Origin of the sequence: Pseudogemmobacter sp. W21_MBD1_M6, from assembly GCF_052119585.1 — a bacterium.
Classification (GTDB): Bacteria; Pseudomonadota; Alphaproteobacteria; order Rhodobacterales; family Rhodobacteraceae; genus JBGQOJ01.
Map to the genome: position 1 here is coordinate 57,326 of NZ_JBGQOJ010000008.1, position 56,295 is coordinate 113,620.

54 protein-coding genes and 1 pseudogene (2 of these 55 only partly in view) are annotated in these 56,295 nt (G+C 60.1%); 19 read left to right on the forward strand and 36 right to left on the reverse strand.

Annotation, left to right across the window (positions count from 1 at the left end):
• On the forward strand, positions 1-1,399 hold the 3' portion of the coding sequence (locus ACEN2R_RS10430; protein ID WP_442041926.1) for a cryptochrome/photolyase family protein. Its footprint begins 182 nt before the window's first position; the window shows 1,399 of its 1,581 coding nt (coding positions 183-1,581); its start codon lies off the left edge, out of view; its stop codon occupies positions 1,397-1,399.
• A 207-nt stretch (positions 1,400-1,606) separates the two neighbouring features.
• Here the strand turns inward: ACEN2R_RS10430 and ACEN2R_RS10435 are convergent, their stop codons facing one another.
• On the reverse strand, positions 1,607-2,089 hold the full coding sequence (locus ACEN2R_RS10435) for a CIA30 family protein (RefSeq protein ID WP_442041928.1): 483 nt from the start codon (positions 2,087-2,089) through the stop codon (positions 1,607-1,609).
• 59 nt (positions 2,090-2,148) lie between these two features.
• On the reverse strand, positions 2,149-2,799 hold the full coding sequence (locus tag ACEN2R_RS10440; RefSeq protein ID WP_442041930.1) for a peroxiredoxin: 651 nt from the start codon (positions 2,797-2,799) through the stop codon (positions 2,149-2,151).
• Between the two features lie 114 nt (positions 2,800-2,913).
• Here ACEN2R_RS10440 and ACEN2R_RS10445 point away from each other — a divergent pair, with 114 nt between their 5' ends.
• On the forward strand, positions 2,914-3,843 hold the full coding sequence (locus tag ACEN2R_RS10445; RefSeq protein ID WP_442041932.1) for a LysR substrate-binding domain-containing protein: 930 nt from the start codon (positions 2,914-2,916) through the stop codon (positions 3,841-3,843).
• Here ACEN2R_RS10445 and ACEN2R_RS10450 read toward each other — a convergent pair.
• From ACEN2R_RS10450 to ACEN2R_RS10480, 7 genes are all read right to left on the reverse strand, one after another.
• On the reverse strand, positions 3,832-4,254 hold the full coding sequence (locus ACEN2R_RS10450; RefSeq protein ID WP_442042075.1) for a class I SAM-dependent methyltransferase: 423 nt from the start codon (positions 4,252-4,254) through the stop codon (positions 3,832-3,834). The genes ACEN2R_RS10445 and ACEN2R_RS10450 overlap by 12 nt on opposite strands.
• 47 nt (positions 4,255-4,301) lie before the next feature.
• Positions 4,302-4,748, reverse strand: a complete 447-nt coding sequence (locus tag ACEN2R_RS10455) for a DUF305 domain-containing protein (protein ID WP_442041934.1) — start codon at positions 4,746-4,748, stop codon at positions 4,302-4,304.
• Positions 4,749-4,790: 42 nt separating this feature from the next.
• Positions 4,791-4,913, reverse strand: coding sequence for a dodecin domain-containing protein (locus tag ACEN2R_RS10460; RefSeq protein ID WP_442041936.1), 123 nt, complete (start codon positions 4,911-4,913; stop codon positions 4,791-4,793).
• A 45-nt stretch (positions 4,914-4,958) separates the two neighbouring features.
• Complete coding sequence (locus ACEN2R_RS10465; protein ID WP_442041938.1) at positions 4,959-5,969, reverse strand: STAS/SEC14 domain-containing protein; 1,011 nt, start codon at positions 5,967-5,969, stop codon at positions 4,959-4,961.
• A gap of 150 nt (positions 5,970-6,119) precedes the next feature.
• On the reverse strand, positions 6,120-6,575 hold the full coding sequence (locus ACEN2R_RS10470) for a bacterioferritin (protein WP_442041940.1): 456 nt from the start codon (positions 6,573-6,575) through the stop codon (positions 6,120-6,122).
• 141 nt (positions 6,576-6,716) lie between these two features.
• Positions 6,717-7,004 (reverse strand): coiled coil domain-containing protein, encoded by a 288-nt coding sequence (locus ACEN2R_RS10475; RefSeq protein WP_442041942.1) that lies wholly within the window; start codon positions 7,002-7,004, stop codon positions 6,717-6,719.
• Positions 7,005-7,060: 56 nt separating this feature from the next.
• Positions 7,061-7,294, reverse strand: a complete 234-nt coding sequence (locus tag ACEN2R_RS10480) for a hypothetical protein (RefSeq protein WP_442041943.1) — start codon at positions 7,292-7,294, stop codon at positions 7,061-7,063.
• 283 nt (positions 7,295-7,577) lie between these two features.
• Between ACEN2R_RS10480 and ACEN2R_RS10485 the strand changes: the two genes are divergently transcribed.
• Entirely contained in the window at positions 7,578-8,324 is a 747-nt protein-coding gene (locus tag ACEN2R_RS10485) for a Crp/Fnr family transcriptional regulator (protein WP_442041945.1), read from the forward strand.
• A gap of 75 nt (positions 8,325-8,399) precedes the next feature.
• Here the strand turns inward: ACEN2R_RS10485 and ACEN2R_RS10490 are convergent, their stop codons facing one another.
• The 3 genes from ACEN2R_RS10490 to ACEN2R_RS10500 form a co-directional block, all read right to left on the reverse strand.
• Complete coding sequence (locus ACEN2R_RS10490) at positions 8,400-8,834, reverse strand: DUF3775 domain-containing protein (RefSeq protein ID WP_442041947.1); 435 nt, start codon at positions 8,832-8,834, stop codon at positions 8,400-8,402.
• A gap of 325 nt (positions 8,835-9,159) precedes the next feature.
• On the reverse strand, positions 9,160-10,263 hold the full coding sequence (locus tag ACEN2R_RS10495; RefSeq protein WP_442041949.1) for a ParB/RepB/Spo0J family partition protein: 1,104 nt from the start codon (positions 10,261-10,263) through the stop codon (positions 9,160-9,162).
• On the reverse strand, positions 10,263-11,648 hold the full coding sequence (locus ACEN2R_RS10500; protein WP_442041951.1) for an AAA family ATPase: 1,386 nt from the start codon (positions 11,646-11,648) through the stop codon (positions 10,263-10,265). Before ACEN2R_RS10500 ends, ACEN2R_RS10495 begins: the two co-directional genes overlap by 1 nt.
• A 567-nt stretch (positions 11,649-12,215) precedes the next feature.
• On the opposite strand from ACEN2R_RS10500, the gene ACEN2R_RS10505 reads away from it, so the two are divergent.
• Entirely contained in the window at positions 12,216-13,502 is a 1,287-nt protein-coding gene (locus ACEN2R_RS10505; RefSeq protein ID WP_442041953.1) for a replication initiation protein, read from the forward strand.
• An 84-nt stretch (positions 13,503-13,586) separates the two neighbouring features.
• On the opposite strand, the gene ACEN2R_RS10510 is transcribed toward ACEN2R_RS10505, so the two are convergent.
• The gene (locus ACEN2R_RS10510; protein WP_442041956.1) at positions 13,587-14,486 is read right to left on the reverse strand and encodes a hydrogen peroxide-inducible genes activator; all 900 of its coding nucleotides are present in this window, start codon (positions 14,484-14,486) and stop codon (positions 13,587-13,589) included.
• Positions 14,487-14,646: 160 nt separating this feature from the next.
• On the opposite strand from ACEN2R_RS10510, the gene katG reads away from it, so the two are divergent.
• Both katG and ACEN2R_RS10520 read left to right on the forward strand, forming a co-directional pair.
• Positions 14,647-16,818: a catalase/peroxidase HPI gene (katG, locus tag ACEN2R_RS10515; RefSeq protein WP_442041958.1), complete on the forward strand. Its 2,172-nt coding sequence runs from the start codon at positions 14,647-14,649 to the stop codon at positions 16,816-16,818.
• 191 nt (positions 16,819-17,009) lie between these two features.
• Positions 17,010-17,519 carry a surface lipoprotein assembly modifier gene (locus ACEN2R_RS10520; protein ID WP_442042077.1) on the forward strand — a complete coding sequence of 170 codons (510 nt, stop codon included), beginning with the start codon at positions 17,010-17,012 and terminating at the stop codon, positions 17,517-17,519.
• A gap of 110 nt (positions 17,520-17,629) precedes the next feature.
• On the opposite strand, the gene ACEN2R_RS10525 is transcribed toward ACEN2R_RS10520, so the two are convergent.
• Positions 17,630-18,694, reverse strand: coding sequence for an alpha/beta hydrolase (locus tag ACEN2R_RS10525; protein WP_442041960.1), 1,065 nt, complete (start codon positions 18,692-18,694; stop codon positions 17,630-17,632).
• Positions 18,695-19,110: 416 nt separating this feature from the next.
• On the opposite strand from ACEN2R_RS10525, the gene ACEN2R_RS10530 reads away from it, so the two are divergent.
• The gene (locus ACEN2R_RS10530; RefSeq protein WP_442041962.1) at positions 19,111-21,585 is read left to right on the forward strand and encodes an ATP-binding protein; all 2,475 of its coding nucleotides are present in this window, start codon (positions 19,111-19,113) and stop codon (positions 21,583-21,585) included.
• On the opposite strand, the gene ACEN2R_RS10535 is transcribed toward ACEN2R_RS10530, so the two are convergent.
• The gene (locus tag ACEN2R_RS10535; protein WP_442041964.1) at positions 21,579-22,397 is read right to left on the reverse strand and encodes an ion transporter; all 819 of its coding nucleotides are present in this window, start codon (positions 22,395-22,397) and stop codon (positions 21,579-21,581) included. The genes ACEN2R_RS10530 and ACEN2R_RS10535 overlap by 7 nt on opposite strands.
• 266 nt (positions 22,398-22,663) lie before the next feature.
• Between ACEN2R_RS10535 and ACEN2R_RS10540 the strand changes: the two genes are divergently transcribed.
• The 6 genes from ACEN2R_RS10540 to ACEN2R_RS10565 all read left to right on the forward strand — a co-directional run bounded on the left by ACEN2R_RS10540 (position 22,664) and on the right by ACEN2R_RS10565 (position 31,512).
• Positions 22,664-23,881, forward strand: coding sequence for an HlyD family efflux transporter periplasmic adaptor subunit (locus ACEN2R_RS10540; RefSeq protein ID WP_442041966.1), 1,218 nt, complete (start codon positions 22,664-22,666; stop codon positions 23,879-23,881).
• Positions 23,878-25,050 carry an FtsX-like permease family protein gene (locus ACEN2R_RS10545; RefSeq protein WP_442041968.1) on the forward strand — a complete coding sequence of 391 codons (1,173 nt, stop codon included), beginning with the start codon at positions 23,878-23,880 and terminating at the stop codon, positions 25,048-25,050. The genes ACEN2R_RS10540 and ACEN2R_RS10545 overlap by 4 nt, the downstream gene beginning before the upstream one ends.
• Before the next feature lie 9 nt (positions 25,051-25,059).
• On the forward strand, positions 25,060-25,752 hold the full coding sequence (locus ACEN2R_RS10550; protein WP_442041970.1) for an ATP-binding cassette domain-containing protein: 693 nt from the start codon (positions 25,060-25,062) through the stop codon (positions 25,750-25,752).
• 93 nt (positions 25,753-25,845) lie between these two features.
• Complete coding sequence (gene ligA / locus ACEN2R_RS10555) at positions 25,846-27,843, forward strand: NAD-dependent DNA ligase LigA (RefSeq protein ID WP_442041972.1); 1,998 nt, start codon at positions 25,846-25,848, stop codon at positions 27,841-27,843.
• A gap of 12 nt (positions 27,844-27,855) precedes the next feature.
• A complete protein-coding gene (gene polX / locus ACEN2R_RS10560) occupies positions 27,856-29,574 on the forward strand; it encodes a DNA polymerase/3'-5' exonuclease PolX (RefSeq protein WP_442041974.1) in 1,719 nt (572 codons plus the stop codon).
• 171 nt (positions 29,575-29,745) lie between these two features.
• The gene (locus ACEN2R_RS10565; protein ID WP_442041976.1) at positions 29,746-31,512 is read left to right on the forward strand and encodes an SLC13 family permease; all 1,767 of its coding nucleotides are present in this window, start codon (positions 29,746-29,748) and stop codon (positions 31,510-31,512) included.
• Here the strand turns inward: ACEN2R_RS10565 and ACEN2R_RS10570 are convergent.
• From ACEN2R_RS10570 to ACEN2R_RS10580, 3 genes are all read right to left on the reverse strand, one after another.
• Positions 31,475-32,953: a dihydrolipoyl dehydrogenase gene (locus tag ACEN2R_RS10570; protein WP_442041978.1), complete on the reverse strand. Its 1,479-nt coding sequence runs from the start codon at positions 32,951-32,953 to the stop codon at positions 31,475-31,477. The genes ACEN2R_RS10565 and ACEN2R_RS10570 overlap by 38 nt on opposite strands.
• A 36-nt stretch (positions 32,954-32,989) precedes the next feature.
• Entirely contained in the window at positions 32,990-33,568 is a 579-nt protein-coding gene (locus ACEN2R_RS10575; protein WP_442041979.1) for an HPF/RaiA family ribosome-associated protein, read from the reverse strand.
• Positions 33,569-33,648: 80 nt separating this feature from the next.
• Positions 33,649-34,113 carry a YbhB/YbcL family Raf kinase inhibitor-like protein gene (locus ACEN2R_RS10580; RefSeq protein WP_442041981.1) on the reverse strand — a complete coding sequence of 155 codons (465 nt, stop codon included), beginning with the start codon at positions 34,111-34,113 and terminating at the stop codon, positions 33,649-33,651.
• A 219-nt stretch (positions 34,114-34,332) separates the two neighbouring features.
• Between ACEN2R_RS10580 and ACEN2R_RS10585 the strand changes: the two genes are divergently transcribed.
• Positions 34,333-37,158 carry a cation-translocating P-type ATPase gene (locus ACEN2R_RS10585; RefSeq protein ID WP_442041983.1) on the forward strand — a complete coding sequence of 942 codons (2,826 nt, stop codon included), beginning with the start codon at positions 34,333-34,335 and terminating at the stop codon, positions 37,156-37,158.
• On the opposite strand, the gene ACEN2R_RS10590 is transcribed toward ACEN2R_RS10585, so the two are convergent.
• From ACEN2R_RS10590 to ACEN2R_RS10615, 6 genes are all read right to left on the reverse strand, one after another.
• Positions 37,063-38,391 carry a TRAP transporter large permease gene (locus ACEN2R_RS10590; protein WP_442041985.1) on the reverse strand — a complete coding sequence of 443 codons (1,329 nt, stop codon included), beginning with the start codon at positions 38,389-38,391 and terminating at the stop codon, positions 37,063-37,065. The genes ACEN2R_RS10585 and ACEN2R_RS10590 overlap by 96 nt on opposite strands.
• Positions 38,388-38,945, reverse strand: coding sequence for a TRAP transporter small permease subunit (locus ACEN2R_RS10595; protein ID WP_442041987.1), 558 nt, complete (start codon positions 38,943-38,945; stop codon positions 38,388-38,390). Before ACEN2R_RS10595 ends, ACEN2R_RS10590 begins: the two co-directional genes overlap by 4 nt.
• Before the next feature lie 84 nt (positions 38,946-39,029).
• The gene (locus ACEN2R_RS10600; RefSeq protein WP_442041989.1) at positions 39,030-40,088 is read right to left on the reverse strand and encodes a C4-dicarboxylate TRAP transporter substrate-binding protein; all 1,059 of its coding nucleotides are present in this window, start codon (positions 40,086-40,088) and stop codon (positions 39,030-39,032) included.
• 47 nt (positions 40,089-40,135) lie between these two features.
• The gene (locus tag ACEN2R_RS10605) at positions 40,136-42,520 is read right to left on the reverse strand and encodes a xanthine dehydrogenase family protein molybdopterin-binding subunit (RefSeq protein ID WP_442041991.1); all 2,385 of its coding nucleotides are present in this window, start codon (positions 42,518-42,520) and stop codon (positions 40,136-40,138) included.
• Positions 42,517-43,032 (reverse strand): (2Fe-2S)-binding protein, encoded by a 516-nt coding sequence (locus tag ACEN2R_RS10610; protein ID WP_442041993.1) that lies wholly within the window; start codon positions 43,030-43,032, stop codon positions 42,517-42,519. Before ACEN2R_RS10610 ends, ACEN2R_RS10605 begins: the two co-directional genes overlap by 4 nt.
• Positions 43,025-43,873, reverse strand: coding sequence for an FAD binding domain-containing protein (locus tag ACEN2R_RS10615; protein ID WP_442041995.1), 849 nt, complete (start codon positions 43,871-43,873; stop codon positions 43,025-43,027). The genes ACEN2R_RS10610 and ACEN2R_RS10615 overlap by 8 nt, the downstream gene beginning before the upstream one ends.
• A gap of 124 nt (positions 43,874-43,997) precedes the next feature.
• Here ACEN2R_RS10615 and ACEN2R_RS10620 point away from each other — a divergent pair, with 124 nt between their 5' ends.
• Positions 43,998-44,654, forward strand: coding sequence for a TetR/AcrR family transcriptional regulator (locus ACEN2R_RS10620; RefSeq protein ID WP_442041996.1), 657 nt, complete (start codon positions 43,998-44,000; stop codon positions 44,652-44,654).
• Positions 44,655-44,666: 12 nt separating this feature from the next.
• On the opposite strand, the gene ACEN2R_RS10625 is transcribed toward ACEN2R_RS10620, so the two are convergent.
• The 5 genes and pseudogenes from ACEN2R_RS10625 to ACEN2R_RS10645 all read right to left on the reverse strand — a co-directional run bounded on the left by ACEN2R_RS10625 (position 44,667) and on the right by ACEN2R_RS10645 (position 46,499).
• Positions 44,667-45,236 carry a hypothetical protein gene (locus ACEN2R_RS10625; RefSeq protein ID WP_442041998.1) on the reverse strand — a complete coding sequence of 190 codons (570 nt, stop codon included), beginning with the start codon at positions 45,234-45,236 and terminating at the stop codon, positions 44,667-44,669.
• 38 nt (positions 45,237-45,274) lie between these two features.
• On the reverse strand, positions 45,275-45,601 hold the full coding sequence (locus ACEN2R_RS10630) for a hypothetical protein (RefSeq protein ID WP_442042000.1): 327 nt from the start codon (positions 45,599-45,601) through the stop codon (positions 45,275-45,277).
• Positions 45,602-45,743: 142 nt separating this feature from the next.
• Positions 45,744-45,831, reverse strand: a pseudogene (locus ACEN2R_RS10635) (IS5/IS1182 family transposase); the annotation flags it as partial.
• Positions 45,832-45,945: 114 nt separating this feature from the next.
• Positions 45,946-46,308 carry a nucleoside-diphosphate sugar epimerase/dehydratase gene (locus ACEN2R_RS10640; protein ID WP_442042002.1) on the reverse strand — a complete coding sequence of 121 codons (363 nt, stop codon included), beginning with the start codon at positions 46,306-46,308 and terminating at the stop codon, positions 45,946-45,948.
• Positions 46,305-46,499 carry a hypothetical protein gene (locus ACEN2R_RS10645; RefSeq protein WP_442042004.1) on the reverse strand — a complete coding sequence of 65 codons (195 nt, stop codon included), beginning with the start codon at positions 46,497-46,499 and terminating at the stop codon, positions 46,305-46,307. Before ACEN2R_RS10645 ends, ACEN2R_RS10640 begins: the two co-directional genes overlap by 4 nt.
• Before the next feature lie 537 nt (positions 46,500-47,036).
• On the opposite strand from ACEN2R_RS10645, the gene ACEN2R_RS10650 reads away from it, so the two are divergent.
• The 4 genes from ACEN2R_RS10650 (at position 47,037) to ACEN2R_RS10665 (ending at position 50,464) form a co-directional block, all read left to right on the forward strand.
• The gene (locus ACEN2R_RS10650) at positions 47,037-47,354 is read left to right on the forward strand and encodes an ArsR/SmtB family transcription factor (RefSeq protein WP_442042006.1); all 318 of its coding nucleotides are present in this window, start codon (positions 47,037-47,039) and stop codon (positions 47,352-47,354) included.
• Positions 47,355-47,409: 55 nt separating this feature from the next.
• Positions 47,410-48,474, forward strand: coding sequence for a permease (locus ACEN2R_RS10655; protein WP_442042008.1), 1,065 nt, complete (start codon positions 47,410-47,412; stop codon positions 48,472-48,474).
• Positions 48,475-48,511: 37 nt separating this feature from the next.
• Positions 48,512-49,684: an MFS transporter gene (locus tag ACEN2R_RS10660; protein ID WP_442042010.1), complete on the forward strand. Its 1,173-nt coding sequence runs from the start codon at positions 48,512-48,514 to the stop codon at positions 49,682-49,684.
• A gap of 132 nt (positions 49,685-49,816) precedes the next feature.
• A complete protein-coding gene (locus tag ACEN2R_RS10665; RefSeq protein WP_442042012.1) occupies positions 49,817-50,464 on the forward strand; it encodes a L,D-transpeptidase in 648 nt (215 codons plus the stop codon).
• A gap of 153 nt (positions 50,465-50,617) precedes the next feature.
• Here the strand turns inward: ACEN2R_RS10665 and ACEN2R_RS10670 are convergent, their stop codons facing one another.
• The 7 genes from ACEN2R_RS10670 to ACEN2R_RS10700 form a co-directional block, all read right to left on the reverse strand.
• Complete coding sequence (locus ACEN2R_RS10670; protein ID WP_442042079.1) at positions 50,618-50,926, reverse strand: hypothetical protein; 309 nt, start codon at positions 50,924-50,926, stop codon at positions 50,618-50,620.
• Between the two features lie 474 nt (positions 50,927-51,400).
• Positions 51,401-52,702, reverse strand: a complete 1,302-nt coding sequence (locus tag ACEN2R_RS10675; protein ID WP_442042014.1) for a type II toxin-antitoxin system HipA family toxin — start codon at positions 52,700-52,702, stop codon at positions 51,401-51,403.
• Between the two features lie 20 nt (positions 52,703-52,722).
• Complete coding sequence (locus tag ACEN2R_RS10680) at positions 52,723-52,974, reverse strand: helix-turn-helix domain-containing protein (RefSeq protein WP_442042016.1); 252 nt, start codon at positions 52,972-52,974, stop codon at positions 52,723-52,725.
• A gap of 271 nt (positions 52,975-53,245) precedes the next feature.
• Entirely contained in the window at positions 53,246-54,184 is a 939-nt protein-coding gene (locus tag ACEN2R_RS10685) for a hypothetical protein (protein WP_442042018.1), read from the reverse strand.
• A 134-nt stretch (positions 54,185-54,318) separates the two neighbouring features.
• The gene (locus ACEN2R_RS10690; RefSeq protein ID WP_442042020.1) at positions 54,319-55,635 is read right to left on the reverse strand and encodes an MFS transporter; all 1,317 of its coding nucleotides are present in this window, start codon (positions 55,633-55,635) and stop codon (positions 54,319-54,321) included.
• A gap of 9 nt (positions 55,636-55,644) precedes the next feature.
• On the reverse strand, positions 55,645-55,917 hold the full coding sequence (locus ACEN2R_RS10695; RefSeq protein WP_442042022.1) for a metal-sensing transcriptional repressor: 273 nt from the start codon (positions 55,915-55,917) through the stop codon (positions 55,645-55,647).
• Positions 55,918-56,083: 166 nt separating this feature from the next.
• Positions 56,084-56,295: the 3' portion of an NAD(P)/FAD-dependent oxidoreductase gene (locus ACEN2R_RS10700; RefSeq protein ID WP_442042024.1), read on the reverse strand. The gene runs 1,099 nt beyond the window's last position; the window shows 212 of its 1,311 coding nt (coding positions 1,100-1,311); the start codon falls outside the window, past its right edge — the gene reads right to left on this strand; it ends in the stop codon at positions 56,084-56,086.

Sequence of the window (56,295 nt, forward strand, 5' to 3'; positions counted from 1 at the left end):
AGACCTGACCGCGCAAGGCATCAGGGTTGACTACGTCACGCTTGACGATCCGAACAACACCCACAGTTTCACCGGCGAACTTGCCCGCGCCATTGCCCGCCACACCCCTGACATGGTGGTCGTCACCGAACCCGGTGAATGGCGGGTCTGGCAGATGATGCAAGACTGGCGCACCGCCTTCGCCCTGCCGGTCGAGATCCGCGACGATGACCGGTTCTTTTGCACGCGCGACGACTTTGCCCGCATGACCGCCGCGCGAAAGACCACCAAGATGGAGTATTTCTATCGCGAGATGCGCCGCCGAACGACCATCCTGATGGCAGGTGCCGCCCCCGAAGGCGGCCAGTGGAACTTTGACCGCGACAACCGGAAATCGCTGCCCCGCGGGGTTGTTCCACCGCCGCGCCGCCGCTTTGCCCCCGACGACATCACCCGCGCCGTCATGACGCTGGTCGAGGCGCGGTTTGGCGATCATTTCGGTGATTTACAGCCCTTCGGCTGGGCCGTGACCCGCACAGATGCCCTTGCCGCGCTGGACCATTTCATCACCGATTGCCTGCCGGGATTTGGCGATTATCAGGATGCGATGAAAACCGGCGAGGATTTCCTGTTTCACGGACTGATCTCGCCCTATCTGAACTGCGGACTGCTGACCGCGCCCGAGGTCTGCGCCCGCGCCGAGGCCGCCTATCACGCAGGGAACGCGCCATTGAACGCGGTCGAGGGCTTCGTGCGCCAGATCCTTGGATGGCGCGAATTCGTGCGCGGCATCTACTGGACCGAAATGCCCGGATATGCGCAAACCAACCACCTTGATGCAGGCCGCGACCTGCCCGCGTTCTACTGGACGGGCCAGACGTCGATGCGGTGCATGGCCGACTGCATCGGCACCACGCGCCGCAACGCCTATGCGCATCACATCCAGCGCCTGATGGTCACCGGCAATTACGCCCTTCTGACCGGCATAGCCCCCGCGCAGATAGAGGAATGGTATCTGGCCGTCTATATCGACGCGTTCGACTGGGTGGAACTGCCGAATGTGCACGGAATGGTCCTGCATGCCGACGGCGGGCGCACCGGATCAAAACCCTATGCCGCGTCCGGGGCCTATATCGACCGGATGTCGGATTACTGCACAGGCTGCGCCTATGACCCGAAACTGAAAATCGGCCCGAAGGCCTGCCCGTTCAATTACCTTTACTGGAATTTCATGATCGGGAACGAGGCCGTTCTGGCGCGCAACCCGCGCATGGCCATGAGCTATCGAACCCTGCAAAGGATGGACCCCGCCCGCCGGGCCGACATCCTGCGCTCTGCCGCAGACTTTCTGGCGCAACAGGACGAAGGCCAGAGCGCCTATAACGGTCCACAGCAACCCCGCCTTGACAACGGCTGGTAAACCGAAACCCCGGATCAGCGCCGCGTCAAAAACAGGGGGCCGCAATCCTGATCTACACCCTTCAATCCCTCTTGCGGGGCAAGGACACGGCGCGGCCAAATTCTAACTGAACAGACCCTGAATGCGGGGCGCATCATGCCCTTCGCCATGGCGGCGGGCCAAAGATGAAAGATCGGGTCCGGGATGTCTGCCTCTGCGGTTTGCGGATCAGTAGAACCCTACCTCGCGCACGTCGATTTCGGCGTCATGATCCCGGCCATAGGCGACAATTCCGATCGAGGTCAGACTGCCCGCGCGGGGCACAGCCCGCAACAGCGTGCCAGACCGTACGAAGGTGTCGAACGGCAGGCGAACCTCGGCCCAGTCGCGTGTCACCATAAACCCCGCCTGATAGTATTGCCACGGAAGCAGCGTGCCTTTGGTGCGCAGATGCACAAAGTACTGCTGTTCATTGCCGCGCACAATCAGTCTTACACCCGCGGTTCCCTCGGGTGGCGGGTCGGGCAGATCCAGCCGGATCTGGATGAATCCACCGTTGTTTTCGGTGCTGACACGGCCTGTCAGATGCGCATGGGTCTGGCCGTCTTCCTGCACAAAGTCGACCTGCCCCGTAGACACGCCGCCCATCACCGTATCCGCAAAGAACCGCCACCGGGTCTCGGGCTGCACTTTGAAATCCTCCACCATCATGTCCGCCGCATGTGCCCGGCCCTTTACGGGTCGGGCACATGGGCTGCGCCGCGCTCAGATCACAGCATCTTGGTCGTGAAATACCAATCCACCGTATCCAGACCTTCGGTCATGCGGGCATCGGCGGCCTCCGTCGTCTGCGGGGTCGGCACGATCACCGCCTCGCCCGGATGCCAGTTTTCCGGCGTCGATACCTTATGCTCGACCGAGGTTTGCAGCGCCTTGACCAGACGCAGGAACTCATCAACCGACCGGCCATTGGTCATCGGATAATAGACCATCGCCCGCAGCTTGCCTTCGGGGTCGATGACAAAGGTCGCGCGCACGGCCTGCGTGTCGGACGCGCCGGGCTGGATCATGCCGTAGGCTTGCGCCACCTTCATGTCCAGATCGGCGATGATCGGGAATTTGATATCCACGCCAAAGCTTTCCTTGATCGACCGGACCCAGGCAATATGCGCATAGTGGCTGTCGATCGACAGACCCAGAAGTTCGGTATTCAACGCGGCAAAATCATCGGCACGGCGGGCAAAGGCCGTGAACTCCGTGGTGCAGACCGGGGTGAAATCCGCCGGGTGCGAAAACAGGATCAGCCATTTGCCTTTGTAATCCGCCAAGGATTTCATGCCATGTGTGGTCAGGGCGGTAAAATCGGGGGCGGGCTCGTTCATCCGTGGCAGGCCAGCGGGGATTTGGGTTGCTTCGGTCATGATATCCTCTTGGGGGTTCGTGTTTCGATGACCATGGGATATCGCAGCGCCTTATATAGTTGAAATTGATTGTAAGACTGATAGTAATTCAAAAAAACTATCAATGGCCCTTTGATGACCACTCTTCGCCAGCTTCGCTTCCTCGTGGCGCTTTCGGACACGCTGAATTTCTCGCGTGCGGCAGAGCTGTGCCATGTGACCCAGCCCACCCTGTCAACCGGATTGAAAGAACTCGAGGAACGGCTTGGCGTGCCCCTTGCCGAACGGTCCAAGCGGTCGGTCATGCTGACCCCGCTGGGGGTCGAGATGGTGCGGCGGGCCAGGGTGGTCCTGAACGACGTAGCCGACATCGAGACCCTCGCCCACGCGCAGGCGGGCACCCTGCAAGGCGACCTGCGGCTGGGGGCCATCCCAACGGTCGGTCCGTTCCTTGTGCCGCGCGCCCTGCCCCTGCTGCGCAAGGCATGGCCGGATCAGCGACTGTTCCTGCGCGAGGAAATAACGGAATCGCTCGTTGCCGGCCTTGCCGAGGGCCGGCTGGATCTGATCCTCGTGGCGCTGCCCCATGCGATCGGCAACATCGAGACGGAATTGCTGTTCGAGGATGGATACCAGCTTGCCACGCCCATCGGTCATCCCCTGTCCGGCAGCCGCAATGTGACCGGCCAAAAACTGGCAAAGGCTTCGCTTTTGCTGCTTGAAAAGGGGCACTGCCTGCAACGCCACGCCCTAGAGGCCTATGCCGAAATGGGCACGCCGCCGGGCGATGCCTTTTCCGCAACCAGCCTGCCAACGCTGATTTCCATGGTGGAAGAGGGGCTGGGCATCACCCTTTTGCCGCAGCTTGGCGTGGATGCGGGCATTGCGCGCGGTCATGACATTGCATTGACCCCCCTGCCCCGCGCCTGCCCGCGCCGCGTCGTGCTGGGCTGGCGCGCAACATCACCACATGCGCCGCACTTTCGCCGGATCGCGGCCCTGTTCCGGCAGGCAAGGGAAAGCCTGCGGGTGCCGCCGGAACAGCAGGCCGGCTCAAGCGGATAACGGGGCTGGTTTGCGGGCGACAATATAGGGGTTCTGAGAATAGCCGCCAAAGATGCGCTCTTCGACAATCTCGAAACCCGCGTCAAGAATGGCCTGCCTGAGCCGGGACACACCAAGCGAGGTGGCGGTCGGGAACATGCCAAAGACCCGAAGCAGCGGAAAAAGCGCGCGCAGCCTCAGCTTCATATCGGCAAAGCACCAGGTCTTGCTGATCAGTTGACCGCCCGGCTGCAACTGGTCGTAAATCCGGGCCAGCATATCGGGCAGGTCATCGACAAGGTGCAGCACATTGATCGCACATATCGCGTCGAACGGCCCCCCATCGAAGGCATGCGCGGCATCGGCCAGACCGCCAGATTGTACTGGGCGAACACCAGGAAAAACTCCTGTTCCGAAAATGGCATGGTCAATCCTTTCGACGGCGGAAAACCTCTTCGCTCTGGCCTGCTGTCACACGTCTAGCGGGCCTCAAGATCAGCAATCAGCACCTTCATCTCGTCGATCTCGCGCCGTTGCGTTGCAATAATCTGATCGGCCAACGCCCGTACGCGCGGGTCGGTTATGCGCGCGCGTTCGCTGGTCAGGATGGCGATGGAATGATGTGGAATCATCGCCTTCATCCAGGCGATCTCGTCGACCGTCCTCTGACTGCGCACAAGATAAAGAGCGGTCCCGAAGGCCAGAATGCTGATTGCGACAATTGCAATATTTGCGGATCTGTTGCGATACATCCCCAGCATATAGACCAGCATGATCAAGGCCATCGCGGCCCCCATATAGACCGCCATCCAAGCCCTCGTCTGGCTCCAGAATATGTGGCCGAACTGATAGGTGTTCAGATACATAAGCGCGTACATTGCGACGACCGAGGTGGCTATCATTGCCGAAAATCTAAGGTAGTTCATAACGGTATCCTTCCCCATCGGGCCTGTCCCCTTGAACACCGGTCAGCTTGCGGATTGGCCATCGAGCAGGAAACTGGTCTTGGCGCTGATCCGGTAGCTGGTGATTTTGCCGTCGGAAACCTCGGCGTTCATGTCCTTGATGCAGACCGACTCGATGTGGCGCATTGACGGCGGTTAATCACGTCTGGAAAAATCCGGTGTGCCGGGACATCAGGACTGGCCGGTCAAGGCCTGTTCGTCTGCAATCCTCGGTTCCAGCCTCTCTTCCGCTTGCAAACTGAATTTCTGAAAAATTCCCAGTCCGATGACAATCACAACCGAGACGACCAGCAGCATGATCGGAAACAGAAGAAGTTCGGGGCTGGTATTCCCGACATCGAACACCAGAACAATGCCTTCGATCGCGACGACAAGCGCGATAATCACCATGAACTTGGTCACAGCCTCGCGGGCCTCGGATGGCTTGCGCAGTTCCCGGCTGCGAAGGACTTCCTCCTCCATCACGTATTTCGCGACATCAAGGATCGCGACCGAAATGACAAGCGAACTGACCGCGTCCAGCAGAACGCCTTCAGGTTCCATGCTTTCAAAAAGCGCTTGATAAGCACGCCCCATAGAGACCCAGATAAGCCCGATCGAAATCGCCGCCATGGCAAGGGCGACAATACCGTAGACAGCCGCCGCCAGCACGATGAACCCATCCGCGCCACGGGACAGAACCCTGGACTTGTACATGCTCCCGCGCGGCTTCTGCATGGCATTGCGCGGCGAAGGATCCGTTCCGCCAGAACCGCCATCTGGCGAAATGGCTGGTTTTTTGCCCCCATGTGACGCGCCAAAGCCCAGCCATTCCAATGCCTCGTTCTCTCGGTCTATTGCAAAATACCGCATCTCGGCCTTCGCAAACGGCGCCGACAAGGTCGTTCCCCATTTCTCCAGTGCGCTATCGCCCAGAACGGCAATGCGCCCGAAATCGCCACGATATTTCAGGTCAAACTCCAATTCGCGCCACAGCGCACCGATCTCCCAACCCCGAAAGTCCTCCAGCCGCATAAGGATGCGCAAGGGACCGTTGGACAACTCCATCGCGTGTTCCAATTCGGGAATTGCGGATTCGTAGTCCTTGGTGGTCAGCGTGCCCGACGCCCGCACCACGATCATGTCGCCATCGGGGCTATGTTCGATCTCTATCATATCACCCTCGCTTTCCGGCTCGGTCAATCGCCAATCCAAAGGCTATCCCACAAATGCCGCGTCAGATCACCGGAACCCTCGGGCATGTCCAAACTGGTCATCTTCGCCTCCTTTCCGCCGTCGGTCGGTGTGCTGTTTTTCCAGTCCGGTTGACGAAAGGCGTTTGTCCTGAACGCCTTAACCGCCGTTCGTTCTGTCGCTCATGCTTTGCGCCATATAGGTCGGCTCGCCCAAACGCTTGAGAAGCCCAAGCTGACGTGAAAGCCAGTCCATATGGCCTTCTTCATCCAGAACGATGGTCTCGAACAGCATGCGGGTGCCGATATCTTGCTGCTCGGTCGCCGTCCGCACAGCCTCGGTGTAGAAATCAATCGCATTCTTCTCTTCCACCAGATCGGCGGTGAACATCCCCTCCAGCGACATCGATCGTTTCGGCGTTTTAGCAGCCTCGATCACAGGATCGCCGCCCAGAAACAGGATCCGGTTGATGAACTGGTCCGCATGACCAATTTCCTCGCTCATCTCCTCGCGCATTCGTGCCGCAAGCACGTCCAGTCCCCAATCATCCAGCACATGCGCATGCAACATATACTGACTGACTGCCGCCATCTCCATGCCCAGGGCTTTCTGCATGTTTTCAATACTTTGAGGTCTATTTTCCATCACATCCTCACAATTCCTATTCGGGCCTTAGTCGGAATTCGCGTCATCACGGCGCCATCCCATGCGGGGTTCATTCCCTGACCAAGCGCACTATCCTTTGCCAAAGCGGCATCAACCAAACCGGTCTGCCGCATTTCGGACCGCTTTTCCAAGCGCGTCCCATGCAGACTCGATCCCCGACTTGAGATCCTTCCAGGCCTCGCCCTGCGCCTCGCCCAATTTCTTCAACTTCTCGATCCCCTCGTCTTGCTTGGCGCGCAACTCTTTGATCTCGCTTTGATATTTCAAGCGCGCGTCTGCCCCGGCCTCCTTGGCTTTCGCTTCGAGTTTGTCAATTTCGGCCCCCCATTGCTCCAGGCGGGCCTCGAATTTCTGCTTGTAGGCGCTTTTGTCGTCCATTCGACCTTCTCCTTCATCGGGTGGGGCAATGACTTTGCTTCTTGGAACAGCCATGGTCACACCCGTGTTGCATGTTTCGTTTTCGGGGCAGCTTGCAGAGCCCCCTTCCCGGCCTTGATCCCGGTCTTGGCGAAATCCGCAGCACAATCCGCACCGCAGCGTGTGCAAAGATCCAGCCACTCCGAAAAACTCCCGGCGACCCGTTCAGGCGAATACCACGGCCCGTTCATCATAGGCCTGATCGGGAACAATGGCGTGTTCGCGCCAGGATCGGCGACAGGTCTTTCCATGAATATCGGCCTTCGTGATTGCGTCTGGAACTGGCCCACTGTCCGCCTCGGGGCGGGCTGCTGCATTAACAAAGGTTAATCCCCACACCGAAAACATTCCGCCATGACTGTTGAGTTTGCTCAACGACCAGCCAGACCAACCGTGCGACACAGAATGCACAGGATTCGGCAGGATCGGCAGACCAGTGCTCTCGCTTTGCTGACTCTGGCGGTCCCTCGGTTGAAATGCCTTATCCGTCCAAAAATTTTGCGCAGCACATAGGAACGACGGGGGAATTGTAACATGGCGGGCGACTTTCTGGCGGCGTTACCGGATGTGTCCAACGATAGGCCCTATCTGGCGGCCTCCGAAGACGAGGCGACGAAACGGGTTGAAAGAGTCCTCAGATCGCACAGGCGCAGTTTCAGCGCCGGGACCATCCTGAAGATGGAAAGAGAGCCGTGTTCGGAAACATATTGTATGCTGGACGGATGGCTTGCGTTGTCAAAATCAACAGAAGACGGTCACCGGCAGATCATCGACTTCATGCTGCCGGGGGATATCATGAACCCCGCATCCGCGCACAGAAACACCAGCGCCGTGCAGATCGAAGGTTTGTCACAGACCACGGTATCCGTCATTCCGAATGTCATCTGGGCAAACCTGACAGAGGCCGTGCCCGCACTAAAGTGGCGCGCAACCTGCATGACGGCCTCGGTGCGTTCAAGGATGTCAGAACGCATGCTCCGGCTCGGAAAGGGCAATTCCGAAATGCGCATCGCCTATTCCCTCATGGAACTCTTCCTGCGGCTGCGCATGATCGGAAAGGTAGACGGTTTCAGTTTCCAGTTGCCGATGACCCAACAGCAGCTCGGCGAATTCACCGGGCTTTCTTCGGTTCACGTCTGCCGGACGATGCGGCGCTTGTCCGACAAGAACATCCTGACAACGAATGGAAAAATGGACATCGTCATTTCCGATATCGAACGACTGGCCCGGAGCGCGGGCGTTGGTCTCGATACCTTGGCCAACGAGATTTTGCCAAATTAAGATATGGCGGGCCGTTGGCAGGAAACCAGATTAAGCACGGGCACTGCGTAGCTGCGACCGCCGCGCGCACCCCCGTCACAGGTGTTTGACGTCCCAATCCCGACAATCAAGCCCCAAGGCATTCAGCCCCGCCGCAAGATAGTCGGCCAGCAAAGGCGTTCCGCACAGATAGGCCGCCGTTGCCTCGGTGTGTTCCTGATCGGCAAGCTTGCGCAAGTGCTCCCAGTCCTCCTCATCCCGCCCAAGCCACATCAGCGCCACAAGATCAATCTGCGCATCCTCGGGCAGATCCGAAATTGCCGTTTCCAACTCCAGTCCCGCAGAATCGCCGGCCCTGTCTTCCAGAATTTCCGCCTCGGGATCGTCTGCGGGCAAGGTTTCCTCCTCGGGCAGCGAACTTGCGGTCTTTCCGTGCAGGTCATGCGCTCTCTGGATGATGTAGCACACCGTCGCCAGTGGCACAGACAGTTCCACCTCGGCGTCCGAACCGCTGCTCCTTCTCCGTATCATGTCTGGCCCCCCATCGTTGATGGCCCCAGCATACGCGCCCCTGCCCCGATGGGCATTGACGCCGGACAACCACCCGGACGAACGACACTGAACAGGAACCCGCAAAAGCGTGCGATCTAGGCACCTATAAGCGGCGTGCACGTTTCGTAAAATTCGATTAAGCTTATGATAAAAAACAATTTTTTCAATGCTTTTTGCAGCATCCTCAAGGTTTCGCATGCGAAACCTACCCGATTTGACCCCAAAATCGCCACAGGAAAGCAACATAAAAAAGGCCCCGCATCAGCGGATGCGGGGCCTTTGGTCCGGCGCGTGGCGGCCCGTGTCAGATCGGTTCCAGCAGCCGCTGGATTTCTGCCATGACCGTATCAATCAGATCGACGCTGACCACCGCGCCGGTGAACCGGATCGAATAGCCCCGATCATCGACTTCGCGATGAATGCTGATCCCGTTGCCCAGACGGATCTCGCCCTCTGCATCACGGCGGCGCGGCACCGCCCCTTTGCGCGGCCCGCCACGGCGCGGGGTTTGCCCCTCGGGGTTTTCAACGGCTGCAATCACCGGCTCCATCAGGGCCCATTCGCTCTCGGCATCGGTCCCCTGCCCCGCCGCCAGCCGCGTCCGCAGCTCACCCTCGAACCCGGCCCGCAGCGCCCCGGCAAGCCGCAGCCCTGCCCGCTCGCTCAGCCGCGTCGGAAAGCTCAGCATATCGCCCAGCTCTTCGTGGATCAGCGCAAAGCTGCGGATCTTCGAACGCTTGGCCTTGGACGCCGCGTGGAACAGCCCTGCAACCGCCGCCTCGACACTGTCAAACGCGCCCTGCCCCACCGACATGACCGTGATGCGGCCCCGCTCGTAATGGCTCAGATCGCTGCGAATTTCGTTTTCCTCAACCATCGCGACATAGGCATCGGTCACGTTTTTGGGCGCGACGACGATGGCTTTGATGCTGCGGTATTTGTCCTGTCCGGTTTCCGCCAAAAGCGCGCGTACCGCCGACAGCCGCCGCCAGCCCGAAATCAGGCCAAATCTTTCGCCCTCCTCCGCCCCGGGCAGTTCGAACACCTCGATCGGCAACCGCAGCCCGTGCGCCGCGATCGAGGTTTTCAGTTCGGTCATTTCCTCGGTGTCGACATCCAGCCGGTCGCGCGACAGTTCTTCAGCCACGACCTGCGACACGGGAATTTCCAGCACCAGCAGCCCCGCCGCGATCGCATGGCGCAGCCTGTCCGCGTCCGTTGCGTTGCGCGCCGCCTCTACGCGCTGCCCCGCGTCGCCCGGTGTGGATTGCGCGGCGGCATCGGCGGCCACCTGTGCAATCGGCGGCAACGGGCCCAGCGGCCCTTGGGTGGTTTCGCGTGCGAAACCTTCCTCCAGTTCGCGCAGCGCATCCGCGCTTGGCGTCTCCAGCCGTCTGCGTTTTGCCATCACTTGGCCTCCTTGTTTGGCATCTGCTGATCGCGCCACCACGCGCCGATCAGGATTTCCTTGAACTCTGCATAGGTCCGGTCAAATGTCTCGCGGCCCCTGACATAGGTTTCGCGGTTGAAATCCCGGTAGTCCGCCTCGTAGATGCCGTTGACCTGTTCGCCCGCCTGCCCGACCAGCGCCGTGAAATCCTGCCGGTAGGCGTTCATGAAATCGCCCAGATAGGCCTGGATGACATTGGCAAGGTCGGTCTGCTGGTTCGCATCGAAACGGGTGATCAGGGCGCGGACCACGTCCCATTCGAATTTCATCTCGGGCAGGCCCGCCATACGCCGCCCCGAATTTTCACCCTCTTCGATGCTGGCGAATGTCGAATACAGCATGTCGAAAAACCGGCCCGTCGAATCAAATTCCAGAAAGGACGCCCCCAGAGGCACCAAAAGGATATCCGCCGCCGCCAGCGCGTTGATCGTCAGATAGCCAAGCGCCGGCGGGGTATCCAGCATGATGATGTCGTATTGGTCCAGCACGCCCTCGTTTTCCAGAAACCCGGTCAGCGCGTCCCACAGCGGCCAACTGCGCGCCTGCATCCGCCAGACCGGCACCTGGAATTCCGCCCAGTAAAGGTTAAGCTGGGCACCGATCAGGTCGATGTTGGGCCAGTGGGTTTTCTGGATCACGTCTTTCGCTGCGATCCCCAAGGCCTCTGTCAGGGTTTCATCAAGGGGCAGGGGGGCCTCGTCCCGCGCGGCGCGCACCTTGTTTTCGGCGATCACATGGGTCGCGAAATCCTTGGCCAGAAGGGGAAAGACCGTGTGCCATTCGTCGGGCACGGTGCCGCCCATGATCGAGGTCATTGACCCCTGGCTGTCCAGGTCGATCACCAGCACGCGGTAGCCATCGAGCGCGGCCGACATCGCCAGATGGGCGGCGGTGCTGGTCTTGCCGACGCCGCCCTTGAAGTTCGCCACCGCGACGACCTTGGCGGGGGCGCCTTCGGGGCGGTAGGGTTTGTATTCCTTGGTCGCGGCGCCTTCTTCGGCGAAGTGGTCGCGCAGCGCCATGACCTCTTGCAGGGTGAACCATTTCGACCCGCCATCGCCGGTGCCCTGCGGCAGATCGGGATGGTTTTTCAGAACCCGCCGCAGGTGGGCTGCGTTGACCGGGATCAGGTAGCGGCAGATTTCCCAGGTGGAAAATTTGCGCAGGCGCTTCTGCCCGTCTGGGGAATAGCCGCGCTTGGCCAGATCCTCTCGGCCACGGCCACAGAATGCAGCGGCTTTTGCGAATCGGGCAGTGTCTATAGGCTGTCCGAGTTTCGCAGCGGCACGGGCCGGATCAAGATTGAAATAGGGGGGCAGAGGTGCCTCTGGTTTTTTGGTCATGTGTCGGGTGCCTGTATCATGTGAGCGGATTTCGCGCTTATGCGTGGAAACATCGCACATCCTGTGAGCCATGGGAATTCCGAATCAATATCGGCTGCGATTCGGATGCAGGGCAGTATTTCGCACCGAAACAGGCCTTTATTCGAATCATCCAAGAGAAAAACACAGGATAAACGTTGTAGAATCTTTAGTTATTTTAGAATCTTTAGCCCTGAAAGCTTATTAGTTATCAACGAGTTGGCTTATGTTGGGGACCTGAATACGGGACGAAAGGAACCCGGATACGGGGTGAGAGGTACCTGTTTGCGGGGCGACAGGCACCCATGTGCGGGGTAGGGGGTACCGGTTTACGGGAAGGGTATTTTTGGCTGAAAAAGCCCTTATAAATAGCTTCTTTAGCGTGCGCCAAGACCGCCCGCGACGCAACAGGGGGCGTTTGTCTGTCATAGGTACCCGTCTACGGGGCATCCATCCTGTAGACGGGCACCTGAAAAATACTTGAGCATGGGTTCCTTTTTTGCGAAACTGGCGGTGCGTTGCGAGACGCCAATGAAAAAGAGGGCAGAGATGGTCAAAGCGACAACAGCGCAGGCCGACATTCCGAGCGGCCAACTGACCGGCGCGTTGCGGCGCGGATCGGTGAAAAAGAATGTGGCGGCGATTCATGTGTCAGGCAAGCTGTCGCTGTTGCAGCGCAAGCTGTCGAATGTTCTGTTGCTGAATGCCTATGACGATCTGACGACCAAGCCGAAACATTCGATCGACGCGCGGACGCTGTGCCTGATGATCGGGTACAATTCCAACGATATGGACACGCTGAAAGCCGCGCTGCGGTCGCTGGCGGAAACCGTGGCCGAATGGGATATGCTGGACGAGGTGGGCAAGCAGGAATGGGGCGTCAGCAGCCTGTTGTCCTATGCCAAACTGTCGGGGGGGGTGTGCGAATATGCCTATTCGCCGGCGCTGGCCGAAAAGCTGCATGACCCCAAGGTTTTTGCGCTGATCAACCTGAACATCCAGCGGCGGTTCACCAGCGGTCATGCGCTGGCGCTGTATGAGAACTGTTACCGTTTCGTGCGCACGGGAAGCACGGGGTGGTGGCCGCTTGATTTGTTCCGCCGCCTGATGGGGGTCGATAACAGTGCCTATTACGAGACATTCAAGCATCTGAACGCGAAGATCATAAAGCCCGCCGTAACGGAGGTGAATAAAACGTCGAACATTCATGTCCTGCCGGAACTGCGCAAGCAGGGCAGGGCGGTGACGGAGATACGGTTCCTGATCAAGGAGAACCCGCAGCTTGCCATGTTCGACATCGACGATGGCGAGGCGGTGCGGGCGTCGGTGGTGTATCGGCATCTGGTGGCTTTGGGGGTCAGTGACCGGCTGGCGCGGCAGTGGATCGCCGAACATGGCGAGGACTATGTCGCAGAGAAGCTGTCTTATGTGAAAAAGCAGGGCAAGGTCGAAAGCCCGCTGCGGTATCTGACGGCGGCCATTCGGGATGATTATTCAGAGCCGACCGAGCCGGAGCCCAGCCCCGAGGCCATCGAGGCGGTGACGCGCCGCGCCGAACAGCGCCGGGCGGAGGAGGGGGCGATGGCCGTGCGAGAGGCCGAGGTGTCTGCCGCGCGGCGCGACCGTGCCGCACGCATGACCCGCGTGCGCGAGGTGGCCGAGGCGCGCAACCCGACCCAGCGGGACGCCGACCGGCGGTTGTTCCTGTCGTTGCTGTCCGATCAGCTGGACCGCGAGGAATTCGCGCGGCTTGGCTGGGGGTCGGCGCTGAACGCGCGCGCGATTTTCGCCTTTTGGGAGGATATGTCGCCGGGGATTTTCGAGGATCTGGCCTAGGCGGCGCGGGCCTGTCGCGGCAAACCACGAAGTGCTGTTCATAATGCCGGAATTATGCGCAGCACTTTTGGCGCGCCGGACTACCTATGATGTTCTGTTCTGCCCCGTCTGCCGGACGATATGCGCGATTTCCTTCAACTGCTCTGCAAGGGGGCTGGTCTTTCGCCAGATCATGCCGATGGTGCGCGACGGTCGGGGGTGGGGCAGGCGCACGACCGACACATGCGCCGAACGGGTTTCGATCTGCACCGCCATTTCGGGGATGAGCGTGACGCCGATTCCGACCCCGACCATCTGCACCAGAGTGGACAGCGAGCTTCCCTCCATCAGATCGCGCGGGGCCGATGAGGAGAGGTCACAGAACGACAGCGCCTGATCGCGGAAGCAGTGCCCCTCTTCGAGGAGCAGCAGCCGCATTTCGCGCAGCATCTCAGGGTTCGGCACCGGCTTTGTCGCGTCTTCGGGCGGACGCACCAGCACAAATTCCTCGTCGAACAGGGCCAGTTCGGTCAACGAGGGTTCGGACACCGGCAGCGCCACAATCGCCGCATCCAGACGCCCGCCCAAAAGATCGGCGATCAGCGTTTTGGTGATTGTTTCGCGGGGGTAAAGGTCAAGCGCGGGATATTGCGCCGACAGATTCTTGATGACCTGGGGCAAAAGATACGGCGCAACCGTCGCGATGACGCCCAGTCGCAACCTGCCGGACAGCGGGCCAGTCGTTGCGCGGGCCAGATCGTTCAGCTCGTCCACCGCGCGCAGGATGTCATGGGTGCGCAGGGCGAATTTCTCGCCCAGATCGGTCAAACGGATCTGACGCGCGCCGCGTTCAACCAGTTTTTCGCCCAGCGTGTCTTCGAGTTCCTTGATCTGGACGGAAAGCGCGGGCTGAGAGATCGAGCACGCCTCTGCGGCGCGCCCGAAGTGCCCGTGACGGGCCAGGGCGTCGAAGTAGCGCAAGTGCCGCATTGTCAAACCAATCATAGGTTTAGATTATCGCTTATATAAGAAAATGCAAATTATTATTATTGAAGCGCTGTGTTAGACAATGACCATGACGTGGCATCCCGCAGGGGGAATCGCACCCTTGCGCGGGGTATATGCCGCGGCCCGTAACACTGACAAACCAAGCCAGGAGAGACGAATGGACGGCAATGATATGAACCCCACCGGCAAATGCCCGGTCATGCATGGCGCGAACACGACGGCCAGCCCGACGGTGATGGACTGGTGGCCGAATGCGCTGAACCTCGACATTCTGCACCAGCACGACACAAAGACCAATCCGCTTGCCGGGTTCAATTATCGTGAGGAAGTCCAGAAGCTGGACTTTGACGGGCTGAAGGCCGACCTGACGGCGCTGATGACCGACAGTCAGGATTGGTGGCCTGCCGATTGGGGGCATTACGGTGGCCTGATGATCCGCATGGCGTGGCACGCGGCGGGGTCTTACCGCACAACCGACGGTCGCGGGGGTGGCGGCACCGGGAACCAGCGCTTTGCGCCGCTGAATTCCTGGCCGGACAACGCCAATCTGGACAAGGCGCGCCGCTTGCTTTGGCCGATCAAGAAGAAATACGGCAACCGCCTGAGCTGGGCCGACCTGATCATTCTGGCGGGCAACGTCGCGTATGAATCCATGGGGTTCAAGACCTTCGGGTTCGGGTTCGGGCGCGAGGATATCTGGCACCCCGAGAAGGACGTGTATTGGGGCGCGGAAAAGGAATGGCTTGCCCCGTCGGACGAACGTTATGGCAATGTCGATGATCCCTCGACGATGGAAAACCCGCTTGCCGCTGTGCAGATGGGCCTGATCTATGTGAACCCCGAGGGCGTGAACGGCACGCCTGATCCGCTGAAAACCGCCGGACAGGTGCGCGAGACCTTTGCGCGCATGGCGATGGACGACGAAGAGACAGTTGCGCTGACGGCGGGCGGGCACACCGTCGGCAAATGCCACGGCAACGGCAACGCCGAAAATCTGGGGCCAAGCCCCGAAGGTGCGGATGTTACGGAACAGGGGCTTGGGTGGATGAACCACACCAGCCGCAGCGTGGGCCGCGATACCGTTACCTCTGGTCTGGAGGGGGCCTGGACCACCCATCCGACACAGTGGGACAACGGGTATTTCGATCTGCTGTTCGGCTACGAGTGGGAGCTGAAGAAATCGCCCGCCGGCGCACAGCAGTGGGAGCCGATCAACATCAAGGAAGAGGATCGGCCCGTCGACGTCGAAGACCCGTCGATCCGTTACAACCCGATCATGACCGATGCCGATATGGCGATGAAGATGGACCCGGCCTACCGGGCCATTGCAGAGCGGTTCCACAAGGATCCGGCGCATTTCTCGGATGTCTTTGCCCGCGCGTGGTTCAAGCTGACCCACCGCGATATGGGGCCAAAGGCGCGCTATGTCGGACCCGAAGTGCCGGCGGAAAACCTGATCTGGCAAGATCCGGTTCCTGCGGGGACCACGGGCTATGACGTTGCGGCGGCCAAGGCCAAAATTGCGGCATCGGGGCTAAGCCTTGCGGATATGGTGGCAACGGCATGGGACAGTGCGCGCACCTTCCGCGGGTCGGACCTGAGGGGCGGCGCGAACGGCGCCCGTATTCGTCTGGCACCGCAAAAGGACTGGCAAGGCAACGAGCCGGAGCGTCTGGCGCATGTGCTGTCGGTGCTGGAGCCGATTGCGGCGGACACCGGCGCATCGGTTGCCGATCTGATCGTGCTTGCCGGTAATCTGGGGGTAGAGCAGGCGGCCAAGGCGGCGGGCTTTGACGTCAGCGTTCCCTTTGCGCCGGGTCGGGGCGATGCGACTGCGGAAGATACCGAAGTGGCATCCTTTGACGTGCTGGAACCGGTCGCCGATGGCTATCGCAACTGGTTGAAGAAGGACTATGTGGTCAGTGCCGAGGAGCTGTTGCTGGACCGGACGCAGCTGATGGGTCTGACCGCGCATGAGATGACCGTTTTGGTTGGCGGCATGCGGGTCATGGGCAGCAATTACGGCGGGACGGCGCATGGCGTTTTCACCGACCGCGTTGGCGCCCTGACCACCGACTTCTTTGATGTGCTGACCGACATGGCGTATAAATGGGTGCCGAAAGGGGCCAACCTGTATGACATCGTCGACCGCAAATCCGGTGCGACGAAGTTCACGGCGACGCGTGTTGATCTTGTCTTTGGCTCGAATTCTGTTCTGCGGTCTTATGCAGAGGTCTATGCCCAGGACGACAACCGCGAAAAGTTCGTGCATGATTTTGTCGCGGCCTGGACGAAGGTCATGAACGCGGACCGGTTCGATATCAACTGATCCATTTGGTGCCCCCCCATTGCCGGGGGGCACCAGCCCATCGCAGCGACCGAACCACCGCGCGTGTGGCTGTGATTGCCCGCTGTTGTAGGCAAGATATTTCCCGGACAATACGGCCTTGACCCAAGGGAGCCCGATAAGTAAAAAATTTTCAACGCTATAACGAGCAGGGGGGATGGCATTCCCGAAGCATCGGTATTGCTCCGCGCCTGCAATATGCCGTCACTGAGAGGTTTCAGGCGTATATTGAAACCTCGGTTTCCAGAAAGCGGTTTTTTGGAAGCAGCGATCGCGACCTCACAGCCTATACTTTTAATCCATCTTTGAACTACCGCATCAGCGAGAACGGGTCTTTGGCTGCGGGGCTTCAGTTCGGGCGGGAAAGCTCGGGTTTGGAGATCTATTCCAATACTGCGCGTGGCGCCTATATCGGCTACCAGCACCGTTTCGCCGAACAAGGGATAAGCGCGAGTATCACCGGATCTTTCACAGACACGCGGTTTGATGGCATTCAAGCTGCCTATACCGAGGCACGCCATGACGTATCGCGCAAGATTTCCGCGAGTGTGGCCTATACCATGCCAAAGATGCAGGGTCTGACCCTTGAAAGCAGCGTGAGCTATCAGGAGAATGACAGCAACCTGGATATCAACAATTATAATCGGGAACTTTATTCGCTAAGCCTTATGAAAAGGTTTTAACGGACCCTATCGGGATTAAGCCGCACCGCAATTGTAAAGCGGACCACAGTTTTTGCGGGCGTGCGTTCCGTTTCTGGGCGCGTGCGTTCCGGGACTGTCCGTCCGGCACATCAAAGGCCGGTCAGGACGATCTTTACAAGATGCCCGGCGCTGCGGTCGGGTGCTTTTGGAAGGCCGTTGTTTCTTAACCCCCGCAACAAAGCGATGGCGGTTGGCGACGTGGCCGCGATCAGGTGGTTGCCGTCGCCATCCCCCTTGATCTGGCCAAGGTCGATCACCGTCAGATTGAATTCTGCCAATCGCTTTATGTCCTCGATCGAGCCCAGACGGGTCGTTTGGCCGGACAGCCGCGCCGACAGTTTCAGCGCGATGTCTTGTTGCGAGACGACGATCACGAACGGATCGGGCAGCGGGTCGATCCGTTGCAGCTCTGCCTTGAAGACGTCTATATCAATGTCAGGCGACAGCAGGATCACGCCCGCCAACCTGTTGCGCAGGGCACCGTTTTTACCGATCGTCATTTGCCGCAGCGTTTCTGTGACAAGCTGCGCGCCCATGGAATGCCCGACCAGCAGGATTTTCCGACCTTGATCCCGTGCAAGGGATGTCAGCAGGCGTTCAAGGCCGTCGCGTGCGAAAAGGACGCTGTCACGGTCGTAGGCATAGCCCAGCGGATCCCCCGAAGAGGGCCATGCAAACAACACCTGAGGCCCAAGAAACTGGTAGTCATGTGCGATCTGGGCAAAGCGGTATGTGGCTTCGGCAAAGTTGTTGTTATAGCCCGGCACAAAGACGACAATTTCGTCCTGCCGTTGCGCCTTGCGCCGGATTGCGTCCTGAAAGGCCCGGCTGTTTTCATAAAGCGTTGAGCCTGCAACAGCAAAAGCCTTTTCCGGGGCGATGCCCTGCCGAGGCCATTCGATCTGGCCGGGTTTATGGCCGGGGGGAATGTTTACGTCGATCTGCCCGTAGATCATGCGGTCCTGACGCGCGGCCGCCAATGACAAAAGCGAGGGGCCGCCTGCGCGCTGCGATGCGATGAATATGGTCTGCTGCGACGTGCCCTGCGGCACAGGCCCGCTGGCCTGGGTAAAGCTGCCGCGCGGGGCGCAGGCCATCAGAAAAACCAGAAGAAATCCGACCGAAAGCCGGGCAAGGCGGTGCCCGCTTGTCATGGCGTGTTCTGTTGCGGTTGGGGCACGGGGCCTTCCTTTGCGGGCGGGGGTGGCGGAGGCGGTGCGATTGCGGCATCGCGGAATGGCCTACCCTAGCCCATTTCAAGCGGTCGAGACATACCGTAAATCGCAGGACAGCCACGCATCGAGAGGGCGTGATTATGTTACCGTCTGCCGCCGCATGGCGCGGGTCCGGTTCCGCGCGGGCGGGTTGCAGAAGAGAGTTATGTGAAGGGCAGGTGCCTATGTGTTGCACCATCACCGCACACGCATAGGATTATTATTAGCATTAAACAAAGGTATAGTGAACTGTGGCCAGCAGGGTATCACCGTTGTGACAGGGAAGTGGTGTAATTTCATATCCGGGCCTCTTCTTCGCGTTTTCATCCGGGTGTGATTGAACGGACCCAACACAGATGAAACCGAAACGCAGTTTACTCTGGTTGCAAGCGATCACTTTGATCATTTGTCTCGGGCTTTCGTTTGTGTCGTTCCGGTTCGTCCACTGGCTTGCGCAGATCAGGTCGCACGAGAACTTCGAGGTTTTGATTGATCAGGGGCTTGCGTCGCTTGATCGACGGTTCGATGTCTACGAGCGGACGCTGGATGGTCTGGCCGGACTGTTCATCGCCTCGGATATGGTAACGGCAACGCATATGTCCGACTATGCCGCGATGATCGGTATCGGCAAGGATATGTCGGATGTCAGCGCAATCGGCTTTGCGACAAGTTTCACCGCCAGTGATGCCGCGCTTTCACGTGGGCCTGCCGGTGAGGATGCCCGCGGGCCCGACGCATTCGCGCTGCGGGACAGGAACGACAGGCGCATCATCGTGCAATACATTGCGCCACAGGCACATCATGAAAGCATACTGGGGCTGGATTTTGCGGCCAATGCTGCGTTGATGTCCGCAGCGAAAGCCGCACAGGCTGCGCGCAAGACGTCCCTTGTGCCGCATTTCGCCCTTGGTGCTGGCGATGGAACCCTGTCCGAAGCGATGCTGTTGAAGCCGGTCTATCGACCCACGCGGGCGACCGGGGCATCGGGTGACGGGCAAGAGGTTTTTGTGGGCTTTGCCTTTGTCATTCTTGATCTGGGCAAGGCCTTTGATACCCTGACGGCGGCGCAGAACAGCCTGATCGAACTGGATGTATGGGTTGGCGCACCCGAGCCTTTGGCGGTGCCGGTTTATGAAACCGCCCGACCCCTGGCGCCCGCCTTTGCCGAGGTTCAAGAGGTCCGGAAATTCGGACAGGCCCTGACCCTGAGTTGGCAAAGTACGCCGCGATTTGATTCTATCCAGCCGTTCCGCGCGCGGTGGGTCATTCTGGTTCTGGGGCTTTTGGTGACAGCACTTGTCAGCGCCCTTTTGCACATCGTGCTGCGGCGGGAACGGGCGATTGCCACACTTGTGGCGCAGAAATCGCGAGAGCTTGAAACCCGCCAGACCGAGCGGCGCTCGATCATCGAGAACGCGATGCTTGCCATTTTGTCGGTCGGCCCGCGTGGCGTGATCCTTCATTCGAACGCGGCGGCGCAGCAACTGTTGATGCCCCACGACAGCGCGACAGATCTGACGGGCATGACGATTGCCGACGTGTTACCCGCGCTGGATCTGGACCGTGGCGACGGACGGTTCAAACTGGCGGTTCCGCCGGCGCCTGCGGGGGACGGGCCGTTGATCATCGAAATCGAAAAGAACACCTGGGTGACATCCGAGGGCGAAACGCGGATTACGCTGCTGCTGCGCGACATCACCGCCAGCGAACAATATGCAATGGAGATCGCCAAGACGGAACAGCGGTGGAACCTTGCACTGATGGGGGCAAAGATCGGTGTGTTTGATGTTGACCTCAGGCGGCAGACCTCTGTCGTGTCAGAGATGTGGTACAAGATCATGAAGATCGACGCGCAATCCGGTTGCCCCGATCCCTATGGCACCCTGATGGACCGTGTGCATCCCGACGACCGCGTTATCCTGCGGGATGCGCAGACTGCCTGTGTCGAAGGGGTTCAAACCCGTGCCGATGTGCGGTTCCGGATCATGATTGCCGACGATGACTGGCGCTGGATCCAGTCCGACGGGGTTGTTGTCGAACGCGCGGAAAGCGGGCGCGCGCTTCGGATGATCGGAACGCAGATGGACATCACGGAAAGCATAAGGCTGGACCGGATGAAGCGCGAGTTTGTGGCGACAGTCAGCCACGAGCTGCGCACGCCGCTGACGTCGATCAAGGGGGCATTGGGGCTTTTGCAGGTGCGCGCAAAAGACGCCGAGCCCCGTGTGACCCAACGGCTGATCCAGATCGCACTGTCGAATTCTGACCGTCTTGCCGGTCTGTTGAATGACATTCTGGATATGGAAAAGATCAATGCGGGCAGCATGACCCTTGATCCAAAGGCAGAAAACCTTGGGCGCATCATGGCGCTTGCCTCTGATCAGGTCGGCCCCTATGCGTCGCAATGGGATGTCGATCTGGAGGTTGTCGCCCCCGAAGATGATGCGCACATCTGGACCGACCAGAAGCGCGTTATTCAGGTGCTGACCAATCTGCTGTCGAACGCCTGCAAGTTCGCGCACGAGGGCACAACGGTTCGTCTGACGGCAGAGGTTTTGCCATCCCACGTGCGTATCTCGGTCAGCAATGTCGGCCCCGGCATCCCCGAAGAGTTCCGCAGCAGGATTTTCCATCCGTTCTCGCAGGCGGACAGTTCTGATACGCGCCAGAAAGGCGGCACCGGGCTGGGATTGAACATTTCCCGCCAGCTGACCGAGGCGATGGGGGGCACCATCGGCTATGACAGCGAGCCCGACAAGGAAACCGTGTTCTGGTTTACCTGCCCACTGGCGGGCAGGCCCGACGGCCCAAGGGCCGATGCCACCTATTGACGCCCGTCGGAATTCTTTAATTCCGAACGAAGGGCGTCAAGATCCTGACGAAGTGCACGAACCTCTGCCAGCACATGTCCGGTTTCGTTTATCATGGTTTCCCGCTCGGTGTGGGCCTCGGTCAGATGCTGGCTTTGCATTCCGTCGACGATGACCCCGATGAACAGGTTCAGAACGGCAAATGTCGTCACGATGATGAACGGCACAAAAAACGCCCAGGCATAGGGGAATTCGTCCATGACGGGGCGGACAATGCCCATCGACCAGCTTTCCAGAGTCATGATCTGGAAAAGCGAATAGGCCGACTCTCCGATGGTGCCGAACCATTCCGGAAATGTTGCCGCGAACAGCTTTGTCGCCATAACCGCGAAGATATAAAAGATCAGCCCCAACAGCATGGCGATCGACCCCATGCCGGGCAGCGCATTGAGCAGGCCGGTGACCACGCGACGCATTGATGGCACCGCGCTGACAAGGCGCAGAACCCGCAGGATGCGAAAGGCGCGCAGGATCGAAAGATTTCCGGTGGTCGGCAACGCGGCAAACCCCACCACGATCAGGTCGAATATCCGCCACGGATCACGGAAAAAAGAGAGGCGCCGGACATAGAGACGGACCGCGAGTTCCAGCACAAAAACAGTCAGGATGATCCGGTCAAGGGGTAGGAGTATGGGGCCGACCGCAGACATCACCGTCGCGCTGGTTTCGAGACCGAGGGTGATCGCGTTGACGACAATCAGCGCGATGATCGCGCGCTCGAACCTGTGGGACTCGACGAATAAGGATAGACGGTCGCGGATAGAGATTGGCATGGTCAGGATTGCTCCGGGGGTGAAGATTTTGGCGGTGAAGGTTTGGCGGGGATTGCCAAAGGTGATGGTTCGCCTGCGTGCGCGACGGGGTCAAGGCCGAAAGATTAGTTGATTTACGGGGCATCGCCTTGCGTGGCTGTCCATTGGTCTGGGGCTGTGCGTTGGGTGTAAACACATATGAAATATGGAATGTAACTTGCGCCAGACGCGCATTTGGCATAGCGATATTCATGAAATATCGGGATGCCTTTTGATCGGAGAGAAACATGTCTGAACATCAAGATCCCGATTTGCCGCTGATGGTGGTTACACACGATACCGATGCAACGCCGCAGCGCCGGTTCCGGTTCCGGCGGCGCTGGCTGCTTGTCTTGCTGGTGCCCGCGCTGATGTTCTCGGGGGCGGTGATCGGAATGTATTTCCAGCCTACGGGTTTGAGGGCATTCTACGCCCTGACCGGATTGCAACCCGGTGGCGGTTCTGCATCCCCGATCGCGCTGCCGCCGAATATCGAATTGCCCAAGGAAATGGCCGAGACCATGCAGCCGACCGATGTGGTTGGTCTGGCCCGCTTGATCCCGAATGGCGATGTGTCGATCGTGGCACCGCCCTTTGGTGCCGGGGATGCACGGATCGCCGAAATTCTGGTCGCCGTGGGCGACCATGTGGAAAAGGGCGGCGTCGTCGCCCGTTTGGATAATGAGGGTCAGCTAGAAAGCGCGGTGCTGCTGGCCGAGGCCAATGTCGCCGTGCGGCAGGCGGCACTGACGCAAACGCGCGCTGCCGTGCAAAACAGTCAGGACGAGGCCCGTGCCGGGCTGGAGCAGGCGCAATCGACCGCGACAGAGGCGCGCGCCGAACTGCTTCGGTCGCAGGAACTTTTCCAGCGCGGTGTCACGACGCAGACAACGCTGGATATGGTCGCCGCCGCCGACAGGCAGGCCGCCCTTGCGGTGCAAAAGGCCGAAGCGACGCTTGCGCGCTTTACCGCCGAAGGGGTCGACATGCAGCCCGATGTGATCGTGGCCGCCCGCAATCTTGACGCCGCGCAGGCCGATCTGACCCGGACAAGGCGCGATCTGGCCCGCGCCGCCGTTTTGGCCCCGATCAGCGGCACGGTGCTTGATATTCACGCGCGGGCCGGGGAACGCCCGCCCGCCGTGGGCATTATGGAACTGGGCGACATCAGCCGGATGATGGCCGAAGTCGAGGTCTATCAGGACCGCATCGCGCGGGTCGAGGTCGGCCAGCCGGTTGAACTGGCTGCCATCGCCATCGGTCAAACGCTTCAGGGGCAGGTGCAGTCCATCGGACTTACCGTGGGGCGGCAGGGGCTGGTGTCGGACGATACGGCGGCCAACACCGATGCCCGCGTCATCTCGGTGATGGTGGCGTTGACCGAGGCGTCCTCGGCCATTGCGGCCCGGTATACCAATCTGGAGGTGGTCGCCCGGATCGACACCCGACCGCTGGCGCCGCGATGAGCACCCTTTTGCAATGGCTCTTCGGTCGGCTTCCGATCGGTTGGCTGCAACTGACCCATAGCCGGCCCCGCTTTGCCGCAGCGCTGGCCGGGGTGGCCTTTGCCAATGTGCTGGTGTTCGTGCAATTGGGGATCATGAACTCGATGGCGACGGCCACGATGAAACCCTATGCGTTCTTTCAGGCCGACATCATGATCTCGGCCTCGGATGCCAATTCGATGACCGAAGGCGGCAATGTCGCACGGCAATGGCTGTTTCAGGCGCTGGCAGACCCGGACGTGATTGCGGGCACGGGTTTGTTCATCGCAAATGTCAGCTGGGCGCGTGCGGAAAAGACGCTGGGGCTTACGACTTATGGGATTGACCCGGCGGTGCCCATGTTCCTGTCGCCCGATATGGCTGCCAAGGCCGGCACGCTTCAATTGCACAATGCGGGCATCCTTGACCGCTTTAGCCGGGGTCTGCCAAAAGACGAGGCTGCCGCGATCCGCCCGCAGACGCCCCTGTCGTTCGAAGTGTCGGGCACCACATTGAGCCTTTACGATACCTTCGCAGGGGGCGGTGGATTTGGCGGCGACGGCTATATGATGGTGTCGGACCAGACGTTCCTGACGCTGTTTCCCGCGCGCAGATCGGCCGCGCCGGATCATATCCTGCTGAAGATCAGGCCCGATGCCGATGCCGATCTGGTCGCCGCGCGCCTGCGCGACCTTGTTTCCGACAAAACCCTGCGCATCCGCAGCTATGCCAAGGCGGCGGCGGATGACCTGAGCTATCAGCAGACCAAGCGCCCGACCGGCATTATCTTCGGGTTCGGGGTCATCATCGGCATCCTTGTCGGTATCGTGATCGTCTATCAGGTGTTGTCAACCGACGTGGCCGATCATCTGAGCGAATATGCCACCTTCAAGGCGATGGGATACAGTCAGGGTTTTTTCCTTGGTATCGTGTTCGAAGAGGCGCTGATATTGGCGGTGCTGGGGTTTGTGCCCGGTTTTGCCGTGGCCAGTGGTTTGCTTGCGGGGATGGCGGCCGTGACCACCTTGCCCCTTGCGATGACCGCCGATATGGCGGTGATGGTCTTTATTGGCACCCTTGTCGCCTGCTCGTTGTCAGGGGCGATTGCGACCCGGCGGCTGGCGTCTGCCGACCCTGCCGATCTGTTTTAGGGGCATGGAATGACCGATGATCCACCCGTCACCGTTGTTGGCTTGAACCATTGGTTCGGCACAGGCGAGGCAAGCAAGCAAGCGATCTTTGACGTCAACCTGACAGTGAAACGCGGTAGCCTGACGGTTCTTATGGGGCCGTCAGGATCTGGCAAGACCACGCTTTTGACGTTGATGGGCTGCCTGCGCGATGTGCAGGACGGCTCTGTCCGCCTGCTGGGGCACGAATTGAACGGTGCTGACCGTGCGCTGAACGAGGCCCTGCGCCGCAGGCTGGGGTTTATCTTTCAGGCGCATAATTTGCACGGCAGCCTGACTGCGGTACAAAATGTGCTGATGGGGTTGCTGGTGCATGGTGCGCTTGATCACGAACGGCAGATGGCGGCGGCACGCCACGCGCTGACGCTTGTCGGGCTGGCCGACCGGATGAACTATTTGCCAGCCAACCTGTCGGGGGGCCAGAAACAAAGGGTCGCGGTGGCGCGTGCCCTTGTCGGCAACCCCGATGTGGTTTTTGCCGATGAACCGACAGCGGCGCTGGATCGCGAAAGCGGCGCCACCGTGGTGAACATGCTGAAAAAGCTTGGGCAGGTGCGCGGCACTACCACAGTGATGGTCACCCATGACAACCGCATCCTTGATCTGGCGGACCGGGTCGTGACGCTGGAAGATGGCCGCATCGTGCGCGACACGGCCCCCTAAGCCCCGCGAATACCTGCGTTGACAGATGTTAATGCGGTGCGGGCAAGGCGGCGTATCCTTGCCCCAGATGGTCACCGCAGGACGTAGATCGCCATGTCGCAAAAGACCGGGGATGCCGAAAGGATCAAGGGGCTGCGCAAAGAAATCGCGCGGCACGACCGGCTGTATTATGTCGAGAACGCGCCGACAATTTCGGATGCGGCCTATGATGCGCTGTTTGACGAGTTGCAGCACCTGGAGGCGCGTCACCCTGACCTTGTGACAGAGACGTCACCGACCCAAAGGGTTGGCGCAGCACCGGAATCCGGGCTGGCAAAGGTCGAACACATCGACGCGATGCTAAGCCTGAACGCCGTCAAGGACGAAGACGCGGTTGCCGGTTTCTTGAAACTGCTGTCGGAAAAGACCGGGCGGGATCATCCGGGGGTGGTGACAGAGCCGAAATATGACGGCGTCTCGATCGAGGTGGTCTATGAAAAGGGGCTGTTCCTGCGGGCCGTCACGCGGGGGGATGGTCGGGTTGGCGAAGACATCAGCCATACCCTGAAAACGGTCCGCAGCCTGCCGCTGCGGCTGGCCGGGGGGAACGGCTTGCCGGATATGCTTGCCGTTCGGGGCGAGGCGATCCTGCCCAAAGACAGTTTTCAGACCGTGAACAAGATCCGAGAGCAATCCGGTGAGGACGCGTTTGCCAATCCGCGCAACGCGGCGGCGGGAATCCTGCGCAGGCTTGATCCGAAAGGGGTGCAAGAGGTGCAGTTCGCGTTGATGTTCTATGATGCGTCGGGCATGGACCGCAACGCGATTGGCACACAATGGGCGCTGCTGGACCAGTTGCAGGACTGGGGGCTGACGGTGGGCGACGAGCGGCGCCGCTGCACGACAGCCGAGGATGTGCGGAAGTTCCACGACGCCTTGCACCGCAAGCGCGATGATCTGGCCTACGAGATCGACGGCATCGTGCTGAAGCTGGATGACCTGGCCGTGCGCGATGCGCTTGGGACGCGCGCGCGCAGTCCGCGTTGGGCGCTGGCGTGGAAGTTCGAGCCGCGCAAGGAGGTGACGCGGATCAACGATATCGCCGTGAGCGTTGGCAGAACCGGCGCGCTGACGCCTGTTGCGCTGCTTGATCCTGTTGATATCGGCGGGGTGACTGTGGCGCGGGCGACGCTGCACAACGTCGACGAGGTTGCCCGCAAGGATTTGCGGGTGGGCGACACCGTGCGGATCGAGCGGGCAGGGGATGTGATCCCCGAAGTGGCGGAGCGGATCGAAACGCCCGAACGCCCGCGCGGCCCCGCGTTCGAAATGCCGGACGCCTGCCCCGCCTGCGGTGCCGAGGTAGAGCGCCGTGGGCCGATAGCCTATTGCCCGGCGGGTGTGGCCTGTCCGGCACAGGTCAAGGGCCGTCTGGTGCATTACGCCAGCCGTGGGGCAATGGATATCGACGGGCTGGGCGACGAGACCGCCGATCAGCTTGTCACAAAGGGCTTGGTGAAAGATGTTGCCGATATTTACGGGCTGACTGTCGAGGATATCGAGGCACTGGCGGGGTTTGCCCATACCTCTGCCGTCAAGCTGCATGATGCGATCCACCCGCGTGGCACGGTGCCGCTGGACCGTTTTCTGGTGGCCCTTGGCATCGAAAATGTGGGCCGGGATACGGCGCGGCGGCTTGCCATGGCGTTTGGCAGCCTTGCGGCGGTGCAGGATGCGAACCGGGACGCGCTGTGCAAGGTCGAGGGGGTCGGTGCCGAAACCGCCCGAAGCGTGCGGGATTTTTTCCATGAGGCGCGCAATCGCAAGGTGATTGAGCGGTTGCTTGATGCGGGGGTAAAACCGCAGGACATCCCGCAGGCAGGGGATAGTTTGGCGGGAAAGACCTTTGTGCTGACCGGCGCGCTGGACGCATGGACCCGCGAACAGGCCACCGACGCGATCCTGCGGCGCGGAGGGCGGGTGGCGTCGGGCGTCAGCGGACATACGGATTACGTGGTGATCGGCGCCGATCCGGGACGCAAGCTGGACGAGGCGAAAGCCAAAGGCGTCAAGACGCTGAATGAAACCGAATTCAAGGACATGCTGACCTGAAAGGGGCTGGTGATGCCGGTGCACAATAGCGAAATTGCGACGATGTTCGATCATGTGGCTGACCTGCTGGACATTCAGCAGGCCAATCCTTTTCGTATCCGCGCGTATCGCAACGCCGCAGCCACGATCCGCGATCAGGGGCGCAACATTGCCGATATGCTGGAGGAGGGCGAGGATCTGTCCGAACTGCCGGGCATCGGCGTGGATCTTGCCGGCAAGATCTCCGAAATCGTCAAAACCGGACATCTGGGGCTGCTGGACGAGATCGCCAAGGACATCCCCGATACGCTGGTGGAAATCACCGCGATCCCCGGCATCGGCCCAAAACGGGCGCGGGCGTTGCACGAGGCGCTTGATATAGGGTCGCTTGATGATCTCGAGGCTGCCGCCGAGGCCGGAAAGATAGCCGGCATCAGCGGCTTCGGGCCAAAGACGCAGCAGAAAATCCGGGATGAACTGAAGAAAGGCGATCTTGCAGAGCACCGCGTCAGGCTTGCCATGGCCGAGGATTTCGCCATCCCGCTTCTTGCCTATATCAAGGACACCCCCGGCGTGCAGACCGCCGAGATCGCCGGTAGCTATCGCCGCCGCAAGGAAACGGTCGGTGATCTTGATATCCTTGCCGCAGCGCAGGACGGCAAAGGCGTTATTGACCGCTTTGTCGTTTATGACGAGGTTGAAACGATCGTGTCGCAGGGCGAAACCCGTTCAACGGTCAAGTTGCGTTCGGGGTTGCAGGTTGATCTGCGGGTTGTTCCAAAGGTCAGTTTTGGCGCGGCGCTGCATTATTTCACCGGGTCCAAGGCGCATAACATTGCCTGCCGCAGACGGGCGCAGGACCGCGGGCTGAAGCTGAACGAATACGGGGTTTTCGATGGAAAGACCCGCATTTGCGGTGCGACCGAACAAGAGGTCTACGATGCGATCGGCCTGCCGCCGATACCGCCGGTCCTGCGCGAGAATCGAGGAGAGATCGAAGCCGCCGAAAAGGGCGCGTTGCCCGAATTGATCACACTGGCTGATATACGCGGCGACCTGCACTGCCATACCACAGCCTCTGACGGGCGAAATTCGATACGTGAAATGGCCGAGGCGGCGATCGCGCGCGGATATGAGTATCTGGCGATCAGCGATCATTCCAAAAGCCAGACTCAGGCCGGCGGGCTTGACGAGGCTGCGCTGGCGAAACATCTGGACGAGATCGACAGGGTCCGCGACGATTTGGGCGGTATCCACATCCTGAAGGCCAGCGAAGTGGATATTCTGAAGGATGGCAGTCTGGATTACGATGACGATGTGCTGGACAAGCTTGATCTTGTGATTGCCGCCGTTCATGCGAATTTCGATCTGGACGAAGACAAACAGACCGAGCGGATCATCCGCGCAATGGACAATCGGCACGTCAATATCATCGCGCATCCGACGGGCCGGTTGATCGGTGAACGCAGGCCCTACGCCCTGAACATGAAGCGCCTGATGAAAGCCGCCGCCGATCGGGGATGTTTTCTGGAGATCAACGCAGAGCCACTGCGGCTTGACCTGAACGACATCAACTGCCGGATGGCCAAAGACGCCGGAGTGATGGTTTCGATCGGGACCGATGCGCATTCCACAGGCGGGCTTGACCACATGCGGTTTGGTCTTGATCAGGCGCGTCGCGGCTGGCTGGGGCCGGACAACGTTGTGAACACGCGCAACTGGTCGGCGCTATCAAAATTGCTGCGCCGGTAATGCCCGTCGGGGGCATCTTTCGTTAACCCTGATCAATGCGTTGGGCGACAGTCATGGGACAATGCCCGGTCGGGTTCGAAACACGCGGGGTTGCAGCATGAACAAATTTCCCAATGCGCATTGTTCTTTTGGCGGGTTCGGGATGGATTTATGTCTGGGCGGTGCTGCATCATGACCTTTCAGATCGCAACTGTCCTTGGGCTTTTGGTTTTTGCCATGGGGCTTTACATGACCGAATGGGTTTCGGTCGATGTCGTCGCATTGGCCCTTTTGGCGGCGCTTATGCTGTTCGGCATATTGACGCCCGCCGATGCGTTCGCGGCATTCGGCAGCGAGATCGTCATTATTCTTGCGGCGATCATGGTGCTTGCTGGCGCCATTGTGGAGGCGGGCGTCATGGACTGGCTTGGCAACTATGCGAACAAGGTCGGCGGCACGCACCGTAACCGCGTTTCAATGCTGTTGCTTCTGGGGATATCGGCGGCAAGTTCCGCGTTGCTGAGCAATACCAACACGACTGCCATCATGATCTCGCCCGCCGTCGAGATGGCCCGCCGCGCCAAAATCAGTGCCAGCCGCATATTGATGCCGCTGGCCTATGCGTCGATGCTTGGCGGGTCGTGCACCTTGATCGGAACCTCTGCCAATCTGGCCAGCAGCGGCTTGATCACCCGGCTGGGAATGGAGCCGTTTTCACTGTTCGAATTTCTGGGGATTGGAACTGTAATCACCGTTATCGGCCTTGTCTGGCTGGTGTTTCCCGGTCAATGGCTGATTACGCCGCGAAGTCCGGTGGAGGAAGAGGGGCAATCCGAACCGCGCCGCTTCTTCACAACCCTTCGCTTGGCCAAAGGCTCTTCGGTGATCGACACGCCGATAGGGGGCCTGAATTTCAAGGATTTCGATGCCGATCTTCTAAGCGTCGACCGGGGCGGCAAGCGTCTGGACCCCCACCATTCCCGTAAGTTGAGAGAGGGGGACGAGTTGATCGTCCGGGCATCGCGGAACGGGCTGCTCAAGCTCAAGAAGTCGAAACTGTTCACTCTGGAACCTGACGAGCATTTTTCTATCCGGTATGGCGAAGACATGGTTCCGGTGATGGCCGAGGCTGTTGTGATGCCCCAATCGCGGCTGGTCGGGAAAACGCTGAAGCAGCTTCAGTTTTTCGATCAGTCCAGCGGTATCGTTCTGGCGATTTACCGCCGCACCCGCAGCCGACCTGCGCGTATCGAGAACATGCAGTTGCGCGCGGGCGATGTGCTGTTGCTTCAGGGGTCGCAGCAGGGCCTTAGGCGTATGCGCGGGAAAACAGACCTTCGCGTTCTGATGAGCGTTGACGAGACGGTCATCACCCCGCGGCAGGGTATTCTGACGTTAAGCGCGATGATCATTGCTGTGCTGGTGGGCGCACTGGGGATTGCACCTTTCTCGCTCAGTATTCTGATCGCGTTGCTGGTGGTGGTTCTGACCGGCGGGGTCACCATGCAGGAGGCCTACCGCCTGATCGAATGGCGGCTTCTGGTGGTGATTGCCGCGATGTCCGGGTTTGGGCTGGCGATGGAAACCAGCGGCACGGCGGAATATCTGGCGATGTATATCGTGCAAACCGTGGCGCCGTTCGGTTCGGTCTTTGCGATGGCGGCCTTTTGCGTTCTGGCGGTGCTGCTGACCCAACCGATGTCAAACGCAGGGGCTGCACTGACGGTTATTCCCGTTGCCGTTGCCGCCGCCGAGGGGCTGGACCTGAACCCCCGGATGCTGGCCGTTCTGGTGACGTTGTCGGCCTCGCTTTCGTTTATATCGCCGCTCGAACCCGCATGTTTGCTGGTCTATGATGTCGGGCGATACCGCTTTGTGGATTTCGTCAAGGCGGGGACGCCGCTGACGATCATCAGTGTTGCTATTCTTCTGGTTCTTGTGCCGCTGTTCTGGCCGTGACAGGTGCGGCGGCATCGACCGGCGTGTCATCGCAGCGGAACGTCTCCAGCTCGGACTTGTCCGTTTCGACGGCGCACTGTTTACGTGCGCGGCGCAAGGCGCTGCGAACGATTTCTTCGTAGGTTGGATGATAAAACGGCATTTTCAGCAGATCGCCAAGGGTCGCGCCCTGTGCCAGCGCATAGGCGAACATATGCGCCAGATGTTCGGCATCTTGTGCGAACATCTCGACACCCAAAAGCCGTGCGGTGGCCTTTTCCGCATAAACCCGGATCGCGCCGTCCCCGCTGCGGGCAAGTTGCGAACGGCCCTTGTTGCTGAATGAAGCCGGACCAACCGCGATTTCATCCTTGCGCTGTTTCAGGTCCGCCCAGCCAGCGCCGACGCTGGCAATCTGTGGATCGGTAAAGGTGACGTGAAGCGGAATGCGCCGCCGGAATGCGGTATCCTTGCCGCGAACGGCGTTGTAGCCTGCGATGCGACCTTCGTCGGCGGCTTCGTGCAAAAGCGGCCTGAGGCCGGAGACGTCGCCCGCAAGATAGACCCGTGTTCCCTGAATGGCGAGACAGGATTCGTTGACGTCGGGCTGGCCGTTTTCATTTACCCCGATGCCAAGATGCTGCAAACCCAGACCGTCCAGATTAGGCATCCGGCCCATGGCGACCAGAACGCAATCCACCTGTGTCTGTCCGCCATCCCAGTGCATGGTCACCGCGCCGTCTGGTCCGGCTTTCGGCTCAACGGTCGCGGTGACAATCCTGAACTCGGACTGCATGGCGGTCGATGCAAGGTCGTGCAGGTCGGGGTGGGATAACCCGCCAAAACCGGGCGAGGGATCAAACCCCGTCACTTCGACACCAAGCCGGGCAAGGGCCTGCCCCAATTCCAGCCCAACCGGCCCCAGTCCGATGACCGCGATGCGCGGCGGAAGCGTTTCGAGATCAAAGAAATCGTCGGTTGTGAAGACGCGCTTGCCCAGCGTTTCTGGCCATGTGGCGGGCATCACGGGGCTGCTTCCGGTGGCCACAATTGTGGCCCGTGGCCGAAAGACGCGGCCATTGGCATGAAGCATCCCATCCTTCGCAAAGGCCGCCCTGTGCGGTATCAGGTGGTCACCTTTCCATGCGTCCATTCCCTTCACCACGCCAGAGACAAATCCATCCCGCAGGCGCCGTGTTTCAGACAATACTGCCTTTGCGTCGATCTGAAGGTGATCCGCCCCGCGAATCCCCAGTGCGCGGAAGCTGTGGCGCCTGTGAAAATCATGCGCCGACTGAAGGAACGCCTTGGATGGCATACAGGCCACACGCGCACAGGTCGTGCCCAATGGCCCGGGGTCGAAAACCATATAGCTGTCGGTTTTTTTCACGACCTCGGCGCGCGCCGAAAGACCGGCAGTGCCTGCGCCCAGAATGGCAACGTCGATATCCTCGAGTGTCATGGTGGTCCTCCTTGGGGGCGATGCGATCTGCCGCAATCAACCGGCAGGGTTGTATTTCAAAGCGCTGATCGGGCGAACCGTGCTTGCCTGCGGGCCTATTTCGCTTTCGTCGGTCTGCACCACCAGTTCGACGGTGTCGCGGGTTTGCAGCTGGTCAAAGTCGCCGTCGACGACGCTGTTCTTGTGGAAATAGACCAGCCGGTTGTCTGTTGCGATGATCTGGCCATAGCCCTGATCGTGGTGGATTTCGACGATCTTTCCCTGAAGCGGTCCGTCATGGGTCTTTACGTCGCCGCCAATCTTCTGCTTCCAGCGCTTGATTTCGCGCGCCATCGAGGCGAAGGCATCGCGCACTGCCACCTTGAGATGCTCGTGTTCGGCGGTGTCATTCTGCTGGTGGTGAACGACGAGTTCATCGCCCGGCACGCGAACCTCGATGGTCACCTCGTAGAGGTTCCCCTTTTTCTGGCTGTTGTGCGGGGCACGAATATAGACATGGCAACTGGTGATCTGATCTGCGAATTGTTCCAGATGGTCGACCTTTTCCTGAACCAGCGCCTTGATCTCGTCGGTTGGCGTTACGTTTTTGAAAGCAAGTTCCAAAGGGGTTTGCATGTTGTGCTACTCCTTAAATCTGATGCCGTTGATCCGAACCAAGTCGGGGATTCAGCGGGAACACCGCCGACAATGTCGCGCTATTTACGGGCATACATTCCGACAAGTTCAGTGAATTCCAGAATGTAGGGCTGCGCGAGGCGCATGATCTCGACACATGTGGCACCGGAGGCCGCAGATGTGATGTGATCACCAAGCGCACTGAGCCGAAAGTGATAGGCGTGGGGTTTATCGCCGCGTGGCGGGCAGGGGCCGCCATATCCGGGTTTTCCGAAGTCGTTGATTGCCTGTCGGAATCCGGGCTCCAGCGTTTCGGGGCCAAAGCCCGCGCGCAGGGCGGACCATGTGGGCGGGATCGAATACGCCGCCCAGTGGTGAAAGATGCCGCCCGGCGCATCGGTATCATCGCAGACCAGCAAAAGCTCCTTTGTGCCGTCCGGCACACCCGTCCAGCCAAAGGCCGGAGAGAGGTTCTCTCCGTCACAGGTAAACCGTTCGGGAATCGTTTCGCCCATCTTGAAATCCGGACTGGTCAGCGTCAGCATGGCGCGCTCCTTCGGTTGAAATACAAGGACAGTCTGCGCGGATATCGGCACGTCGGCATTGACGTCTGTTAATCTGATGGGGTCACGCGGCGCCTTTTCTATCCGCAGCTATTGATTTTGATTAATGCCGGTCAGGCCGCATCGGGGCATTCTTTGTCTGGTATTGCAGGCGGCGCGGTTGCGTCGCGCGGTGCCGGACCTTGAACCGCAGGAGGCGATGTGCCCGATTACACGCTCGACAGACCCTTCGCGCAACCGTTGCAGGACGTTGCAAGCCGGTTGAAGGCCGACCTGACCAAGGGGCTGGACGAGGCCGGGGCGCGGGCAAGGCTTGAAACCTGCGGGCCGAACCAGCTGCGCACGAACAAGAAGAAAAGCACGCTGCTGATCCTTGTGCATCAGTTCAACAGCGTCATCGTCTGGCTGCTGACCGGGGCTGCGGCGATGTCGTTCGTTCTGGGTGACATCGCCGAGGGCCTTGCGATTGTCGTTGTGCTGTTGATCAACGGGGCCATCGGGTTTTTTACCGAACTCAGGGCGGCGCGGTCGATGGAGGCCCTGATGGAGATCGCACAGGTGCAAACGCGCGTGCGGCGGGGTGGCGAAGTGCGCAAGATCGATGCGCACGACCTTGTGCCGGGGGATGTGGTGATCCTTGAGGCCGGTGATGTTGTCACGGCGGATCTGCGGTTGAGCGAAGCCTCTAACCTTCAGGTGGACGAATCCGTGCTGACGGGAGAATCCGCGCCGGTCGGCAAATCCACCGAGGCAATCGCACAGGACGCGGCCCTGGGGGACCGCGCCAGCATGGCGTTCAAGGGAACGGCCATCACGCAGGGCACGGGCGAGGGTCTGGTGGTTGCAACCGGTATGGCAACCGAAATTGGCCGGATCAGCGATCTGGCGCAGACTGCCGCAGCCGAGGCCGCACCCCTTGAACGCAGGCTTGACCGGCTGGGGCATCGGCTGGTCTGGCTGACGCTGGTGTTCGCGGGGGTGACGGTCGGGGCCGGTGTTTTGCGGGGGCATGATGTGGCGGTGATGGTGCAGATGGGCGTTGCGCTGGCTGTCGCCGCCGTGCCCGAGGGTCTGCCGGTTGTCGCGACGCTGTGTCTGGCGCGCGGGATGTGGCGGATGAGCCGGCGCAACGCCCTGATCACGCGGCTGTCGTCGGTGGAAACGCTGGGGGCGACGACGGTGATCCTGACGGACAAGACCGGCACACTGACGGAAAACCGCATGACGGCGGTGCGCTATTTGCTGGCCGGGGCGGATGTGGATGTGAAACGCAACGGCGACAAACCGGAATTTGCGGAGGGGCAGAACCCCCTTGATCCGTCGTCTGACGAACGCCTTGGCTGGGCAATCCGGATCGGGGCGCTGTGCAACACCGCCGACCTTGGCGACGGGTCCAAGGACGGGCGGGCAGGCGACCCGATGGAAATAGCGCTATTGTCGATCGCCCGCGCTGCGGGACTTGGGCGGGCGGGCCTGCTTGAGGATCGGGCCGAGGTGCGCGAGCACGCCTTTGATCCGGGTGCCAAGATGATGGCCACGGTGCACCGCGACGCCGACGGCTATCTTGTGGCGGTCAAGGGCGCCCCCGAGGCGGTGATCGACCTGTGCGACCATGTCATGACACCGGATGGCCCGAAGGATATGGACGACACCACACGCGAGGACTGGACGGCGCGCGGTGCGGCGGCAGCGGGGGAAGGTCTGCGGCTGTTGGCTTTGGCATTGAAACACGCGGGCACCAGGGACGCGGACCCCTATGCGGGGCTGACGCTGGTGGGGCTTGTGTGCCTTCTGGACCCGTTGCGAAGCGATGTGACCGATGCAATCAAGGCCAGCCGCGCGGCGGGCGTTCGGGTGGTCATGCTGACCGGTGATCATGCGGATACCGCCGAAACCATCGCGCGGCAGGCAGGTCTGGGGGATGGCGATCTGATCGTGGTCGAAGGCACCGAACTTGCCGGTATCGACACGGACACTGTCAGTGACGCAGAGTGCAGGCGGATCCTGTCGGCGCATGTCTTTGCCCGTGTCGCGCCGGAAACCAAACTGACGCTTGTGGCGCTGTATCAGAAGGCCGGGCATGTGGTGGCGATGACCGGCGACGGGGTCAATGATGCGCCTGCGCTGAAAAAGGCCGATATAGGCATTGCCATGGGCAAGCGCGGCACGCAGGTCGCAAAAGAGGCGGCCGATATGGTTCTGCAGGACGATGCCTTTGCAACCATTATCGCGGCGATGCGTCAGGGGCGGGTGATTTTCGACAACATCCGCAAGTTCGTGGTGTATCTGATGTCCTGCAATGTCAGCGAGGTGATGGTGGTCGGGATTGCCGTGGGGGCCGGATTGCCAGCGCCGCTTTTGCCGTTGCAGATCCTGTTTCTGAACCTTGTGACAGATGTGTTTCCCGCCTTCGCGCTTGGGCTGGGGCGGGGTGACGACAATATCATGCGCAAGCCGCCGCGCGATCCCGAACAGGCGATCGTGAACCGCCCGCGATGGGTGTTGATCGGCGCTTTGGGCGCGGCGGTGACTGTTGCGACACTCGGGGCGTTTGTGCTTGCCCTCAATTGGCTTCATCTGGACCCCAGACCAGCCGTCACGGTGGCCTTTCTGACGCTTGCCCTGGCGCAGCTTTGGAATGTGTTCAATGTGCGCGACCGCGATGCGGGGATTTTGATGAACGAGGTCACGCGCAATGCCTATGTCTGGGGGGCGCTTTTGCTGTGCCTTTGCCTGATCGGGCTGGCGCTTTGGCTGCCGTGGTTGGCGGGGATCCTTGGTCTTCCCGATCCGGGTTGGAACGGTCTGGCCCTTTCGGCGGGGGCCAGTCTTGTTCCGCTTGGTCTGGGGCAGGGGTGGCTTCTTTTGGCCCGCCCCGGCAGGCCGGACCGCAAAGAGACGCGGCGCGGGGGCCAGGTCGGGCGGGCCGCGCTACAAAAGAGCCAGCGTCAATGTCGGGAAAACGGCGATGGCGATCAGAGACACGAGCATGACAAGGATATAGGGCAGGGTGCCCAGAAAGATTGATTCAACGCTGACAGAGGGATCATCCAGCGTGTTGTGCACGGTGAACACCGATATTCCGAAAGGCGGCGTCAGCAGCCCGATTTCCACGGCGATCACGGTGACAATCCCGAAATGGATCAGATCGAACCCCATGGTCTGGGCGATGGGGGCCGCGATCGGCACCATGATCAGCAGGATGGAACTGGAGTCGAGGATCATCCCCAAAAGCAAAAGCAGAACGACGTAAAGCAACAAAAAGGCATAGGGGCTTAGCCCGCCCATGCGCACAAGGTCGCCAATGGCATTCGGAATGCCCGCAACGGACAACATGCGGCTGTAGAAGCCCGCAGCGATCAGCAGGATCAGAATGCCGACCGAGACCATGCCCGTCTGGCTTAGCACTTCCCAGATGCGCTGGCGGTTCAGTTTGCGCCGGGCCAGTGCGATGACCAAAGCGCCGAAGGCCCCGATGCCGCCTGCCTCTGTCGGGGTGAAAAAGCCGCTGTAAAGGCCACCCAGAACCAGCACCACAAGCAGCAGGATCGGCACCAGTTTCACCGCCATTTCGCGCCCCGTCATCCGGTTGCCGATTTGGGCCACCCCGCGCATCCGCACAAGTTCGGGGTCGTCGAAGACAAAGTTGGGCCGGTATCTTGCCAGCAGGATGATCATCGCGACAAACCCCAAGGCAAGCATCAGGCCGGGGATGACACCTGCGATGAACATCCCCCCGATCGAAACCTCGGCCAGAACGCCATAGATTATCAGCAACAGGCTGGGCGGGATCAACATGCCCAGAACCGAACTGCCCGCGACGGTGCCCGCTGCAAATCCCGCGCTATAGCCGTGGCGGCGCATTTCCGGCACGGCCACGCGGGTGAACACGGCGGCGGATGCGATAGAAACCCCGGTCACGGCGGCAAAGACCGTATTGGCGGCAACGGTTGCAACGCCCAATCCGCCCGCCAGCCGGCGCAGCAATTCCTCGGCCACTTCGAATGTGTCGCGCCCGATGTTCGATATGCTGACCAAAAGGCCCATCAGAACGAACAGCGGTATGGTTGCGAACAGGTAATCCGCGATGCCGTTGTAGGCCGTGATCGACAAAAGCCGCATGGCAAGTTCGAAATTGTCCCGGATGATCCAGACGCCGGCAAAGGCAACGACAAACAGGGCAATCGCGATTTCCATACCGATCAGAACCAGAAACACCAGCGCGACAATCAGCAGAATTCCAATCGTAAGTGCAGTCATATCCGGGGGGTTCCTTGCGGCGTCAGTCGAGTGGCCGCGACCGCCAGATAGGCCACCGCCGCAAAGGCAGAGCCTACGACGATGATGGCGCGGAACGGCAGGGTCGGGATTGTGAACACGCCCTGAACCCCGAAATATTCGTTTGTGCGCCAGGCCTCGGCGGTTTCGGGCCAGGCGGCGTAGATGATGCCGATGAACACCGCCGCCCCGACCAGCGCAAAGGTCACGTCGATCAGGCGCATGGCGGTCGGGCTTATTCTTTCGATCACGCGGGTGAAAAAGTCGGCCCGCGTCATGCGACCTGCAAGAACGGCGGAAGAAATTTGCAGGAACACGATTGCCACAACGGACCGCGCGCAGACCTCGGCAACGCCGGTAATCGGCGCGTCCAGCAGGTTGCGGCCCAGAACGTCGGCCACGATCACCAGCATCATCAGGAAAATCCAGATTGTGCCTATGGCAGCCAACGCATTGGCGGCAAAGGCAAACGGGCCCTTGGGCGGGTGTTTCAGGGGGGCGTCCACCGAAATGGCCAGGTCTATGTCGTCAGTCAATGCCGCGTGCCCCCGATGTCGGTCCTGTTCGGATATGTGCCTTGCCCGGACCTGTGCCGGACAAGGCGAATGCGCCGCCTTGGATTAAAGGCCCGCGTCCCAGTCGCGCAGTGGCGTGATGCCATTTTCGCGCAGCGCCGAGAAATAGGCCTTTAGCACAGTTTTGGCAGGCTCGCCGCCGGTTGCAAGCCATGGCTCGACGATGTTGGGCAGATTATCCACCCATTTCTGCTTTTCCGCCGCAGGCATTTCGCTGATCTGCAAACCGGCGGCTTCCATTTCGGTGATCGCTGTTGTGGCTTTTTCGGTCACGTAGGCGCCGTGCCGTTTGGAGGTCTCTTTGCCTGCCGCACGAAACGCTGCCTGAACCTCTTCTGGCAGCTTGTCGAAGAAGGTTTTATTCACCGCAATGCCGCCGAAATACATCGCACCGATGCCGACGCGGGTCAGATTGGGGGCCACTTCGTAGACGCGGGTCGGCAGGATACCCGACGCAAACGACAGCGCGCCTTCGGATACGCCGGTCTGGATGTTGGTGTAATAGGTGGTCAGCGCCCCGTCGATCGGGGTTGCCCCGGTGTCGCGCAACCAGTTGGCGGATGTGCCCGGCGCGTTGATGCGGCGGTTCTTCAGATCGTCCATCGAGGAGATGGGGAAGTTGGCGTAGATGTCATAGCTGTCGGTGATCAGCGACGACAGATGCACCATGTTCTGGGCGGACCAGCTGTCGCGCAGTTCGGGCAGTTCGTCGGTCAGCTTGTCGAAAATGCTGATCAACAGCTCGTGGTCGGATGTGGCGAAGGGCGTGAAGTAGGTGACGTTCTGGAGCGGCATGGTAGAGCCTTCCCAGACGGTGCCGACCATGCCGACATCGACGATGCCATCCTTGACCGCAGCGCGGGTGTCGGTGAATTTATACAGCGTGCCGCCGTAGGCCTCGTTCCAGTTGACCTTGTAGGTGCCGCCTTCGGCAAGCAGGCGGTCCACCTCTGGCTGGAACGCGTTCTTCATCGCCCAGGCCCAGATGTTGGCTTCGGGGTGGCTGGAGCCGATGTTCACGGTGATCGTGTCTTGTGCGTAGACCGATGTCGATAGGGCCGTTCCGGCAAGGGCCGCTGCGGCAAACAAATGTTTCAGGTTCATTCGGTATCCTCCCATTTGTATCCCTTCCGGGATATTTTAACGTGTCTTCAGCTTTCGGTAACGACCCCCATCGCGGCCAGAATACGGCCCGGGGTAAACGGCATGGATGTCACCCGCCCTCCCAGCGGGCGGATCGCGTCGTTGATCGCGTTCATCACGGCAGCGGGCGAACCGGCTGTGCCAGCCTCGCCTGCGCCCTTTGCACCCAAAAGGGATTCCCTTGTCGGTGTTTCCACATGCCCGATCACCATGTCGGGCATCTCGGCGGCCATCGGCACAAGATAGTCGGCCATATTGGCGTTCAGCAGTTGGCCTTCGCTGTCGTAAAGGCACTCTTCATACAGCGCGCCGCCTATCCCCTGCACGATCCCGCCGCGGATCTGTTCGTCGACCAGTTGCGGGTTGATGACGCGGCCGCAGTCCTCGACGCACCAATGCTTCAGAAGTTTGACAAACCCCGTCTCTGTGTCGACCTCCAGATAGCTGGCCTGCACCCCGTTGGTGAAGGCGAACGGATAATCGGAGGTGATGAAATGGCGGGTTTGCACCAGTTCGCGCGGCAGATCCTTTGGCAATGTATCACCGCGGAAATAAACGATGCGGCCAAGCTCCTCCAGCGGCATCCGGGCCTCGCCGTTTTTGCGATCCCTGATCTGCCCGTCGATGATCTCAAGGCTGTCCGGCGGGCATTGCAGCATCGAGCCGGCAATCGTCAGAATGCTTTCCTTTAGCGCAAGCCCTGCCTGCAAGGCCGCCTCGCCCCCGATCCCCGCCCCGCGAGAGGCCCATGTGCCGCCGCCATACGGCGTGGTCTGCGTGTCGCCGGTGACGATTTTCACCTTTGCAACGTCAACGCCGACAGCCTCGGCCACGATCTGGCTTAGCATGGCCTCGGTGCCCTGACCCTGTTCCGTGACGCCCGACATCGCGACGATGCTGCCGTCGGGGTCCATGCGGACGGTGCAGCCGTCTTGTGCGGAAATACGGGCGCCGCCGATGCCATACATGAACGGACTGGGGTTGGTCAGTTCGATGAAACTGGCGATGCCGATCCCGCGATGGATGCCCTTTTCCCGCAGCATGGCTTGTTCCGCACGCAGGCCGTCATAGTCCATCAGCGCCATCAATTTATCCATCGAGGCGTGGTGGGACAGCCCCTCGAACCGCATGTTGGCGGCAGAGGTATAGGGATAGGCGTCGTCGGGCACCAGATTGCGGCGGCGGATCTCGACCGGATCAAGGCCCAGTGCCTCTGCGGCGAAATCGACAAGGCCTTCGGTGATGGCAACGGCAATAGGATGGCCGACCGCGCGATACTGACAGGTCGGTGCCTTGTTCTGCATCACCACAGTTGTCTGCGCGCGATATGTCTGGAAATCATAGGGCCCGCCGCACAGGTTGACCACCTGATTGCCCTCGATGGCCGATGTGCGGGGATAGACGGAATAGGGGCCGATGGCGGTCCAGTCGTCGATATCCATCGCAAGGATGCGCCCCGTTTCATCGACAGCAATTCGGGCGTCGATCTCGTGGTCGCGGGCGTGAATATCGGTGGCGAAACTTTCCATGCGGTCGGCGATGAATTTGACAGGCCGCCCCATGACCTTGGAAATTGCGACGGTCGCCATTTCATCGGGATAGACGTGCACCTTGATCCCGTAGGACCCGCCGACATCGCCGCAGATGACCCGCACGCGCCCTTCGGGCAGGTCCAGATGCTGTGCGATGACACTTTGCATCATGTGCGGCGCCTGCGTGGAATGATAGACGGTCAACTGGGTTTCCGCCGGATTGTAATCCGCCAGAATAGAGCGCGGTTCCAGCGTGACGCCGGTGTGCCGACCGGTCTTGAACGACGCCGCGATGACGGTGTGGGCGCTGGCGAAAACGGCATCGACCTCGCCCTTTTCGTGCAGGCGGTGAAAGGTCAGGTTGTCGCCAAGATCGGGGTGGATCACGGGTGTCGCGGGATCAAGCGCGGTCCGCATATCGGTGACCACGGGCAGGGGGGTATAGTCTACCTCGACCAGCGCCGCGCCGTCCTCTGCCGCAGCGCGGCTGTCGGCGACCACGGCAACAACCGCCTCTCCGGTCCAGGTGACGCGGTCGGTGGCCACCGCATGTTGGGGCGCGGATTTCAGCCCCTTCAGATGCGCCAGAACCGCGACCCAAGGGGTGCAATGCGCGGCGATGTCCGCGCCGGTGAACACGCGCCGGACACCGGGGGCGGCTTGCGCGGCGGCAATGTCGATTGCGTCGATTTTGGCATGGGCATGCGGGCTGCGCACAAAGGCGACGTGCAGCATGCGGGGCAGGGTGATGTCATCGACATAGCGCCCGCGCCCTTCGACCAGACGGCGCGCATTCGGGCGGGGAACGGTGCGCCCGATATAGCTGTTGGGGCGGTCGGGGTTGCCGAAATTGATCGTCATGCCGGAACCCCCGCCTTGGCCGCGCGCGCCGTCGCTACGGTTTCAATGGCGTCCACGATGGCCTCGTATCCGGTGCAGCGGCAGTAGTTGCCGGAAATATGTTCGCGGATCTCGTCGCGCGTGGGGTGCGCGTGCCCGGCCAGAAGATCGGCGGCAGAGAACAGCATCCCCGGCGTGCAAAACCCGCATTGCAGGGCGTTGCGCGTCACGAATTCCGCCTGAAGATCGGCAAGAGCGCCGGTGTCGGTCAGCCCCTCGACGGTCCAGACATCCGCACCATCCAGTTGCGCGGCCAGCGTCAGGCATCCCCGCACGATATCGCCGTTCACCTGCAAGGTGCATGCGCCGCACACGCCGTGCTCGCATCCCGCATGGCTGCCCGTCAGGCCCAGATCAAGCCGCAGGAAATCCACCAGATGACGCGAGGCATCGACACGGGCCTCGACACGCTCGCCGTTGACGGTCAGGGAAATGTCGATCTTGCGGGGGAAGGGCGCGTTGGCGTCAGTCATTGCGGGCATCTCCTGAGGGTGCGGTGGCCAGATAGGCGCGGCGCAACAGCACCTGTGCCAGATGCAGTCTGACGGCGGCGCTGGCGTGCATATCGCCGGGGGGGTCCAGATCGTCGGTCAATGCAGCGCAGGCCGCATCCACATCCTTGCCTTCGGTCAGGGCGCGCATGGCCGCGTGCGCCAGAACGGCGGTGGACCCGACGCCGAAATAGGCGATGCGCACCGCGCGCCCCTGACGGGTCAGCACAATTCCGACGATTGCGTAATCCCCCGACCGCCGCGCCAGTTCCAGCGTGACCTGACGCGCGTCGGGGTGGGCTACGGGCATCTCGACGGCGGTGATCATCTCGTCCTCGGCCAGATCGGTGGTGAACAGATCGACAAAGAAATCCCCGGCCCTGACGCGCCGCTCGCCGCTTGGGCCCTGAACGACAATCGTGGCATCCAGCGCCAACATGCAGGCGGGCAATTCCGCCGCCGGATCGCAATAGGCAAGCGACCCGCCGATCGTGCCGCGGGTGCGGATTGCGGCATGGGCGATCAGGGGCGCGGCCTGCGACAGGGCAGGGGCGTGGCGTTTCACAAGGCCGGATGTTGCAAGGTCACGGTGACGCGTCAGCGCCCCGATCCGAAGCACCGCATTGTGTTCGGATATGCCTGTCAGCTCTGACAGGCCGTTGATGTCGATCAGGGATGTCTCGCCGGCAAGACGCAGGTTCATCGAGGCGACAAGGCTTTGCCCCCCCGCCAAAAGCCGCGCCTCGCCCTTTGCGCCTGCAAGCAATGAAATCGCATGCGAAAGGTCGGTCGCCCGAATATATCCGGCTGCTTCGGCTTTCATGGCGCACTCCTCCCAGACCGTCTATGACGGGCGCACTTTCTTATTGAGCAAATGATCTATTGTCGGATTCGAAAAAGCAAGGCCAATCTCGATCCGGTGACGGGGGCCAAGAAAAAAGGTTTTCTTGACCCGCAGATTCCGGCACATAAGAACGATGAACCAGCAAGAGACGATCCCCAGTGACCGAAAGCGCCTGTCGCCCGACGAGCGGCGCGCAATGATCGTGTCGGGTGCAACCGCGTATTTTTCAGAGGTCGGGCTGGAGGGGAACACGCGCGAGTTATCCAAGCGGCTTGGCGTGACACAATCGCTTATTTTCAACTACTTCAATACAAAAACCGACCTGATCGAGGCGGTGTATCACAGCGTTTATCTGGACCGGATCTCGCCCGATTGGGCCGCACTGATCACGGACCGGAACCGCAGTATCCATGACCGGATCGTGACGTTCTACCGCGAATATTCGGGCGCGATTTTCAGTTATGAATGGATGCGGATTTTCATGTTTTCCGGGCTGGCGGGGGCCGAATTGAACCGCCGCTATCTGGAACATGTCAGCACATTGTTGCTGGAACCCCTGCTGGAAGAGATCCGGTTCGAGGCGAAATCAGCGCGTCAACCGGTGATGGAGGACATCTGGAACCTGCACGGGGGGATCGTCTACATCGGGATTCGCCGGTTTGTGTACCAGATGCCCTATACCGGCGAGACGGATCAGACCATCCGCACGTCGGTCGACAGATTCTTGCAATACTACGGGATAGACGCCGCGCCGGTCTGACAAAAGGAGGGCCTATTGGATCCCTTTGAACAGCCTGTACCAGCGAAATGCCATCATCAACGCCAGCATTGTCCCGAACATTCCGGCAATGTCGCCGACGAAAAAGGCCGCTGTCATCATTAATGGGGTGTCATAAACGTAGTTCTGCCCGATCGAATTCAGAACGGATGCAAAGCAACCCGCAAATGCGACATCTGTCCAATTGGCTTTTTTGATATCATTCGGGCGAAAGTCCCAGCCGATCCTGCTCAGGAACCAAAAACTGAAGACTGCGCATGTTACGCCAAACGAGGCGGCCACAATGTTCGGGACCGTGAACGCCGCACTGCCGTAGTAATTGTAATGCGTTAAATATGTTGCCGGTATCAACAGCGGGATAGATCGCCAACCCAGCAGCCACGCCGACAGAACCCTTACGCCATGCGGTAAAAACAGAAGGCTTGCCGCGCTGGTGGCTTCTGGTCCGAATCTGACCTCGACAAAGGGGGTTAGCGATATTGTCACCATGTAGGCGACGACATAACACGCCGACACAGCGATGAACTGAATCGCCAATTCGCCGCTGGGTTGATTTGTTCTCATTATCTACGCGTAGCGCAATTTGCCAGATGGGCAAGTAATCACTTCGATTGTCTGTTGCCTGACTTACCCGGAGACTCGTTCACGATGAAGTTTTTCGCCTTGCTTCCATTGGGGCGGCTTAGGAACTTCATGTCCACCAGGGCCTTCAGGCAGCGGTGAAATGTCGCCACCGGCATTTGGGAAAGGCCGGGGTGGCTTTTCATCGCGGTGCTTGTGACCACGCCGTCGGCATTCGAGCCCATCCATGCGGCAAAATACAGATCTCTCTGGGATGGTGTCAGATCTGACAGACCAAGATCTTGTTCCATTTGTTCAAGCAAGTCACGCAGCACCTGGATGCGTGTAATGTTGTCAAAACTTTTCACAGGCCGTCCTCTTTCCCGCGCGCAATTTCAATTGAGAAGCCGTAAAATTATCAGCGCCCAGTCGGGCGCCACAGTGAAGACCACCTCTATAAACTTTTTTCCGCATCCGCGCTATTTATTTGGGCTCCATACTTATTGTTCATCAAAGCCAGAACATCACTGTGGCTGCGAGGGCGACGGTTATAGCGGCGCTTGTCATATTTGACGGGTTTTGAGCGGGGCTTCCGACCTGAACGGGCGCGATGATCGAACATATCTGGATCAGTAAAGCCAGCTAACAGTGCGACATGATATTCATGCCACACTTGTCAGCGCGGAATCTCGATGATCTTCGTTCCTTCCGCTCAGGCGATCTCTGCCTCGCGTTCGGGTTGGTGGTAGCCATCGACCCATTTTGTGACGAGCTTGCGGATCAGGGTGGGATCATTGCCCGCAATTGCAGTGCCCAGATCGCGCAGCATCAGGGCGACTTCCAGTTCTGACTGCCGTTCCATCGAGGCCGAGGGCAGGGCGAAAAGAATGCGCCGCACGGATTTCTTTGCAATCAGGGCGGTCAGGATTTTGGGGGAGTATACGGGCAGACCGGCAATCATCAACCCGTGCAAATGGCTGTTGTCATCGACAAAGGCGACGACCTTCGCCTCGCTTGATTGCTTCAGTGCCGAGGCAAGCTGGATCCCGGCAGAGCCCGCCCCATAGATGATCACGGGGGCGCGGCCCCAAGGCTGGCCATCACCGGCAAAAGCGCCCAGGACTGATCAATCAACGGCAGCGGCACACTGGTCCCGAACCGAAGGGCGAAGGCAGCGTAGAGGCTGAGGGGTGCGAGAAGCGTATCGGCCGTCAGAAATACAGCCCGTTTTGGGGGGCGCGAGAGGGTCAACAGGACTGAAAACATAGACTTAACCAATCAATAGCTAAAAATGTCTGTAGTGCACCAATGATACTTGTGGCTGTACCGGCCATATCCCCACCACTGTCAAAGTGATAATATTTTCGGCCAGATGGAGTGTCGTTTGCGACACATGCATCCTGGGGCACTGACAGTGCAGGGTTCCAAGAGGCATGTCCCGGCGCGAAATACCGCCAAGTCAGTCGCTTTCAATCAGCTCGGTCCAAATACATTGGCGGATCACACCTGCATCGCCATTGCCTGTAGATCGGCTTCAGACGCGCATCAATCTGGTCCAACAGGGTGGGGGCCTGCGCAACCTCCCTGCCAGACGGCTCTGCCAATCTGCTGTCCTCATCCGCGCGCGGTCATGATCGACCCGCTGCAAGGGTGCGGTCATCACAACTGCTGCGGACGCTGCTTTGGCGGCAGTCTTGGGTCGATCCGACGGGGAAAGCGGATCGAAAGGCGTCCGTGAAGCAAACGAACTGTCAGGCCAACTCGAATCATTTACAAAACTAGAAATGTAGTTATTTTCACGATATGACAACAACCAGCCCCAACGCCCGCGCGCTTGCCGCCCTTGGCCATGATGTCCGCCTGTCAATCTTTCGCCTTCTGGTCAGAGCGGGGGATGCGGGCCTCAGGATCAGTGATATTGGCGAGCATCTGGGCCTCGCGCCCTCGACGCTCGCGCACCACCTGTCCACGCTCGTCGATGCAGGGCTTGTTCTACAGCACAAGCAAGGGCGCGAAGTATTCAACCGGGTCGATTTTCCGGCGATGCACCGGGTGCTGGGCTTCCTGACGTCGGAATGCTGTTCCGGCGTAGCGGTGCAGCCGGCGGAGGATGCCGCATGACGCCTTCGAGAGATTTTTCTTATCCTGACACAACTAAAAACCCGGAGATTTAGGTATGACTGATACAGCCTCTTCCCCGGCTGGCTCTTCCCCGTCTGGACGTCGACCCACCCTGCGGCATCTTTGGCAGGACCAGCGGGTATGGATCGCCTCGGTGCTGATCCTCGCGGCGCTCGCGGTGTTCGATCCGGGGCAGGCGGGGGCAAGCGCACAATTCGCCGGGCGCGCACTTCTGACCACGGCGCCCTTTTTGATCCTGTCGATTGCAATCGCCGCATGGGCTGGCGCGACCGGGGCCGACAACCTGATCGCCCGCGCCTTCACCGGGGCACCGATCCTGATGATCGGTTTGGGCGCGATGGCGGGCGGCGTCTCGCCCTTTTGTTCCTGCGGGGTGATCCCGCTGATTGCGGCCTTGCTGGCCATGGGCGTGCCGCTGTCGGCCGTCATGGCCTTCTGGCTGGCCTCGCCGATCATGGACCCGTCGATGTTCGTATTGACCATGGGTGTGCTGGATCTTGAATTCGCGGTGGCCAAGACCATCGCGGCCATCGGGCTGGGCGTCTTCGGCGGGCTTGTCGTGCAGGCCCTGTCGCGTGGCGGCGCGTTGGCAAACCCACTGCGCGACGGTATCGGCAATGGCGGTTGCGGCGGGGCAAGGGTGCGCGCGCCCAAGCCTGTCGTCTGGCGCTTTTGGCAGGAGCGCGAGCGCCGGGCGACGTTCGGAAAGATGGCCCTTTCCACGACGCTGTTCCTTGCCAAGTGGCTGACGCTGGCGTTCATTCTTGAAAGCCTGATGCTGGCTTGGATTCCGGCGGAGACCGTGACGGCGGCACTTGGCGGCGAGGGTATCATGCCCATCGTGACCGCGACGCTGGTGGGTGTCCCGGCCTATCTCAATGGCTATGCCGCACTGCCGTTGGTCGGGGGGCTGATCGAGCAGGGCATGGCGCCGGGCGCAGGCATGGCGTTCCTTGTCGCGGGGGGCGTCACCTCGGTGCCGGCCGCGATGGCGGTCTGGGCGCTGGCCAAACCGCAGGTGTTTGCGCTCTATATCGGGCTGTCGCTGACAGGTGCCTTTGCCGCAGGTCTTTTGTTCCAGTTGTGGACAGTGGCATGAGGCGATCCGGCGGGCCGCACTTTTCCGCGATATCTTCATGATCCCAAAGCGTTCGCCAGGAATTTCACCGGCGCGGCGCGGCGTGATCGTCGCCGCCCTTGGCAGCTCCCTCACGGTGAGTTGGGCCTCGAGCTATTACATCCCCGCCGTTCTGGCTGTGCCGATGGCGGAAAGTTTCGGTCTGCCCCCGGTTTGGGTCTTTGGGGCGTTTTCCATGGCGATGGTGGTTTCGGCGCTGGTCGGCCCGTGGGCCGGGGCGCGGATCGACGGATTTGGTGGCCGGGGTGTGCTGATGCTGTCCAATCTCGTCTTTGCGACCGGCCTTACGCTGCTGGCCACGGCGCCGTCGCCGCTGATGCTGTTCGCAGGCTGGGCGGTTATCGGCCTCGGGATGGGGATCGGTCTCTACGAGGCGGGGTTTGCCACTCTGACGGGGATCTACGGAAAGGACGCGCGGGGACCGATCACCGGCATCACGCTGATCGCCGGGTTTGCGAGCACCGTCGGCTGGCCCCTGTCCGGGCTGATGCTGGCGACCTGGGGTTGGCGCGAAGCCTGCCTTGGCTGGGCGCTGATCCATCTGTGCCTCGCCCTGCCGCTGAACGCATGCCTGCCAAAAGGCACCGAGGCGATAGCCCCCGCTGCCACCCCGCCCGAGGCTGGCCCCCCGCCGTCGCGTCTGGCGCTTGCGCTGCTGGCCTTTGTCTTTGCCGCGACCTGGTTCAACTCTACCGCCATGGCCGCCCATCTGCCGGGTCTGTTGCAGGAGGCCGGTGCCAGCGCCGCCGTGGCCATTGCCGCCGGCGCCCTGATCGGGCCGGCACAAGTGGCCGCGCGGGTGCTGGAATTCGGTCTTCTGCGCCGGTTCCACCCGCTGGCGTCGACCCGGCTTGCGGCTGCGGCCCATCCGGTCGCCGCTGTGGCTTTGGTGACGTTCGGCGGTCCTGCCGCCTACGTTTTTGCGGTCTTGCATGGGGCGGGCAACGGTATCCTGACCATCGCCAAAGGAACGCTGCCACTTGCCCTGTTCGGGGCGGCGGGCTACGGGCAGCGCCTTGGCTGGCTAAATGCCCCGGCCCGCATCGTGCAGGCGGCGGCACCGTTGATCTTTGGCGCCGCCCTGACGGCGTGGGGCGTGTCCGCAGTCTGGTTGACGGCCGGGGTTGGGTTGGCGGCCATGGGCGCGCTTTTCATCCTACGGCGGTCGTGACGGTTCAGATTTTCACGCACACTTGACTGGACATTGCAGGCATGTTCCCGTCCGATTGGAACATTAGATCTGTTGCGCAAGCCACAGACAGATAGATAGAAGAATAAATAGATCGCCGAAGGACCATTGCCGATGTTGACCCGCCGCCATTTCATCCAGACGGCAACCGCGTTGTTTCCGGCATCAATAGGTGGTGCGGCCTTTGCTGGCCGCGATCAATGGAGCGCGTGGGACGCGCAGGTGACGCCGCCGGACTATGATCTCGCCACGACGAACCCATGGGGCCTGCATTCGCGTTTTCTGCCTGTTCGTGTCGAGGCGCGGGCCGGGCTTGCACCTGGCGATATTCATGTGGATGCTGTTGCCCGCTATCTCTACCATATCGAGGAGGGCGGCACAGCCATGCGTTACGGAGTGGCCGTCGCGCGGGGCGGGTTGTACGAGCCGGGAACCTACACGATCCGCCGCAAGGTGAAATGGCCAAGCTGGACGCCGACGCCGGCCATGATCCGGCGAGACCCGGAAATGTATGAGCAATGGGCCGACGGTATGGATCCGGGACCGGGAAATGCACTTGGGTCGCGCGCCCTTTATCTGTATGTGGGCAACCGCGATACCTATTTGCGGATCCACGGCACGCCTTACCCGCAATCCATCGGCGGTCGCGCCAGTTCTGGTTGCGTGCGAATGGCGATGCCGCATATCAATGATCTGTATGATCGGGTGGAAACCGGCGTAACCGCGTTTCTATATCCGGCCGAAGATGCCATCACCGCTTAAAGCTGAGGGGTGGAGCGGCCCCAATTGCCATCGCATGACAGACCTGCGGGCGGAACGGTATTCCAGCGCAATAGGGAACGCCCGAGGCGGAAACGCCGGGTGCGATCCTGTCCCATTGGTGACAGTTTGCTTGCCGCCGTGCTATGAAGTCCTTTAGCCGGACGTCTGCGCCGCGACCGCCGCTGCGGTGCAGATCGGATTGCCGCCCAGTGTGCGCAGCGGCAGCATCGTCGTCTCGACCGGCCCGATGTGTTGGTACCAATAGCATCCGTCTTCGGGCATCAGGCGCACGGTCTTGATGTCCTGATAGGGCGCCGCAAGCGCCACCACCTGTTCCGGCAATTCCTTGATGAAACCCGGTGGTTGGTCGGCGGCACGGTCACTTGAGACGGTGCAGGCCCCGAGTGCGAGGAGGGTGGCCAGGGCGACGATTACCGTCCGGCAAGACGCCGACGCTCGCATCCCATATGATTTTGTACGATATAGCACGGTCAGTTTCCCGAATAGCTTGCGAAGACCTTGATCTGCGTTGCCTTGGTGAATGTGTGCGCGGCGGGTCAAGGTCTTGGACCCGTTAGCAATTTCGACAGTACGGCCATAGGCGAATAAGTCAACATCAGCCAGACTGGGCGGAGGCATCGAAGCGCCGGTCCCAGAGGGCAAAAGTCAGGTCATCCACGCCATAATTGCATGGAAAAGCGCGCTGGTCGTCCTTGCCGGCTGTCACATGAATCGCCCCGGTGAAACCCTTGTGCACCTGCAACGCGGTTGGCCCATCACCAACACCACGGATGCGGCGTAAACTGTCTGCCCTACATTTCGAAGTTCTCTCATTGTCCATTCGTCGCGCGATCGCGGTATTCGCCCTTACGTCGCCGTGCAGCTATGCCGCGTCAGTCCCGCAACAACTTCTGGCGTTCTTTGAATTCTGGGGCATCAATTTTGCGCATTGTTGAGCGTCAAGCCTCTGGTACGGGCAAGAATGGCCTCGCGCACGGTATCATGGATTGCAGCAGGGAAGTTCGGCGGCAATGCCGCAGCGACGGCCTCAACGGCATCTTCGGCCCGCGCAGCGACATCCTCTATCAGACGGGTCGCACGGGTTTTCGAAAGCCCGGCGCGCATCCCGGACTGAACAAAATGCCGACCATGAACCTGATCAATCCGGTAGTGCCGCTGATCACCGACCGACATGGCGAGCTTCATCTGTTTTCGCTCAATCTGACGCGCGATCAGGCTCGGTTGCGCTGAGAGAATGTCATAGAGTGGCGTCAGGCGGTATGAACCACCGGGACTGATAAACACGCTGAAATTCTTGGCGTGGCCGTCTGTCGCGCCCATCAGCCAGAAAATGATCTGGGCTTTGAAGAACATGTCCTGATCTTCTGTCGGCGAGTCGCTGCCGGTCAAAAAGCCAAGGATATCGACAACGCCTGGACCACCATCGCTTTGATATTTGAGGGTCGGCGGGACCGAGAGGGCTTGGCAGCAATCCTCTTGCGGCAGTCTGATCAACCGACCGTCCTTCGTCCAGCGGCGGTCGAAGCGTTCAATGACCAGCGCCTTGGTTTCCCCGAAGGTCTGGATGCGTGCATCATTGACCGGCAAGCCAAAGGCCTTGGCCAATTTCAAGCAATAGAATTCATTTTCGACACTGTCTGAAAGGTCGATGCCGTCCGGCAACCTGCCGAGTTGCTTTTTGAACAGATGCGTCGTTGGCGTCGCGCCGTGTGGCCTAAGCCAGTTTCCGTCATGCCAAAGCAGCGCCGTCTTTTCCTGTGCGCCTGCCACCGAAATCCTGAAATCGTCGTCGCGGGTCAGGCCTAGCGGAGCCTGGCTCAATCCTTTCAGGATTTTCTCGATGGTGGTCTCATCGACAATCTCTCCTTTGATCGTGCCTGTGCTGTCGATCTCTTCATCGTCACCAGCCATGAATTGCAGTGCGCCGACGCAATCTCTGCCGATGATAGATAGCAGGCTGTATGCATCAATGCCGCGCGCGCCGACTTTCTCGGCGACGCGCCGCCTAAGTGCGTCGGAGTCTGGCAGCAGGTTTTCAAAAACCGCGATCACGGGTTCACCGCGATAGGGTGTCTCGCGCAAGGGAAGGGAAAGGGAAACCGGTAGCGCATTGCTCCAGTCTAGCCAGTTTTGATGGTAGGTGAAGCTGATCGCGCCGCTGGTCTCCCGGCTGAGCGTTCCGACACGCCGGTTGTTAAGATAGACACGCAGCGGCACATAGCTTGGACGCCGTCCCATCAGAACAACTCCTCTATGTCAGATGCCGTCCCCTTTGAGCGCGATCCGATTGTGAATTCGAGGTCGAGGGCGGCCAGCACGGCAAGGATGGAATCCATCTTTGCGGGCGTGGCTCCGGTTTCGATCAGGGAGATCGTCCCTTGGCGCAGTCCTGCGCGTTCGGCCAAATTCATCTGCGTCCAGCCACGCTTTTTTCGTGCGCGCTGGATGATGGTTCCGATTTGTTTCTGTGTACGGGCAAGGTCATTCATATTTTTAATATACGCTATGGCGTATAAGTTGTAAATATGCGCTGTAGCGTATAGCTAGTTTTTATACGGCGCAGCGTATATGCTAAATTTATACGCTATGACGTATAAATGAAAGCTGTGTCCCTGAAATACGGTGCCGTCAGGGAGCGATTTTCGGGTATCAGTTTGAGGGCTTTCGTCATCCTTTTTGGTGACGGTTTTGCGCTTGGGCTAGCAAATGGCCGTCACGCCCCCACCGACAAAGGCGGCGTTCTCGCCCTGTAACGCCTGTTCAAAGATTTGTGGCCGGTTCCAGAAGAGGAATGTGCTTTGCCCCGACAAGGCAGGCTGAAATACCAATAAAACCGAGTATCCCAACCGCATAATACCCGGGGTGGTTGGTCCAGCGGTTCGCCAGGAACCTGCGGCCAGATTCCAGCACGCCATGCGAAAGTTCTGATACGCAAATCACAATCGCTAGCAGAGCTATCAGCACGACCAAATTATACCCCCGCCGACCAGTCAATGCTTCTCCCAACGCAAAGCCAAATCCAAGAAAAGTCATCGCCGGGAGAAGTGCTGGGCCATATCCAGTCCCCACGCCCAGAATGTAATTCATCAGTTGAGGTGGATCAGGAAACGCAGCGGTGAAGGCGGGCTGTAAGAGCCACCCCAGAAGCGCAACAGCAAGAATTGGCACCGAGCCATATCGCGCGATAAGAGGCAGGACGGCGATCAATATCGCAAAAAGTGCGGCATAGATCAAAAGGATTTCGTTGAACCGACCCAGCCCCAATCCCAAAGTTGCGCGCCATGCTGAATCAAAGTCCAGACTGCCTGACGCAAGCGCGGCCAAGGACAGTAGGGCAGCGAGTGCCCAGCAAGTGATAAGTCGAGACGCCATTCGTTCTCTTACCGAACGAATGGTTCGCCCAGCCCGCAACTTCGACAGGTACGCGATCTCGATCATAGCACCAAAGAGAATTACAAAACCTGGTGTTGATAGGCGCGTCAAAGGAACCAGAACATGCACATCGGTTACGAACTGCACCTTGACGTGGTCTAGCATCGCCAAGACGACAGTGACGCCTTGAATAGCATCAAGTGTTTCAAAACGAGTGGATTTAGTGGCCCGGGCTGTTCGCCGGGTAGCAGATACTTTTTCCATTCTTTTATTTACGTTGATTACTGGCAATTTCTCAAATGCCCAGATGGACAGCAAGACGATCATCGGGATCGCGCTCTGCACCCAGTCCGAAGGTGATCAAGGCTTTGCATTTGGGATCACTGATGGCTGAGTAATGCGGCTGTTTGATGCTCGACTGAATGTCGGTATAGGCTAAGGTTTGCGGCCACTTTCGGCAGTTATGCTCGTGGGCAGTGCGGGTGATAGTCATCAATGATGATCGGGTGGCTATGTGATCGGCCATTTTGAACATGAGGGTGATCTTCTGGGAGGTCATGATGGGTATGTTCAATCGTCCCATTATCGTCTTGCGTCCAAAGAATGACGCCGCCCACCATCCCGGCAGCGGCCAGCAATGAAAGCAGGGCAAACGCAATCGTTGGCCCAGCAATAGTCATCAGCCACCCTGCCAGTGGATAGGTGACAAGCCAGCAGGCATGTGAAAGTGCGAACTGGGCTGCATAGACGGCAGGTCGGTCTTCGGCATGCGCGGATCGTTTTAGCAACCGCCCCGATGGGGTCAGCACGACCGAATACCCGACCCCGATGACGAGCCAGCCCGCAAGAAGCGAAACCCATTCGATGCCATAAACCAGCGACATGAAAGACAGGCCCAGCAGCGATGTGACCAGCACCGCTGCCCCGCCAATCATCATGGGGCGGTCTGGACGGTTGTCCAGCAAACGGGGCAACAGGAGGGCCGCCAACATGGACCCACCGCCAAATGCCCCCAAGGCAAGGGCGACCTGCGCGTCGCCAAGGCCCAGATCGGACCGCACCAATACCACCGTATTCACCAAAACCATCGCACCGGCTGCCGCTGCGGCAATATTGAGAGACAAAAGCCCGCGCAGGCGAGGCGTTGCGAGGTAGATCCGCATACCCCGTGTTGTGCGGTCATAGATGCCCCTCGGGGCCGTTGGTTGCGGGCTGGGCAGTGGAACAGACACCACCAGAAAGGCCGAGCCAACGAACCCGATGACTGTGCCGAGAAACAGCGCGTGATAGCTGACAAGGGTGAGCAAGACTGCGGCCAGTATCGGGCTGATGATGTTCTCAAGGTCGTAGGCCAGTCGCGAGAGTGACAAGGCGCGTGTGTAGCGGTCTTCCTCTGGCAGGATGTCAGGAATGGTTGCCTGAAAGGTCGGGGTGAAGGCGGCAGAGGCGGATTGAAGCACGAAGATCAGGATATAGACCTGCCAAACCTCGCTGACGAAGGGCAGGCAAAGCGCCACTGCGGCACGGATCAGATCAAGGCTGACCAGCATCCCACGCCGTGGCCAGCGACTGGCGAAAGCCCCCGCAATGGGGGCGATGCCGACATACGCAATCATCTTGATCGTGAAAACCGTACCCAGAACCAAACCAGCCCGTTCGCCTGACAGATCATAGGCCAAAAGCCCCAGCGCGATGGTGGCAAGCCCGGTGCCAAGCAGGGCGACGACTTGGGCCAGAAACAGGTGGCGATAGGTGCGGTCTGCAAGGACGGAAAACATGGTGGTCCCTCAAAGATACTTGGTGATTGCCTTGAATTCCTCCACTGCAGATATGTCGCCTGAGTCGGTGAATGCCTTATCAAGGCAATGATCAATATGGTCATGGATCAAAGTGCGTTTGGCCTGCACAATGGCTTTTTCCACCGCGTGAAGCTGCTGGGCAATATCGTTGCATGATTTGCCGTCTTCAATCATCGCAATTACGCTGAGAAGGTGGCCATTGGCACGTTTCAGCCGCTTTGCGATCTCGGTGTGAGTTGCATGAATGTGATGTTCTGACATAGACAAATCATAACCCCCCCGGGGGGATATGGCAATGGTCCTGCTGGCGTCACTCGGCTTCGCTACCACGACCTATGCCCACGCAGTTACCGAGGGGGATAAGAGCTAAATCCAGGAAGTCAGCGGCATGAAGATGATCCCCTTCATGTCTCTGGGGTCCATCCGACTACACACCCAAGCGGTCGCGTAGCGCATAGTACCACGAGCCGACCATCGAATACGGCACGCGGAATATCCGACCGCCAGGAAAGGGATACCAGGGCACCTTTGCAAACACGTCAAAGCGGGTTTTGTCCCCGTCGATGGCTTGGGCAAGAATCTTGCCAAAGGTGTGGGATCCAGTGACGCCATGGCCGGAATAGCCATGCGAGAAGTAGG

Excerpts from the sequence above, each read along its gene's own strand:
- ACEN2R_RS10435 (WP_442041928.1), bottom strand. The coding sequence starts at position 2,089 with ATGATGGTGGAGGATTTCAAAGTGCAGCCCGAGACCCGGTGGCGGTTC.
- ACEN2R_RS10440 (WP_442041930.1), bottom strand. The coding sequence starts at position 2,799 with ATGACCGAAGCAACCCAAATCCCCGCTGGCCTGCCACGGATGAACGAG.
- ACEN2R_RS10445 (WP_442041932.1), top strand. The coding sequence starts at position 2,914 with ATGACCACTCTTCGCCAGCTTCGCTTCCTCGTGGCGCTTTCGGACACG.
- ACEN2R_RS10455 (WP_442041934.1), bottom strand. The coding sequence starts at position 4,748 with ATGAACTACCTTAGATTTTCGGCAATGATAGCCACCTCGGTCGTCGCA.
- ACEN2R_RS10460 (WP_442041936.1), bottom strand. The coding sequence starts at position 4,913 with ATGCGCCACATCGAGTCGGTCTGCATCAAGGACATGAACGCCGAGGTT.
- ACEN2R_RS10470 (WP_442041940.1), bottom strand. The coding sequence starts at position 6,575 with ATGCAGAAAGCCCTGGGCATGGAGATGGCGGCAGTCAGTCAGTATATG.
- ACEN2R_RS10475 (WP_442041942.1), bottom strand. The coding sequence starts at position 7,004 with ATGGACGACAAAAGCGCCTACAAGCAGAAATTCGAGGCCCGCCTGGAG.
- ACEN2R_RS10480 (WP_442041943.1), bottom strand. The coding sequence starts at position 7,294 with ATGGAAAGACCTGTCGCCGATCCTGGCGCGAACACGCCATTGTTCCCG.
- ACEN2R_RS10485 (WP_442041945.1), top strand. The coding sequence starts at position 7,578 with ATGGCGGGCGACTTTCTGGCGGCGTTACCGGATGTGTCCAACGATAGG.
- ACEN2R_RS10490 (WP_442041947.1), bottom strand. The coding sequence starts at position 8,834 with ATGATACGGAGAAGGAGCAGCGGTTCGGACGCCGAGGTGGAACTGTCT.
- ACEN2R_RS10495 (WP_442041949.1), bottom strand. The coding sequence starts at position 10,263 with ATGGCAAAACGCAGACGGCTGGAGACGCCAAGCGCGGATGCGCTGCGC.
- ACEN2R_RS10500 (WP_442041951.1), bottom strand. The coding sequence starts at position 11,648 with ATGACCAAAAAACCAGAGGCACCTCTGCCCCCCTATTTCAATCTTGAT.
- ACEN2R_RS10505 (WP_442041953.1), top strand. The coding sequence starts at position 12,216 with ATGGTCAAAGCGACAACAGCGCAGGCCGACATTCCGAGCGGCCAACTG.
- ACEN2R_RS10510 (WP_442041956.1), bottom strand. The coding sequence starts at position 14,486 with ATGATTGGTTTGACAATGCGGCACTTGCGCTACTTCGACGCCCTGGCC.
- katG (WP_442041958.1), top strand. The coding sequence starts at position 14,647 with ATGGACGGCAATGATATGAACCCCACCGGCAAATGCCCGGTCATGCAT.
- ACEN2R_RS10525 (WP_442041960.1), bottom strand. The coding sequence starts at position 18,694 with ATGACAAGCGGGCACCGCCTTGCCCGGCTTTCGGTCGGATTTCTTCTG.
- ACEN2R_RS10530 (WP_442041962.1), top strand. The coding sequence starts at position 19,111 with ATGAAACCGAAACGCAGTTTACTCTGGTTGCAAGCGATCACTTTGATC.
- ACEN2R_RS10535 (WP_442041964.1), bottom strand. The coding sequence starts at position 22,397 with ATGCCAATCTCTATCCGCGACCGTCTATCCTTATTCGTCGAGTCCCAC.
- ACEN2R_RS10540 (WP_442041966.1), top strand. The coding sequence starts at position 22,664 with ATGTCTGAACATCAAGATCCCGATTTGCCGCTGATGGTGGTTACACAC.
- ACEN2R_RS10545 (WP_442041968.1), top strand. The coding sequence starts at position 23,878 with ATGAGCACCCTTTTGCAATGGCTCTTCGGTCGGCTTCCGATCGGTTGG.
- ACEN2R_RS10550 (WP_442041970.1), top strand. The coding sequence starts at position 25,060 with ATGACCGATGATCCACCCGTCACCGTTGTTGGCTTGAACCATTGGTTC.
- ligA (WP_442041972.1), top strand. The coding sequence starts at position 25,846 with ATGTCGCAAAAGACCGGGGATGCCGAAAGGATCAAGGGGCTGCGCAAA.
- polX (WP_442041974.1), top strand. The coding sequence starts at position 27,856 with ATGCCGGTGCACAATAGCGAAATTGCGACGATGTTCGATCATGTGGCT.
- ACEN2R_RS10565 (WP_442041976.1), top strand. The coding sequence starts at position 29,746 with ATGACCTTTCAGATCGCAACTGTCCTTGGGCTTTTGGTTTTTGCCATG.
- ACEN2R_RS10570 (WP_442041978.1), bottom strand. The coding sequence starts at position 32,953 with ATGACACTCGAGGATATCGACGTTGCCATTCTGGGCGCAGGCACTGCC.
- ACEN2R_RS10575 (WP_442041979.1), bottom strand. The coding sequence starts at position 33,568 with ATGCAAACCCCTTTGGAACTTGCTTTCAAAAACGTAACGCCAACCGAC.
- ACEN2R_RS10580 (WP_442041981.1), bottom strand. The coding sequence starts at position 34,113 with ATGCTGACGCTGACCAGTCCGGATTTCAAGATGGGCGAAACGATTCCC.
- ACEN2R_RS10590 (WP_442041985.1), bottom strand. The coding sequence starts at position 38,391 with ATGACTGCACTTACGATTGGAATTCTGCTGATTGTCGCGCTGGTGTTT.
- ACEN2R_RS10600 (WP_442041989.1), bottom strand. The coding sequence starts at position 40,088 with ATGAACCTGAAACATTTGTTTGCCGCAGCGGCCCTTGCCGGAACGGCC.
- ACEN2R_RS10605 (WP_442041991.1), bottom strand. The coding sequence starts at position 42,520 with ATGACGATCAATTTCGGCAACCCCGACCGCCCCAACAGCTATATCGGG.
- ACEN2R_RS10610 (WP_442041993.1), bottom strand. The coding sequence starts at position 43,032 with ATGACTGACGCCAACGCGCCCTTCCCCCGCAAGATCGACATTTCCCTG.
- ACEN2R_RS10615 (WP_442041995.1), bottom strand. The coding sequence starts at position 43,873 with ATGAAAGCCGAAGCAGCCGGATATATTCGGGCGACCGACCTTTCGCAT.
- ACEN2R_RS10625 (WP_442041998.1), bottom strand. The coding sequence starts at position 45,236 with ATGAGAACAAATCAACCCAGCGGCGAATTGGCGATTCAGTTCATCGCT.
- ACEN2R_RS10645 (WP_442042004.1), bottom strand. The coding sequence starts at position 46,499 with ATGTTTTCAGTCCTGTTGACCCTCTCGCGCCCCCCAAAACGGGCTGTA.
- ACEN2R_RS10650 (WP_442042006.1), top strand. The coding sequence starts at position 47,037 with ATGACAACAACCAGCCCCAACGCCCGCGCGCTTGCCGCCCTTGGCCAT.
- ACEN2R_RS10655 (WP_442042008.1), top strand. The coding sequence starts at position 47,410 with ATGACTGATACAGCCTCTTCCCCGGCTGGCTCTTCCCCGTCTGGACGT.
- ACEN2R_RS10660 (WP_442042010.1), top strand. The coding sequence starts at position 48,512 with ATGATCCCAAAGCGTTCGCCAGGAATTTCACCGGCGCGGCGCGGCGTG.
- ACEN2R_RS10665 (WP_442042012.1), top strand. The coding sequence starts at position 49,817 with ATGTTGACCCGCCGCCATTTCATCCAGACGGCAACCGCGTTGTTTCCG.
- ACEN2R_RS10670 (WP_442042079.1), bottom strand. The coding sequence starts at position 50,926 with ATGCGAGCGTCGGCGTCTTGCCGGACGGTAATCGTCGCCCTGGCCACC.
- ACEN2R_RS10680 (WP_442042016.1), bottom strand. The coding sequence starts at position 52,974 with ATGAATGACCTTGCCCGTACACAGAAACAAATCGGAACCATCATCCAG.
- ACEN2R_RS10685 (WP_442042018.1), bottom strand. The coding sequence starts at position 54,184 with ATGATCGTCTTGCTGTCCATCTGGGCATTTGAGAAATTGCCAGTAATC.
- ACEN2R_RS10690 (WP_442042020.1), bottom strand. The coding sequence starts at position 55,635 with ATGTTTTCCGTCCTTGCAGACCGCACCTATCGCCACCTGTTTCTGGCC.
- ACEN2R_RS10695 (WP_442042022.1), bottom strand. The coding sequence starts at position 55,917 with ATGTCAGAACATCACATTCATGCAACTCACACCGAGATCGCAAAGCGG.